The organism is Nocardia brasiliensis, assembly GCF_042691675.1.
Classification (GTDB): domain Bacteria; phylum Actinomycetota; class Actinomycetes; order Mycobacteriales; family Mycobacteriaceae; genus Nocardia; species Nocardia brasiliensis_D.
The window spans coordinates 7808666-7866336 of sequence record NZ_CP170507.1; the positions used below are offsets into that span (position 1 = coordinate 7808666).

The following is a 57671-nucleotide window of genomic DNA, read 5'->3' on the forward strand; positions in this document are numbered from 1 at the left end:
GCCGTAGGACAGACTGCGCCCCTGGAACACGACGGCGGGTGCCGTCGGGTCGATGGCGGCCGCCTCGGCGATCAGCTCCGGCAGTGTCCGCGCCGGTGTGGCCTGCTCGCCGAAGCGGGCGGTCAGATCGGCTCGCTCAGCGGCGTCGAGCACGTCGATCTGGCCGACCGCGATCGCCGGGTTCGCGGCAATGGCCTCGAGCACCCGCTGCCAGCGCTGCGCGATCTCCGCGGCGGTCGACTCGTCGAACAGGTCCGTGGCGTACGTGAGCGCCAAAGCCATTCCGGCCGTGCCGGGTTCGCCCTGCTCCGACAGCGTGAACTGCAGATCGAAGCGGGCGACGTTCTCTTCGAGGTCCAGTGCGGACACCGAGAGACCGGGCAGCTCCAGGGTGGTGCGATCCAAGTTCTGGAAGGCCAGCATCACCTGGAACAGCGGGTTGCGTGCCTGCGAGCGTTCCGGTGCCAGCAGTTCCACCAGCCGCTCGAACGGCACGTCGGCATTGCCGTACGCGTCCAGGTCGGTGCGGCGCACCTGATCGACCAATTCGGTGAACGATCCGGCGGCGTCGATCCCGGTGCGCAGCACCAGGGTGTTGACGAACATGCCGACCAGATCGTCGAGGGCCTGCTCGCCGCGGCCCGCGATCGGTGTGCCGACCGCGATATCGTCCGCACCGGACAGCCGCGACAGCAGCACGGCGAGCGCACTGTGCATCACCATGAACAGCGACGCACCGCGTTGCCGGGCAATGTCTTCCAGCGCGGCGATCAGGTCGGCGGGCAGCTCGCGGTGCAGCGTCGCGCCGCGCAGCGAGGCGACCGGGGGACGCGGGCGGTCGGCGGGCAGGGTCAGCTCGTCCGGGATACCGTCGAGCACCCGCTGCCAGTGCGCCACCTGGCGCGCCATCAGCGATTCCGGATCGTCCTCGGCGCCGAGGACTTCCCGCTGCCAGACCGCGAAGTCGGCGTACTGCACCGCCAGCGGTGCCCAGCCGGGCGCGCTGCCCTGGGTGCGCGCCGAGTAGGCGAGCATCACGTCGCGGGTCAGCGGCCCCATCGAGAAGCCGTCCGCCGCGATGTGATGCACCACGACGACCAGCACGTGCTCGTCCGGGCCCGCGCTGTAGAGCCGGGTGCGCAGCGGAACCTGTTCGGCCACATCGAATCCGGTGGTGACGAAGTCGGTCACCACGGCGGTCAGTTCGGCCGGATCCACCTGTACCGGATGCAGGTCGAGCGCGATGTTCTCGGCGGGCACTATCACCTGGACCGGGGTGCCGCCGTGCTCCGGGTAGCGGGTGCGCAGCGATTCGTGCCTGCGCACCACGTCGGCCACCGCCAGCCGCAGCGCGGCCACGTCGAGGGCGCCGGTCAGCCGGATGGCGATCGGCAGGTTGTAGGCCGCCGATGAGGTGTCGTACTTGTTCAGGAACCACATCCGCTGCTGCGCGAACGACAGCGGCACCAGTTCGTCGGCCGACCGGGGACGGGCGACGAGGCGGGCCCGTGCGGCGCCGTCGGCATGCGATTCCACCCGTGCGGCGAGGGCCGCCACGGTCGGTGCCTCGAACAGCGCGCGCACCTCGACCGTGGTGCCGAGCGCGGCACCGATGCGGGACACCACCCGGGTGGCGATGAGCGAGTTGCCGCCCAGTTCGAAGAAGTCGTCGTCGACGCCGACCCTCGGCAGGTCGAGGACTTCGGCGAACACCGCTGCCACCGTCTCCTGGACCGGGGTGACCGGTGCGCGGAAGGACCGGGCCTGCACGGCCGGGGCGGGCAGGGCGCGTCGATCGAGCTTTCCGTTGACGGTCAACGGAATCCACTCGAGCCGCACCAGCGCCGAGGGCACCATGTAGGACGGCAGCCGCTCGGCGGCACCGTCGCGGACCTGATCGAGCACCGGGACGACGTCGGGTTCGGCGACCACGTAGGCCACGATCCGCTGGTCGCCCGGCTGGTCCTCGCGCACGATGACCGCGGCCTGGGCGATGCCGGGCTGGGCCAGGATGGCGGACTCGATCTCGCCGAGTTCGATGCGGAAGCCGCGGACCTTCACCTGATCGTCGGCGCGGCCCAGGTATTCGAGCTCACCGAAGCGGTTCCAGCGCGCGAGGTCGCCGGAGCGGTACAGGCGCGAGCCCGCCGCGTCGGTGCCGCCGAGTGGGTTGGCGACGAACCGGGTGGCGGACAGGTCGGGGCGGCCGAGGTAGCCGCGGGCCAATTGCGGTCCCGCCACATACATTTCGCCCGCGACACCGACCGGAACCGGTCGCAGCCGGTTGTCGAGCACGTACACCCGCAGGCCCGCGATCGCGCGACCGACCACGCTGCCGGAGGCGGCCGCGATGGTCGCGGCGTCCAGCGCGCGGTAGGACACGTGCACCGTGGTCTCGGTGATGCCGTACATGTTCACCAGCAGCGGCGCCGAATCACCGTGGCGGGCAACCCAATCCGAGAGCCTGCGCAGCTCCAGGGCCTCGCCGCCGAACACCACGTAGCGCAGCGCGAGCGGCGCGGCGTCGGGTGCGGCATTGCGATCGGCTTCCGCCAGTTGGTAGAACGCGGACGGGGTCTGGTTGAGCACCGTGACCTGCTCGGCGCGCAGCAGTTCCAGGAACTGCTCCGGTGAGCGCGAGGTGTAGTAGTCGACCACCACGAGGGTGCCGCCGAACAGCAGCGGGCCCCACAGCTCCCACACCGAGAAGTCGAAGGCGTAGGAGTGGAACAGCGTCCACACGTCGTCGGGGCCGAAGCCGAAGTCGCGATCGGTGTTGGCGAACAGCCGCACCACATTCCGGTGCGCGACCGCGACACCCTTCGGGCGGCCGGTCGAACCGGAGGTGTAGATCACGTACGCGACATGGTCGGGCGAGAGCGCGGCATTGCGGTCGGCGTCGGTGATCGGCGCGTCGTCGGCGTCCTCGATATTGCCGGTCTCCACGGCGAAGCCGTCCAGCACGACGCTCGGCAGCTCCGCTGGCACCGTCACCTGGACAGTCGAATCCAGGATCACGCTGGTCGGCTGGGAATCCGCCAGCACGTAGGCGATGCGCTCCGCCGGGTAGGTCGGGTCGACCGGCACATAGCCCGCGCCCGTCTTCACCACCGCGACCAGCGCGACCACCAGGTCCAGCGAGCGCGGCAGGATCACCGCGACCAACGACTCCGGTCCGGCACCGTCCGCGATCAGCCTGCGCGCCAGCACGTTCGCGCGCCGGTCCAGCTCGGCATAGGTCAACTGCTCGACACCGAAGCGGGCTGCCGTGCGGTGCGGATGCGCGGCGACCGCCGCATCGAACAGCGCGACGAGCGTGGTCTCTGATTCGCCGAAAAGGCCCGCGCTGTATCCGCTGGTGGCGCTCCCGGTGCGCTCCGTGGTTACGCGGGCTGCCGCCTCCGCGCCCGTCGCTCGCGCCACGGCGTCCATCCCGGACGACACCCAGCGCTGCGACACGTCAAGGCGCTCGGCTTCACCGAGCAGATCGATATCGCCGACGGCGATCTCGGGGTCCTCGGCGATGGTCTGCAGCACGCGCACCAGCCGGTCGGCGAACGAGGCCACCGTCTCCGGATCGAACAGCTCGGTCGCGTAGTTCCACGACATGGTCAGCGCGCCGTCCGCGGCCTCCCCCACGGTCAGCTGGACGTCGAACTTGGCGGTGCCCGGGTCGAATTCGACGACATCGAGGTCGAGGCCGGGCAGCTGCACCGTGCCCATATCGACGGCCGAGGCCGCCTCGAAGGTCAGCGCGACCTGGAAGAGCGGGTGGTGTGCCTGCGAGCGGGCCGGGCTGATGACGTCCACCAGCCGCTCGAAGGGCACATCCGCGTTGCCGAACGCCGCCAGATCGGTCCGGCGTACCTGCTCGAGCAGTTCGCTGAACTTCGCGGCCGGATCGACCTCGCTGCGCAGGACCAGGGTGTTGACGAACATGCCGACCAGGTCGTCGAGCGCACGCTCGCCACGCCCGGCGATCGGGGTGCCGATGGCGATATCGGTGCTGTTGGACAGCCTGCCCGCCCACGCGGCCAGCGCGGCGTGCACGACCATGAACAGCGTCACGCCCCGGCGGCGCGCGAGCTCGGCCAGCGCGGTGTGCAGCTCGGCATCGATCGAGAAGCCGTGCGTGCCACCGGCATTGGAGGCGATCTCCGGACGCGGGCGGTCGGCGGGCAGTTCGATTTGATCGGGCAGATCACGCAGCTGCTTGACCCAGTAGGCGATCTGCTGGGCGGCAACCGATTCCGGATCGTGCTCGACACCGAGCACGTCGCGCTGCCAGAGCGCGTAGTCGGCGTACTGCACCTCGAGCGGTGCCCACGCGGGCGTTTCGCCACGGGTGCGCTCGCTGTAGGCGACGACCACGTCGCGCAGCAGCGGGCGCAGCGAGAAGCCGTCGGCGCTGATGTGGTGCATCACCAGCACCACCACGTGGTTGTGCTCGTCCAGGGCGAGCAGGCTTGCCCGGAACGCGATCTCGCGGGTCACGTCGAAGTGCACGCTCGCCAGCTCGACGATGCGCGCGGGCAGTTCGGTCTCGGTGACCGGCTCGGCGGCCAGCGTGAACGCGACCTCGGAGACTGGCAGGACGCGCTGGTAACCGGTGCCTTCCACCTCGGGGTACACGGTGCGCAGCGCCTCGTGGCGCGCCAGCACATCGCCGATCGCGGCGTTGAGCGCGTCGACATCGAGTTCGCCGGTGAGCCGGATGGCGACCGGGATGTTGTTGACCGCCGTGCGGTTGTCGAACCGGTTGAGGAACCACATCCGCTGCTGAGCCAGCGACAGCGGCACCAGCTCGGGGCGTTCCTGCGGCACCAGCGGCGCCCGGCCGCCCTGTCCCGCAGCCGATTCCACTCGCGCGGCCAGTGCGGCGACGCTCGACGCCTCGAACAGTGCGCGCACCGGGATCTGGGTGTCCAGCGCCTCGCCGAGGCGCGCCGCCACCTGGGTGGCGACCAGCGAGTTGCCGCCGAGCTCGAAGAAGTCGTCGTCCACGCCGACCCGCTCGACACCGAGCACCTCGGCGAAGGTGTCGGCGACGATCTCCTGCACCGGCGTGGTCGGTGCGCGGAACACCTTGGCCGCGAACGTCGGCTCGGGCAGTGCCTTGCGGTCCAGCTTGCCGGAGGGGTTGAGCGGGAACTCGTCGAGCTCCACATAGGCCGTCGGCACCATGTACGCGGGCAACCGGCTGCCGAGCGCGGCCTTGACCGTCTCGACGTCGAAGGCCCGGTCCGGATCCCCGACCACATAGGCGACCAGCTGGTCACCGGTGCGCTCGTCGGTGCGCACCAGCACGACCGCCTGCGCCACGGATTCCAGTGCGGTGAGCGCGTTCTCGATCTCGCCGAGCTCGATGCGCAGACCGCGCAGCTTCACCTGGAAGTCGGTGCGGCCCAGGTACTCCAGCTCGCCGTCCTCGGTCCAGGAGACCAGGTCGCCGGTGCGGTACATGCGCGCGGCATGGCCGAAGGGGTTGGCGACGAAGCGTTCGGTGGTCAGGTCGGGCCGGGCCACGTACCCGTGCGCCAGCTGGGCGCCCGCGAGGTACAGCTCGCCGGGCACGCCGACCGGCACCGGCCGCAGCCGCGAATCCAGCACGTAGACCTGGGTGTTGAAGACGGGTGCGCCGATCGGCACCGAGCTGGTGTCGGCCTCGGTCACCTCGTGGAAGGTGACGTCGACGGCGGCCTCGGTCGGGCCGTACAGGTTGTGCAGCCGGGCGCCGGTCAGCGCGCGGAGCCGCTGTGCGGTGACCGCGGGCAATGCCTCGCCGGAGGCGAAAACATTGCGCAGGCTGACGCATTCGGCCGCGCGCTCCTCGGCGACGAACACCGACAGCATCGACGGCACGAAATGCACCGTGGTGACGCGCTCTTCGACGATCAGCCGCGCCAGATAGGCGGGATCGCGGTGGCCGTCCGGCTTCGCGACGACCAGTCGCGCGCCGACCTGCAACGGCCAGAAGAACTCCCACACCGACACGTCGAAGGTCGCGGGCGTCTTCTGCAGCACCACGTCGTAGGCGGCAAGGCCGTACTCCGCGTGCATCCAGACCAGGCGGTTGACGATGGCCGCGTGCGAGACCGCGACACCCTTCGGGCGACCGGTCGAGCCGGACGTGAAGATCACGTAGGCGGTATTGGCCGGGCGCAGCGGCTTGTGCCGATCCGCGTCGGTCAGCGGCGCGTCGGAGAACTCCGACAGGTCGAGCTGATCGATGCGTACCTGCCGGGACGCCGTGGTCGCCAGATCGGTGCCGGAGGTCAGCACGCACACCGGGCGCGCGGTCTCCAGAATGTATTCGGTGCGGTCGGCCGGATGATCCGGATCCAGCGGCACGTACGCACCACCGGCGGCGTTCACCGCGTACATACCGACGACCAGCTCGATCGAGCGCCGCATGCCGAGTGCGACATACGATTCCGGCCCGACGCCGTTCTGCTTCAGCCAGCGCGCCAGTCGATGCACCCGCCCGGCGAACTCAGCGTATGTCAGCGTCACGTAGTGACTCGATGAGGGGTGGTGGTCGGGCGACGGGTGGGCCAGACTTGTCCCCTCGAAGGTGACCGCGTCCGCTTCCGGCGTGCGCGCGACCTGCGCCTCGAACAGCGAAACCAGTGTCGCGGCGGCATCGCCCACCGGCGAGGTCAGCGCCGCGTCGACCGGGAATTCGGTGTCGTTCCACCGCTCGACCACCAGCGCACGCTCGGCCCCGTCCAGCAGCTCGATATCGCCCACCGCCGCGGTCGGTTCGGCGGCGACGCCACCGAGCACCCGAAGGAACCGCTCGGCAAAGGTATTCGCGAACGCGGCGTCGAAAAGGTCGGTGGCGTAGAGGAGTTCGGCGTCCATCGCCGCCTCGGCGTTCGACCCCGACTGATCGGGCACCTCGCTCAGCGTGAGCTGCAGGTCGAACTTCGCGGTCGGCTGGTCGATGCCGAGCTCGGACACCGTGAGTCCGGGCAGCTCGAGCGACGCACGACCCAGGTTCTGGAACGACAGCATCACCTGGAACAGCGGATGCCGCGCCTGCGAGCGGGCCGGGTTGAGCACCTCGACCAGCCGCTCGAACGGCACGTCGGCATGCGCGAAGGCCTGCAGGTCGCGCTCACGCACCTGGGCGAGCAGGTCGGTGAACGACGCGTCGGTGTCGACCTGGGCGCGCAACACCAGCGTGTTGACGAACATGCCGACCAGGTCGTCGAGCGCCTGCTCGCCACGACCCGCCACCGGAATGCCGATTGCGATGTCGTCCGAACCGCTCAGTCGGGCGAGCAGTGCCGCGAAGGCGCTGTGCACCACCATGAACAGCGTGGTGCCGTGCGCGTGCGCGACCCGGTTCAGCTCATCGATCAGCTCGCCGGGCACCCGGAAGCGGTGTGTCCCGGCCTGATACGACGCGATCGCGGGCCGGGGACGCCCGGCCAGCCGCAGTTCGTCGGGCAGACCGGCGAGAGCGCGGCGCCAGTAGTCGAGCTGTTCGGAAATCAGCGAGGTGGGATCGTCCTCGGACCCGAGCGTTTCCCGCTGCCACAGCGCGAAATCCACGTACTGAACCGCGAGCGGCGGCCAGCCGGGCTCGGTCGCCGAGGTGCGCGCCAGGTAGGCGGTCATCAGGTCGCGGACCAGCGGCCGCATCGAGAAGCCGTCCGCCGCGATGTGATGCACTACCACCACGAGCACGTAATCCGCGGTGTTGATGCCCTGGTCGCTGCGTTCCTGCCCGCCGGAGCCGAGCTGGTACGCGCGCAGCCGCACCGGCGGCTCGGCGGTCACGTCGAAGCCGCGCTCGACGAATTCGTACATGGCGCCGAGCAATTGGCCCTCGGCGACGGGGAAGACCTCCAGGTCCGGGATCGCCCTGGTCGCGGGCAGCACCCGCTGGTAGGCAACGCCGTCACGGGACGGGTAGATGGTGCGCAGCGATTCGTGCCGCGCGACGACGTCGGCGACCGCGCCACGCAGCGCGTCCAGATCCAGCGCGCCCTCCAGCCGCACCGCGGCCGGGATGTTGTTGGCCGCCGAGTCGGCGTCGAACCGGTTGAGGAACCACATCCGCTGCTGCGCCAGCGACAACGGCGGGTACTCGGGACGCACCTGTGCCGTGAGCGCCTGGCGCGCACCGGATCCCGCCCGGGATTCGACCCGGGCGGCCAGCGCGGCCACGGTCGGCGCCTCGAACAGCAGGCGCACACCCACCTCGGTGTCCAGCGCCGCGCTCAGCCGCGCGACCACCTGGGTGGCGACCAGCGAGTTGCCGCCGAGCTCGAAGAAGTCGTCGTCCACGCCGACGCGCGGCAGCCCGAGCAGGTCTGCGAAGACCTCGGCCACGATCTCCTCGATCGGGGTGGCCGGGGCACGGAATACCTTGGCCTCGAACACCGGAGCGGGCAGCGCCTTGCGATCGAGCTTGCCACTGGCGTTGACCGGGAACGCGTCCAGCACGACCAGCGCGGCCGGAATCATGTAGGCAGGCAGCACACCGGCCAGGGCGGCCTTGACCTCGTCCGGGTCGATGACCGAATCCGATTCGGCGACAACGTAACCCACCAGCTGATCGCCCGCGTGCGGGTCGGTCCGCACCACCACGACGGACTGCGCGACGCCGGGCTGGGCCAGCAGGGCGGCCTCGATCTCGCCGAGCTCGATCCGCAGACCACGCAGCTTCACCTGGAAGTCGGTGCGACCCAAGTACTCCAGCTCGCCAGCCGCGGTCCAGGTGACGAGGTCACCGGTGCGGTACATCCGCGCACCCGCCGGGCCGTACGGATTGGCGACGAATCGGTCCGCGGTCAGATCCGGGCGGCCGAGGTAGCCGACGGCCAGCTGATCGCCCGCGAGATAGAGCTCGCCCGCGACACCCGGTGCGACCGGGTGCAATCTGGCGTCGAGCACGAACACTCCGGTGTTCCACACCGGTCGCCCGATCGGCACCGAAACCGTATCCGTCTGCGTCACTTCGTGATACGTGACGTCGACGGCGGCCTCGGTGGGCCCGTACAGGTTGTGCAGGCGGGCGCCGGTCAGTTCGCGCAAGCGCTGCGCGGTTTGCGCGGGCAGCGCCTCACCGGAGGCGAACACCTGCCGCAACCGCGACGCGGGATAACCGTCCGCGTCGCCGTTCTCGTTGCCGAGAGTGGAAACGAACACCGACATCATCGACGGCACGAAATGCGCTGTGGTGATGCCCTGTTCGGCGATGATCTGGGCCAGGTAGACCGGGTCGCGATGCCCGTCCGGCTTCGCCACGACCAGGCGCGCGCCGGTCTGCAACGGCCAGAAGAACTCCCACACCGACACGTCGAAGGTGGCGGGCGTCTTCTGCAGTACCGCGTCGTCGGGTCCGATCGGGTACTCGTGCTGCATCCACAGCAGCCGGTTGACGATCGCGGCATGGCTGACCGCCACACCCTTCGGGCGTCCGGTCGAGCCCGAGGTGAAGATGACGTACGCGGTGTTGCCCGGCCGCAGCGGCCGAATGCGCTCGGCATCGGTGATCGGCGCACCGCTGGAGGCGGCCATACCCGGCACGCCCTCGATACCCTCGATCGCGATGACCGAGACCTCACGCTGCAGATCGATGCCGAATCCGTCCGCGGACCGGTACAGGATCATCCGCGGGCGTGCGGTGTCGACGATGTGGTTGATCCGGTCGGCGGGCTGATCCGGGTCGAGCGGCACGTATGCCGCACCCGTCTGCAGCACCGCGTACATCGCGATGACCAGCTCGTTGGAGCGGCGGATCGACAGTGCGACAAGCGATTCCGGGCCCACCCCGGCCTTGATCAGCTGCCTGGCGATCCGGTTGGCGCGCACCTGCAGTTCACGGTAGGTGAGCCGTTCTTCGTCGAAGACCAGCGCAACCGCGTCCGGCGTCGCCGCTGCTTGCGCGTCGAAGAGCGAGACCAGCGTTTCCTCGGGCACCTGGTGCGCGTTGTCGTTCCAGTCGACCAGCACCCGCGCGCGTTCTTCGGGCGCGAGCAGGTCGATGTCGCCGATCGGGACGGTCGGGTCGGCGGTGACCGCCGCCAGCACCCGGTCCAGTCGCCGCGCGAACGCGGCCACCGTGTCCGGATCGAAAAGGTCCTCGGCGTAGGAGAATTCGGCCGACATGCCGGCCGCGTCGCCGAGTTCGTCCTGGGTCTCCTGCAGGGTCAGCTGCAGATCGAACTTGGCCAGCCGCGCGTCGTAGTCGACGCCGTTGACCGAAAGCCCTGGCAGCTCCAGGCTGGCCTGCCTGGTGTTCTGGAAGGTCAGCATCACCTGGAACAGCGGGTGCCTGGCCTGCGAGCGGGCCGGGTTGAGCACCTCGACCAGCCGCTCGAACGGCACGTCCGCGTGGGCGAACGCGTGCAGGTCGGTTTCCCTGGCCTGGGCGAGCAGATCCGCGAAGCTCGCCGCGCCGTCCACCTCGGTGCGCAGCACGAGGGTGTTGACGAACATGCCGATCAGGTCGTCCAGCGCGGCTTCACCACGCCCGGCGACCGGGGTGCCGATGGCGATATCGCTGGTGCCGCTGGCGCGGGCCAGCAGCACGGCCAGCGCGCTGTGCATGACCATGAACAGCGAGGCGTTGTGCCGGCGACCGAGATCGACCAGGGCGCGCTGGGTCTCGCCGGAGATCACGAACGGATAGGTGCCACCGCGATAGGAGGCAGTGGCGGGCCGTGGCCGGTCCGAGGGCAGCACCAATTCGTCGGGCAGGTCGGCCAGTTCGCGGGTCCAGTACCGAATCTGGTTGGAGATCAGCGAACTCGGGTCGTCCTCGGAGCCGAGCACCTCACGCTGCCACAGCGCGTAGTCCGCGTACTGCACGGGCAGCGCCGACCAGGCGGGCGCCTCCCACGAGGTGCGGGCGGCATAGGCCACCATCACGTCGCGGGCCAGTGGGCCCATCGACCAGCCGTCGGCGGAGATGTGGTGCACCACCATGCCGAGCACGTACTCGGTCTCGCTGATCTCGAAAAGCCGTGCGTGCAATGGCACTTCGTTGGTCACGTCGAACGCCATCGAGGCGAGCTCGACCAGGTGGTCGATCAGGTTGTGCTCGGTCACCGGCACCGGCGTCAGGTCGGGCACGATCTGGGCGGCGTCCAGCACCACCTGCACCGGCCCGGTCTTGGTCTCCGGGAACACGGTGCGCAGCGACTCGTGCCGGTCGATCACGTCGATGACCGCGACCTGCAGGGCGGCGACGTCAAGATCGCCGGAGAGCCGGATGGCGACCGGGATGTTGTTCACCGCCGACTCGGTGTCGAACCGGTTCAGGAACCACATGCGCTGCTGTGCGAGGGACAGCGGCACTTCTTCCGGCCGGATCCGGGCCACCAGCGCCTTGCGCGCGCCGTCACCGGCGTGCGATTCCACCCTGGCCGCGAGGGCGGCGACGGTGGACGCCTCGAACAGCATGCGCACCGGCACCCGGGTGTCCAGGGCGATACCGAGGCGCGAGGCGACCTGCGTCGCGATCAGCGAGTTGCCGCCGAGTTCGAAGAAGTCGTCGTCGACACCCACCCGATTGATGCCGAGTACCTCGCCGAACACTTGCGCGACGATTTCCTCGATCGGCGTTGTCGGCGCACGGAATTCGCGCACCTCGAACACCGGAGCGGGCAACGCCTTGCGGTCGAGCTTGCCGGACGGGTTGAGCGGGAACGCTTCCAGCACCACGATCGCCGACGGCACCATGTACGCGGGCAGCGTGCGGTGCAGCGCGTTCTTGATGTTGTCGATGTCGACCGGGCCCGCCGGGGTCACCACATACGCGACGAGCTGATCGCCCGCGACGGTGTCCATGACGAGCACGACCGCCTGGCTGACGGCCGGATGGTCCAGCAGCGCGGCCTCGATCTCGCCGAGCTCGATGCGCTGACCGCGGAACTTGACCTGGAAGTCGGTGCGGCCGATGTATTCCAGCACGCCGGCGGAGCCGACCTCGGGATCGCGCGGTTCGACCCAGCGGACCAGGTCACCGGTGCGGTAGAGGCGCGCGCCCGGCGCGCCGAACGGGTCGGCGACGAAGCGTTCGGCGCTCAGGTCGGGGCGGCCGTGGTAGCCGCGGGCGGTCTGGATGCCGCCCAGGTACAGCTCGCCGGGAACGCCGACCGGGACCGGGTCGAGCCCCTCGTCGAGCACGTAGGCCTGCGCGTTCCACACCGGGCGACCGATCGGCACCGAGCTGGGGGCGACCTCGTTGAGGTGCCAGGCGGTGGCGTGCACGGTGAATTCGGTGGGCCCGTACAGGTTGTGCATCGCGGCGGTGGAGAAGTGCCGGAACGCGGTGACCGTGGCGGGCGGCAGTGCCTCACCGGCGACGAGAACCGCACGCAGCGAGGCGCATTCGGTCGTCGAGGCGGTATTGGCGAAGACCGAGAGCATCGACGGCACGAACGAGGTCATGGTGACGTGATGCCGTCCGATGATCTCCGAGAGGTACATCGGGTCGCGATGCCCGTCGGGCGCGGCGATGAGCATGCGGGCGCCGACGGCCAAGGTGCCGAACAACTCCCACACCGAGACGTCGAAGGTGACCGGCGTCTTCTGCAGGACCACATCGGCCGGGCTGATCCGGTACTCGTTGGTGATCCAGGCGACCTGGTTGAGCACGCTGGCGTGGCTGACGGCCACGCCCTTGGGCCGACCGGTCGAACCGGAGGTGTAGAGCACGTACGCGGTGTTGGCCGGGCGCAGCGGTGCGCGCCGCTCGGCATCGGTGACCGGCTCGTCGCCGAATTCGCTCAAATCCAGTGTGTCGACGGCGATCACCGGGCAGTCGACGGCGCTGACGTCGTCGGACAGGGTGGTCAGCACGCACACCGGCGCCGAGTTGGCCAGCACGTACTCGGTGCGTTCGGCCGGATGGTCCGGGTCGATCGGCACGTAGCCGCCGCCCGCGGTCATGGTGGCGTAGATGGCGATCAGCATGTCCACCGAGCGGCGGATACCGACGGCCACCAGCGTTTCCGGGCCGACGCCCGCGGCGATCAGCTTGCGCGCCAGGCGATTCACCCGCGCCGCGAACTCGGCATAGCTCAGCTGCACCTGCGGGCCGAATTCGCCCAAGCTGCGGGTGCCGCCGTCGAACAGGACGGCGATATCGTCGGGCCGCAGGCGCACCTGCTCCTGGAACAGGTCCAGGACGGTGGCCGCGGGCAGCTCGTGCGCGGTCAGGTTCCAGGCGGTGAGCACGGTGGTGCGCTCGGCCTCGTCGAGAATGTCGATGTCGCGCACCGCGGATTCCGGTGCGGTGACGGCCGCTTCGAGCACGCGCAGGTAGCGGCGGCCGAACTCGGCGACCGTCGACGCGTCGAACAGATCGGTGGCGAACGACACCACGGCCGCCATGCCCGCGGGTTCACCGTGGACGCCACGCTCTTCGGTGACGGTCCACTGCAGATCGAATTTGGCGATGTCGACCTCGAGCTCGTCGGCGGTGACCGAGAGTCCGGGCAGTTCCAATGTCGCGTGCGACATTTCCTGGAACGACAGCATCACCTGGAACAGCGGGTGGCGGGCCTGCGAACGGGTCGGGTTGAGCACCTCGACCAAGCGCTCGAACGGAACGTCGGCGAAGGCGAACGCGGCGAGATCGGTTTCGCGCGTGCGCTTCAGGAACTCGGTGAACGGTTCGCTGCCGTCCACCTCCGAGCGCAGCACCAGCGTGTTGACGAACATGCCGATCAGGTCGTCGAGCGCCTGCTCGCCACGCCCGGCGACCGGGGTGCCGATGGCGATGTCGCTGGTGCCCGACAGCCGGGCGAGCAGCACCGCCAGCGAGGCGTGCATGACCATGAACAGGCTCACGCCCTGGGCCCGCGCCAACGCCGAAAGGCGCTGGTGCAGCTCGGCATCGATGTCGAAGCTGACCCGGCCGCCGGTGAAACTGGGCACCGGTGGGCGCGGCCGGTCGGTGGGCAGATCCAGCTGATCGGGGAGCCCGGCCAAGGCCCGGCGCCAGTAGGCGATTTCGCGGGCGGCCATCGAACCGGGATCGGATTCGGCGCCGAGCAGCTCACGCTGCCAGACGCTGAAGTCCTGGTACTGCACCGGCAGCGGCGTCCAGGTCGGTGCCTGCCCCGCGGCGCGCGCGAGGTAGGCGGCGGCGACGTCGCGAGCCAGCGGGCCGAACGAGAAACCGTCCGCGGCAATGTGATGCACCACGAACGCCACCGCGTAATCGGCGGCACCGTTGTCGCGGCCACCGGTCACCGCATAGACCCGGACCCGGATCGGCAGTTCCCGCGACACATCGAAGCCGGTGGCGGCGAATGCGGCCAGCACACCGTGCAATTCGGCTTCATCGATCGGCTCGACCGTGATACCGAGATCGACCTGCTCGACCGGCAGCACCTGCTGGTAGCCGCCGTCACCGGACTCGGGGAAGATCGTGCGCAGCGACTGCTGACGGGCCACCACATCGGTCAGCGCGGCCTGCAACGCGTCGAGGTCGACCTGGCCGCGCAACCGCACCACGAACGGCAGGTTGTAGGTCGGCACGGTGGGGTCGAACTGGTTGATGAACCACATCCGCTGCTGGGCCAGCGACAGCGGCACCCGCTCCGGCAGGTTTTGCGCCACCAGCGGCGGTCGGGCGCCGTCGGTGGGACTGGCGTTTTCCGCGCGGGCGGCGATCCCGGCCACGGTCGGGGATTCGAACAGCGCCCGCACCCCGATCTGGGTGCCGAACGCCACGCCGATCCGGGAGACCACCTGGGTGGCGACCAGCGAGTTGCCGCCGAGGTCGAAGAAGTTGTCATCGATGCCGATGCGGTCCTGGCTCAGCACATCGGCGAAGATGCCCGCCACGATCTGCTCGGCCTGGGTACGCGGGGCCCGGAAACTGGTCTCGTCCACGCTGAACACCGGTTCCGGCAACGCTTTACGGTCCAGCTTGCCGGAGGTGTTGAGCGGGAAGGCGTCCAGCACCATGATCGAGGCGGGAACCATGTAGCTCGGCAGCTGCTCGGCCGCGAACCTGGTCAACTCCGCCGGATCGACCGAATGCCCGGGCGCGGCAACCACATAGGCCACCAACTGCTGACCGGTGGCGGTATCCATCACCAGCACGACGGCCTGGCTGACCGCGGGGTGGGCGAGCAGGTCGGTCTCGATCTCCCCGAGCTCGATGCGCTGACCACGGAACTTCACCTGGAAGTCGGTGCGGCCGATGTATTCCAGCGTGCCCGCGTCGTTCCAGCGCACCAGGTCACCGGTGCGGTACATGCGTTCACCGCGGTCCGACAACGGGTTCGCGACGAAGCGGTCGGCGGTCAGATCCGGGCGGCCGCGATACCCGCGCGCCAGCTGTCGTCCAGCGAGATACAGCTCACCCGGGGCGCCGATCGCGGCCGGGCGCAGCCGCGAATCGAGCACGTACACCGAGACATTCCACTCCGGGATGCCGATCGGCACGGTCAGCTTGTCGGCGGCGGTCGCCTCCCAGTAGGTCACCGAGACCGCGGCCTCGGTCGGACCGTACAGGTTGTGCAGCGACGCGTAGCGTCTCCGTGGGGGGTGGTGGTCGGGCGACGGGTGGGCCAGACCGGCCGAGGTGATCGCGCGGAAACCGGCGGCGGTCTCCGGCGGCAACGCCTCACCGATCACGAAAACCGCACGCAGGCTGGCGCATTGCGCCGCCGTCGCGTGCGAGACGAACACCGTCAGCATCGACGGCACGAAGTCGGTCACGGTGACGCCGTGCCGGGCGATCATGTCGGCGACGTACAGCGGGTCGCGGTGGCCGTCGGGCGCGGCGATGACCAGTTTCGCACCGACCATCAGCGGCAGGAAGTAGCCCCACAGCGAGACGTCGAAGGTGGTCGCGGTCTTCTGCAGGTATACGTCGTCCGCGGTCAGCCGGTACTCGTCGAGCATCCACAGTTGCTGGTTGACGATCGCGCGATGCGTGACCGCAACGCCCTTGGGGCGTCCGGTCGAACCCGAGGTGTAGATGACGTAGGCGGTGTTCTCCGGCCGCAGCGGTCGCGTCCGTTCGGCATCGGTGATCGGCGCCGCCGAGTACTGCGACACGTCCAGCGTGTCGATGCGCACCTGCCGCACCGATTCCGGCAGTTCCAGCTCATCGGCCGACAGCGTCAACACACAGACCGGTGCCGCGCTGTCGAGGATGTAGGCGGTGCGATCGGCCGGATGATCCGGATCGATCGGCACGTACGCGCCGCCGGCCTTGAGCACCGCGTGCATGCCGATGACCAGCTCCAACGACCGCCGCATACCCAGCGCGACAAGCGATTCCGGGCCGACGCCGTCGGCGATCAGGAATCGGGCCAGCCGGTTGACCCGCGCGTCGAACTCCGCGTACGTCAGCGTCGCGCCCTCGAAATCGAGCGCGATATTGTTCGGCGTCAACGGCATCTGCGCATCGAGCAGCGCCGACAGCGTGGTGTCCGGCACCTCCTGCTCGGAGTCGTTCCACTCCAGCAGCGAGCGCTCGCGTTCGTCCGCCGTGGTGACGTCCAACGCCCAGACCGCGGCGTCTTCGTCGGCCGCCAGGAATCGGTCGAAGAATTCGAGGAAGCGCGAATGATGCCGGTGCGCTTCGTCTTCGGTGTAGAGGTTCGGGTTGGTCTCGAAGTCGATGTGCGAGCGGGTGCCCGCGACCGACTGATAGAAGTTGACGCCCAGATCCTCGATGCTGCCAGTGGACAGCACGTGCAGCTGGCCGACCATCGGGCCCATCGCCAGCTCGTCGTGGAACAGCATGATGTTGACCCACGGGCCGAAGAACTCCGTGGTCACCACGCCGTCACCGGCGGCATCGCGGCGGATGTCCTCGTGCCGGTACCGCTGATGCCGCAGCGCGCCGGACACTTCCACCGTCACCTGCTTGAGCAGTGCGCCGACGGTCGTGTCGTGGCCGACGCGCAGGCGCAGCGGCACGATGTTCGACGAGACACCACCGGAGCGACGCATCGCCGCGGTGGTACGCGCGGTCACCGGCAGGCTGAGAATGACGTCCTCGACGCCGTTCCACTGCGCCAGATAGCCGGCGAACGCGGCCAGCAGCAGCCCGGCGGGCGACGAATCATGGCGGCGCACAGCCGCATCCAGCAGCGCGTTCTGCTCGTCCGACAAGGCCGCGCTGGCGATCCCGTTGATCGCGGCGGGCGGGGCGGACCGGCCGGTCAGGCTGGTGCCTTCCTCCAGCCCGGCGACCCGCTCGGCCCAGTACTCCTTGTCGGTGCCGAAGCGCTTGCTCTCGCGGTAGGCGATTTCCTGCTCATAGAGCGTGTACAGGTCGGTGGCCTTGGATACCGCGGGCTCGGTGCCGTTCACATACGCCGTGTACAGCTCGGCGATCCGGTTCAGGTTGGTCATCGCGCCGAAGCCGTCGAGCGCGATGTGGTGGGCCCGGGAGTACCAGTACCAGTGGTCGTCGGCCAGTTGCAGCGCCGCGATGGTGATCAGGCGATCGGTGGTCAAATCGATCGGGCGGCTGTACTCCGCGCGCATCCACGCCATCGCCGCCGCGGCCGGATCGGCCTCGGCGCGCAGGTCTACATAGGTGACCTTGTCGTAGTCGGCGATGCTGTGGTCGATGAACTGCAGCGGCTCGCCGTCGCGTTCGACGATCCGCAGGAAGCCCGAACCGAGCTCGTGTGACGCGTCGATACTGGCCTGCTCGAGGACCTCGACATCCAGCTCACCGTGCAGGTCCACGTACTGCGCGATGTTGACCGGCACCTGCGGGTCGACATGCTGCGCGTACCAGATGCCCAGCTGCGCAGGAGACAGCGGGAAGTAGCCCGAACCAGCGGATGCCCGTTCGCCACCAGCTTCGCCGTTTCCGCCGAAATCCAGCCGGTCCAACCGTAACCTCGCTTCCGGAACACCACGCAAGCGCTCCCCGACGACACCCGGACAGGACGCTCACCTATACCAGCGTGGCGCCCGCGTCTCGGGGTTCAGTTCTCATAATCAATCAGGCAAAAAAGCTCATTGGCACTATCTGTCCGCCAGGGTGACCTTGTTACATAGGCGCGACCGCGCCCACTACCCACCGACCGGCAATGCCGGGAATCTCGCTGCAGATCACCGGACCAATCTACCGTCGTCGTACGCGCCGAACCAACCAATCTCGATAGCGAACCGACATCATCACAGGCAGCGGAGCTGGGAGTGATTTGCTCGCCTCATGTTGCAGACCTCACATCCTGCGCGATGCGCAATGTGGGCGGTGCGGCGGGTCACTGATGGCGGACGCGAGCCGGGTCGTAGAGGTGGGATTGCGCACACGACACCGTGCCGGACAAGGCGCGGCCGACCAGGATGACCGCGGCCTGCCGCAGACCCGCGGCCTCGACCTGATCGGCGATGTCGGCGAGGGTGCCGCGCAGGATCAGCTGGTCGGGCTGGCTGGCGCGGTAGACGACGGCGACCGGACAGTCCTGGCCGTAGTCGGCGACGAGCTCGGCGGCCAGCGTTCGGATGTGCGTGATCGCCAGGTGCAGCACAAGTGTGGCGCCGGTGCTCGCGAAGTCGGCCAGGGCTTCGCCGTCCGGCATGGCGGTCGAGCGGGCCTGGGTGCGGGTCAGCACGACCGACTGCACGACCTCGGGAACGGTGAGTTCGGTGCCGAGCAGGGCCGCCGCCGCGGCGTAGGCGGGGACGCCGGGGGTGACATCCCACGCGACGCCGTGCGCGTCCAGCCTGCGGGTCTGCTCGGTGAGTGCCGAATAGAGCGACGGGTCACCGGAACACAGCCGGGCCACGTCCTTGCCGGAATTGTCGGCGCGCACCAGGTGTTCGGTGATCTGGTCGAGGTCGAGGCGCTGGGTGTCGATCAGTTCGGCGTCGGGCGCGCAGTGCGCGAGCACGTCCGGGTCCAGGTAGGTACCCGCGTACAGGCACACCGGGGAAGTGCGGAGCAGGGTGACCGCGCGCACGGTCAACAGGTCGGCCGCGCCCGGCCCGGCCCCGATGAAGTGCACGGTCATGCGGCTGAGTGTATGGCGGCCTGCTCGCCGGATCCGGGTCAGGCCGTCGCGTCGAAGTGCGCGATCACCTTGGTCGGCCGCAGGCGCACGACGAGCTCGCCGGGCACCCCGTTGCGCTTGCCGAATTCCTCGGCGCGGTCGGCGCCCATGTAGCGGCCGCCGATCTCGGTGGCCGTGCGCAGTAGTTCGTCGGGATCCTCGGACAGGGTGACGGTGCCCTGCAACTGCACGGAGGGGTAGGGCATGCCCTCGACGTCGACGCACACGGCGATGCGACCGTCGCGTGCGAACGCCTTGCCCTTGGCGGTGGTCTTGCCGGTGTTGAACACCAGCTCGTCACCGTCGAGTACGAACCAGACCGGAGTCACCACCGGTCGACCGTCGGCGGCGACGAACGCCACCTTGCCCGTCCGCGTGCCGTGGGAGAGGAACTCGCGCACCTGAGGATCCGAGAGGGAAGCCATTGCCTCACCCTAGGGGCTGGCAGGCGGCTGGACGGGGTGCCGGGAGACGCATGTCGCGAGTTCGGCGAGCACGCCTGCGCCAGTTGCCACCCGGGCACGCCGCTTCCGCTGGACCGGGTAGCTCAGATCGCCCCTTGCTCGCGGGCGCGCGCGACCGCCGAGGTGCGCGATCGCACACCGAGTTTCGCGTAGATGTGCACCAGATGGGATTTGACGGTGGTTTCGCTGAGGAACAGCTGCTTGGCGATCTCACGGTTGGATCGTCCGTCGGCGACCAACCGCAGCACTTCGATTTCGCGCGGGCTCAAGGTGGTATCGGCACGCCGCACCCTGGTCATCAGCTTCGAGGCGACCGCGGGTGACAGCACGCTCTCACCCGCGGCCGCCGAGCGGACGGCGGCGAGCAGCTCGGTCGGCGGGGTGTCCTTCAGGATGTAGCCGCAGGCGCCCGCTTCGATGGCGCCGAGGATGTCGGCGTCGGTGTCGTAGTTGGTGACCACCAGGACATTCGGCGGCTGCGGGAGGGCACGCAGTTCGGCGGTGGCGTCCGCGCCGGAGCGGCCTGGGCCGAAGCTCAGGTCCATCAGCACCAGATCCACCGGCGTCGTGGCGCAGAACGCGACCGCCGCCTCGCCGGTGGGCACGTCGCCGACAACGGTGATGTCGTCGCCACCGTCGAGCAGCGCGCGCAGGCCCGCGCGGACGATGGCGTGATCGTCGGCCAGCAGCAGGCGGATCATGCGTGCTCCCCTGGTCGTGCCGAATCCGGTTCGGTTGCGGCGGTTTCGAGGGGGAAGGAGACGGTGACCGCGGTATGTCCCGGCTCCGATTCCACCGTCATGGTGCCGCCCTGCTGCTCCACGCGCGACCGCATGGCGGCCAGTCCGAAGGAACCCGATGGCGCACGGTCGAGGACATCGGGGGCGATGCCGACTCCGTCGTCCACCACGTCGAGCAGGACCTCGGCGTCGGCGTAGGTCAGCGTCAGACGCATTCGGGCGGCGTGCGCGTGCTGCACCACATTCGCGACCGCGCCTTGGGCGATGCGCACCAGCGCCGCCTCCACCGGCATCGGCAGCCGCTCCGGTGTGCCCTCCACCACCAGCTGGGTGGCGAGGCCGGGGGCGTCGGCGCGCAAGCAGATGCGCTCCAGCGCTTGGGCAAGTGACTGGCCTTCCAACGCTGCCGGAGCCAGTTCCGCGATGAGCCTTCGGGTTTCGGCAAGGTTCTCCGCCGCCGTCTCCCTCGCCAACCGGATCTGTTGCAGCGCTGGATGATCCGGGGCCGACTGCTCAGCCGCGTGCAGGAGCAGCTGGATGCTGCTCAAACCTTGGGCGACCGTGTCGTGGATCTCCTGCGCCAGGCGCTCGCGCTCGGACAGCTTGCCCGCGGTGCGCTCCTGATCAGCGAGTACCGCTCGGGTACTGAGTAATTCATCGATCAGCCGCTGGCGTTCGGCGGACTCGCGGAACAAGGCCTGGTAGCCGAGGCCGATACCGACGGCAACGGCCGCGCCGAGGATCGGACCGATCACACCCGCCGCCGACCAGCCCCGGTGCGCGCCGAAACCGACCACCGCGATCGCCGTGGCCACGGCCACCGCGACCAGACTCCATGGGCGCGGAAGCAGATGTAGATAGAGGAAGAACAGGCCGAAGGCCAGGTAACCGGCGTCGGGGGCGAGCAGGACGAGGCCGAGCCACCACACCGTCAGCGCCGTCAACCAGATCGCGAGGCCACCGCGGCGCGCGCTCAGCACGGCACCGGCGAAGTACGTCACCAGAAAGCCCGCCGTCAACGCGACAACCGGGATCGGATGCGCCGCGCCGGGCAGCAGCGCGCGGACGGCGATCACCACCGCCAGTGCCGTCACCAGCACATGCAGGCCGAGCCGCAGCGCGGTGAAGACGGGCGTGAGCGGTGACGAGTGCACCTTGTCAGCTTATGTGCGGCTACCTCGGCGGCATCCATCGAAAGGTGTAAAACGCCACCCACCCTTCGATGGTGCTCCTTTCCTTCTCGCGCGCGATGGCCGCGGGCCGGTCGGGCGGAAGGGTGGAGGCATGTTCGTAGCACTGCGAGACCTGCGCGCCGCCCGCGGCCGCTTCCTGCTCATCACCATGGTCGTCACGCTGGTGGCATTGCTGGTGAGTTTCCTGAGCGGGCTCACGGCCGGGCTCGCGCACCAGAACATCTCGGCGGTGGAATCGTTCCCCGGTGACACGGTCGTTTTCGCCGACACCGGCGCCGCGCCGTCGTTCGACGCCTCGACGCTGACCGCGGCGCAGGTCGCCACCTGGCGGTCGGCGGCGGGTCCGAGCGGCACCGTCGATCCCATCGGCATCAGCCACGGCAGGGTCGATCCGAGCGGCCGGGCCCCGGTACAGGTCGCGTTCTTCGGCACGACCGGAACGGCATTTGGCAACCGTTCGGCAACCGAGGACGGCACCGTGGTGCTCAGCACCGGCGCGGCCAAGGATCTCGGCGCCGCGGCAGGCGATTCCGTCACCATCGCAGGCCGCACCTTCACCGTTGCCGCCGTGCGGGGAGACGACTGGTACAGCCACACACCGGTGGTCTGGACGACGCTGGCCGACTGGCAGGCGATGAGCCCGCGCTCCGGCGCGGCGACCGTGCTCGCGGTGTCCGGCGTGCCGAATCCGCAAGTGGTGAACGCCGAGGCGCACACGCAGACCACCAGCGTGTCCGGCGCGTTGTCGGCGCTCAGCTCGTACCAGGCCGAGAACGGCTCGCTGACGCTGATGACGGTGCTGCTGTTCGCCATCTCGGCGCTGGTGATCGGTGCGTTCTTCACCGTGTGGACAGTGCAGCGGATGCCGGATATCGCCACCCTCAAAGCACTCGGCGCCACCTCCGGTTCGCTGGTCCGCGACGCACTCGCCCAGGCCGCGATCGTGCTGACGGCCGGGGTCGCCGTCGGGCTCGGAATCACCGTTGCCGCAGCGGCTTTCCTCGGCGACGCGCTGCCGTTCGTGTTGAGTCCGGCGACCACGCTGTTGCCCGCTGCGGCGCTGATCGTGCTCGGCTTGTTCGGTGCGGCCTTCGCGCTGCGTTTCCTCTTCACCACCGATCCACTGACCGCACTGGGCGCTGGTCGTTGAGCAGCCGCCCACCTACCGACAAGCATTGCCCCATAGGAGTTTTCGAGAACATGCTTACCGCGACTCGCACGACCACCGCGCTCACCGTCGACGATGTGACCCTCACCTACCCCGATGGCACGGATCGGCTCACCGCGCTGGACCGGGTGAGCCTGCGCGTCACCGGTGGCAGCATCGCCGCCATCACCGGACCCTCCGGCTCCGGCAAGTCCAGCCTGCTCGCGGTCGCGTCGACCCTGATCCGCCCGGACTTCGGCCGGATCAGCCTCGAAACACCCAGTGGCAATGCCGATCTCGCTACCATCGGTCGCCGCGAAGCCGCCGCGCTGCGCCGCTCGTCCATCGGCATCGTCTTCCAGCAACCGAACCTGGTGCCCGCGTTGACCGCGGTCGAACAGCTCGAGGTGATGGCTCATCTCGGCCAGCGCCTGTTCACCTCTGCGCGTCGGCGCCGCGAAACGCACGCCAAGGCAATGCGACTCCTCGACTCGGTCGGTCTCGCCGACCAGCACGCGAAACGTCCCGCCCAACTCTCCGGCGGGCAACGCCAACGCGTCAATATCGCCCGCGCCCTGATGAACGATCCCGCGCTGCTGGTCATCGACGAGCCGACCAGCGCATTGGACACCGAACGCGGTGCGGCCGTCATCGATCTGATCCTCACCGTCGTCCGCGAGCACGACGCCGCCACCCTCCTGGTCACCCACGACCGCGCCCACCTGCACCGGATGGACGCCGTCTACCGCATGGTGGACGGCCACCTCACCGCTGGCTCCGCGCAATAGTCCGCACCAGTCGACTCGTGCGAGTGGTTATTTCCCAAGCTGGTCCATGACCGCGCTTGAAACGTGCGATGGAGCAGGGGGAATGGCGACATAAGGGGTTGACGAATCGCGCCCTCGCGGCTCTACAATGTCGCCCACCAGCGGTACATCAGCACAGCACTCGACCCCACAGACGAGGATGTGAACATATGCAGTACCGAAAGTCGCTTCTGCGCAACACAATCGCCGTATCCGCACTTCTCGGTGCCGTCACCGTCTGCGCCGCACCCGCGTCCGCCGCCCCGCCGAGCGCCAGCTTCGGTGTCATGTACTCGCTCGGCGATGTCTGCGTCGGCCAGCTGCAATCCGGCATCTCCGCCGACGGCCCCGGCTCCGCCCGCTTCGGCCTGAGCTGGGTAAAGGCCACCCCGACCTTCGGCAGCCCCTGCGGCGTCACCGTGTTCGCGAACTGGCGCAACCTCGACACCGGCGCCGCCGGTACGGTCCCGGCGCCGATTTCCGACAACACCGCGTGGAACCAGCCGCCCGCCACCGTCTTCGTCAACGTCCCCACCGGCCCTGGTCGGATCAGCGTCACCGTCACCACCGACCGGCCGCACCTCCCGATCGCCCCGATCGAAATCCAGGTCGGCTGACCCCGGTCCGCGGTCAGCCGAGCAGGCCGAGCAGGGCGGCGCGCTGGTCGCCGACCTTCGCGCGGAGGGCGTCCACGAACGCGGCGACTTCTGGCCGGCGAAGGGTTTCCGCACGGGCCACCAGCCAATAGGCGAGCTTGACCGAAACCTCGGCGGCGAGCACTCGGGTCAGGTCGGCGTGCCGGTCGGCCATGAAACACGGCAGCAAGCCGATACCCGCCGCGGCTCGGGTTGCCTCGACATGCACGAAAACGTTGGTAGAGGTGACGGATTCGCGCATGGCGGGGGCGAAGCTCGACGCCAGATCCAGGTCGTCCACCTGGAGCATCGAGTCGATGAAGTAGACCAACGGATGCTGCGCGAGATCCTCGATGCTCGCCGGGGTTCCGTGTTCGCGCAGATAGTCGCGAGAACCGTAGAGGCCGAGACAGTAGTCGGAGAGCCGGAACGCCGTGGCACGGTGGACTTGTGGCTCCCCGACGACCACTTCGAGATCCAGGCCCGAACGCTGGGTGGAGGCACGTCTTGTCGTGGCGACGATTTCGACGGCGATCTTGGGATGTTGCCGTTGCACCTCGGCGGCCGCCGGGGCGGCCAGGTAGGCGCTGAAACCGTCGGTCGCCGAAATCCGCACCACCCCTTGGAGCACCCGATTTCCACTGGTGTCGGCAGCGAGGGAGGTGACCGCCGACTCGACGACCTCGGCGGCCGCCAACGCCTCACGCCCCAGATCGGTGAGCTCCCAGCCGCCCGCGGCGCGCGTCAGCACCCGCCCGCCCAGGCTGTGCTCGAGCGCGGCGATGCGCCGGGAAATGGTCGTGTGGTTGATGCCGAGTTCCTCGGCCGCCGACACGAAGCGCCCGGATCGGCCGACCGCCAGCAGAACCAGCAGGTCATCCGCGCTCGGTCGGCGACCGGATCCCGCTGGCACTCCGCCCATATGTGCATTCTCGCAGATAGGTACTGCACAAGTAGTCATTGCGGTCGCACCCATCTGCACTAATACTTCGTTGCAGCCGAGATTTGTGGGGGCCGTCACATCCATATCTTGATGTGACCCCTGGCACGAAGGAGAGTTCGATGAGCGTGCGTAGTGCATTGTGGCCGACGGGCGGCGAGCCCGGCGGGGTGCCGACCGGCCTGAGACGAGTGGTGGCCGCGTCGATGGCGGGCACGGTCGTCGAATGGTATGAGTTCTTCCTCTACGGCACCGCCGCGACGCTGGTGTTCAGCAAGGTGTTCTTCGCCAAGGGCACCAGCGATCTGGACGCGATCCTCGCCGCCTTCGTCACCTACGCGGTCGGCTTCGCCGCACGCCCGTTGGGTGGCATCGTCTTCGGGCATTTCGGCGACAAGTACGGGCGCAAGAAACTGTTGCAGTTCAGCCTGATCCTGGTGGGCGCCTCCACGTTTCTGATGGGCTGCCTGCCCACATTCGGTCAGATCGGTTACTGGGCGCCCGCGCTCTTGGTCACCCTGCGCTTCATCCAGGGCTTCGCGGTCGGCGGTGAGTGGGGCGGCGCGGTTCTGCTGGTGGCCGAACACAGTCCGAGTCGCAGTCGCGGATTCTGGGCGAGTTGGCCGCAGGCGGGTGTGCCGATGGGGAACCTGCTGGCGACCGGGGTGCTGTTGACGCTGACCACCTGGCTGTCGGACGCGGCCTTCCTCAGTTGGGGTTGGCGCGTGGCCTTCTGGTTGTCCGCCGTCGTCGTGCTGGTCGGCTACTACATCCGCACGAAGGTCACCGATGCGCCCATTTTCGTTGCCGCGCAACAGGAAGTGGAGCAGATCAAGGCGACATCGCTGAGCGTCGTCGAGGTGGTCAAGCGGTACCCGCGCGGCGTGATCACCGCCATGGGACTGCGCTTCGGCGAGAACATCCTGTACTACCTGGTGGTCACCTTCACCATCACCTACCTCAAGGTGCAGGTGCACGTCGACACCAAAGTCATTCTCTGGTGGCTGCTCGCCGCGCACGCCGTGCATTTCCTGATGATTCCGCTGGCCGGGCAACTGTCCGATCGCTACGGCAGGCGTCCGGTGTACCTGGTCGGCGCGCTGACCGCGGGCACCTGGGGGTTCTTCGCCTTCCCGATGATGGACAGCGGGCACAACGCGGTCATCATGTTCGCCATCATCATCGGCCTGGTTTTCCACGCGCTGATGTACGCGGGGCAGCCCGCGATCATGGCCGAGATGTTCCCGACCCGGATGCGGTATTCCGGTGTGTCCCTTGGTTATCAGGTCACCTCGATCGTGGCCGGATCGCTGGCGCCGATCATCGCCGTCCGGTTGCTCAACACCTACAAGTCCGCGGTGCCCATCGCCATATACCTGGCCATTGCCGCGGGCGTCACCGTGATCGCCGTCTGCTTCGCCCGCGAAACGAAAGGTCTGGATTTGGAAACCGTCGACCTCGCCGATGCCGAAAGCCTGGCCGCCCGCCCCGCCACGGCGGTTGCCAAATGACGAGCCTGACCGGACGTTCCGCCCTGATCACCGGCGGTGCCAGTGGCATCGGCGCGGCCTGCGCGCGCGAACTGTCCGCGCGGGGCGCGCTGGTCACCATCGCCGACATCGACGACGTCGGCGCCAAGGCGCTGGCCCGCGAACTCGGCGGAAAGTCCTGGGCGGTAGATCTACTCGACGTCGAGGCGCTGGAACAGCTCGAGCTCGAGGTGGACATCCTGGTGAACAACGCGGGCGTGCAGAGCATCAGCCCGCTGGAGGACTTCGCCCCGCAGCAGTTCCGGAACCTGCTCACCCTCATGGTCGAGGCGCCGTTCCTGCTCATCCGTGCCGCCCTGCCGCACATGTACCGCAACGGCTTCGGCCGGATCATCAATATCTCGTCGGTACACGGGATCCGGGCATCGGAATACAAGGCCGCCTACGTGACGGCCAAGCACGGACTGGAAGGGTTGTCCAAGGTCACCGCGCTGGAGGGCGGCCGACACGGCGTCACCAGCAACTGCGTCAGCCCGGGCTACGTCCGAACGCCGTTGGTGGACAAGCAGATCGCCGACCAGGCCAAGGCACACGACATCCCCGAGCAGGAGGTACTGGCGAAGATTCTGCTCACCGAGAGCGCGATCAAGCGCCTGGTCGAGCCGGAAGAGGTTGCGGCACTGGTGGGTTGGCTGACCTCGGCGCACGCGAGCATGGTGACCGGCGCCTCCTACACGATGGACGGCGGGTGGAGCGCTCGATGAGCGAGCGCTCCACCCGAGGCGGCCTGTCACCCCAGAGCGGAGAGCGCCATCCGGCGCAGGATGGGCCGGGCGCGTGCGGCGGTCGCCGTGGTCGCACTGTGCGGGGTGGAGTTGATCAGGCCGAAGGCGGCGTGTGCCTGTACCCGCGCCGCCTCCTCGGGTAGGTCCGGGTGCAGCTCGCGCAGCACCGTGACCCAGATTTCCACGTACTGGCGCTGGGTGCGGCGCAGCTCCCGCCGGGCGGCGGCCGGAACATTCTCGAGATCTCGGTCCTGGATGCGGATCAATTCCGGATCACCGAGCGCGAAGTCCAGATGGAAGTCGACGAGACCGGCCAGCGCCTCGGCCGCGGCGGACGTGCTCGCCACCACCGCCTTACCGCCGTCGAGCAGTCGCTGGCTGACCCCGACGAGCAGTTCCACCAGCAACGCTTCCTTGTTCGGGAAATGGCGGTAGACGGCGGGCCCGCTGATGCCGACGGCCGCGCCGAGGTCGTCCAGTCGCATGCCGAGGAAGCCGCGGTCGGCGATGAGCCGGGCGCCGGCATCGAGGAGTTGCTGCCGTCGCTGCGCCTTCAGCTGTTCACGGCGGGTGAGCGTGCCGGAATCGATGCTGGTCACACGCGCTCCTTTCGCCTCCTGGACATCTCGGTTAACCAAGATTAACCTGGATTCCAGTTATCGGCGACTAACTGGCCCGCCCGTCGCCCGACCACCACCCCTCATCGAGTCGCTTCGCGAACCTGACCCAGAGGATCAAGTGATGACCGTTACCGAAGAGGCCGTCGACAACCGTGTCGCCCACAAGGCGCTGGTCGACGACCTGACCGCCCGGCTGGCCAAAGCCGCGCTCGGCGGCCCGGCAAAGGCACGGGACCGCCACGTCGCGCGGGGCAAGCTGCTGCCGCGCCAGCGGGTAGACCGGCTGCTCGACCCCGGCAGTCCGTTCCTCGAACTGTCGCCACTGGCCGCGACCGGGATGTACGGCGACGAATCCCCCGGCGCCGGGATCATCACCGGGATCGGGCGGGTGTCCGGCCGCGAGTGCGTGATCGTGGCCAACGACGCCACCGTCAAGGGCGGCACCTACTACCCGATGACGGTGAAGAAGCATCTGCGCGCCCAGGAGATCGCGCTGCAGAATCAGTTGCCCTGCCTGTATCTGGTCGATTCCGGCGGCGCCTACCTGCCCGAGCAGGACGAGGTGTTCCCGGACCGGGAGCACTTCGGGCGCATCTTCTACAACCAGGCGACCATGAGCGCCAAGGGAATTCCGCAGATCGCCGCGGTGCTGGGCTCCTGCACCGCGGGCGGCGCGTATGTGCCCGCGATGAGCGACGAAGCGGTGATCGTGCGTAACCAGGGCACGATCTTCCTCGGCGGCCCCCCGCTGGTGAAGGCGGCGACCGGAGAGGTGGTTACCGCGGAGGAACTCGGCGGCGGCGAATTGCATTCGCGTACTTCGGGTGTCACCGATCACCTGGCCGAGGACGACCTGGATGCGTTGCGCATCGTCCGGCGCATCGTCGCCACCCTCGGCCCGCGTCCAACGGCCCCGTGGGAGGTACGGCCGACAGCGCGGCCCGCCGCGCCGGAGGCGGAGTTGTACGACGTGGTGCCGGTCGACCTGCGCACCCCGTACGACGTCCGCGAGGTGATCCACCGGCTCGTCGACGGTGACCCGCACGGCGACAGCGGCTTCCACGAATTCAAGGCCGAGTACGGCAAGACCCTGGTGACCGGTTTCGCGCACATCCACGGCCACCCGGTCGGCATCGTCGCCAACAATGGCGTGCTGTTCAGCGAATCCGCCATGAAGGGCGCGCATTTCATCGAGCTCTGCGACAAGCGCAAGATCCCGCTGCTGTTCCTGCAGAACATCACCGGGTTCATGGTCGGTCGCGACTACGAGGCGGGCGGCATCGCCAAGCACGGCGCCAAGATGGTCACCGCGGTGGCCTGCGCACGGGTACCGAAGCTGACCGTGGTGATCGGCGGTTCGTATGGCGCGGGCAACTATTCGATGTGCGGGCGCGCGTATTCGCCGCGCTTCCTGTGGATGTGGCCCAATGCCCGGATCTCGGTGATGGGCGGCGAGCAGGCCGCCTCCGTCCTGTCGACGGTGCGCGGCGATCAGCTCGACAGTTCAGGGCAGCCGTGGTCGACCGCGGACGAGGAGGCGTTCAAGGCGCCGATCCGTGAGCAGTACGAACGCCAAGGCAACCCCTACTACTCGACGGCCCGTCTCTGGGACGACGGCGTGATCGATCCCGCCGACACCAGAACTGTCCTCGGGCTTGCCCTTTCGGTGTGCGCGCAAGCGCCGCTCGAGCCCGTTTCCTACGGCGTCTTCCGGATGTGAGAGCGAGCGTCAGCGAGTGAACCATAGACACAGTGCGCAATCGCGCACGACGGAGCCGAGCGCCAGCGAGGCGGAGGAGCGCGCGATGCTGAACAAATCTCATCCCGTCGGGTTCGACACCGTTCTCGTCGCCAACCGCGGCGAGATCGCGGTGCGTGTCATCCGCACCCTGCGCGCCATGGGCATTCGCTCGGTCGCGGTCTACAGCGATGCCGATTCCGACGCCAGGCATGTGCACGAAGCCGACACCGCGGTGCGGTTGGGCCCGGCCCCCGCCCGCGAGAGCTACCTGGCGATCGACAAGGTGGTCGCCGCCGCCGTGCGGACCGGCGCGCAAGCGGTGCATCCCGGGTACGGATTCCTGTCCGAGAACGCCGCTTTCGCCGCGGCGCTCGCGGATGCGGGCATCGTCTTCCTCGGCCCGCCACCCCGGGCGATCGAGATCATGGGTGACAAGATCGCGGCGAAGAACACCGTTTCCGCGTTCAACGTCCCGGTGGTGCCCGGCATCGCCAGGCCCGGTCTGACCGATGCCGACCTGATCACCGCGGCGCGGGAGATCGGCTACCCGGTGCTGGTCAAGCCCTCCGCCGGTGGTGGCGGCAAGGGCATGCGGCTGGTCGAGGATCCCGCCCAGCTGCCGGACGCGCTGGTCAGTGCGCGGCGCGAGGCCGCGGCGGCGTTCGGTGACGACACGCTGTTCCTGGAGCGCTTCGTCACCCGCCCGCGGCACATCGAGGTGCAGGTTCTCGCCGACCAGTTCGGCAATGTGCTGCACCTGGGCGAACGCGAATGCAGCCTGCAGCGCAGGCACCAGAAGGTGATCGAGGAGGCACCGTCGCCGCTGCTCGACGCGGCGACGCGGGCCAGGATCGGCGCGGCCGCCTGCAATACCGCGCGCAGTGTCGACTATGTCGGCGCGGGCACCGTCGAATTCATCGTCTCCGCCGACCGGCCGGACGAGTTCTTCTTCATGGAGATGAACACCCGCCTGCAGGTGGAACATCCGGTCACCGAGCTGGTCACCGGCATCGATCTGGTGGAATGCCAGGTCCGTGTCGCGGCCGGGCAGAAGCTCGCGGTGGAGCAGGACGAGATCCGGATGATCGGGCACGCCATCGAGGCCAGGGTGTACGCCGAGGATCCCGGTCGTGGGTTCCTGCCCACCGGCGGTACGGTGCTCGACCTGTCCGAGCCCGAAGGCACCGGGATCCGGGTGGATTCGGGATTGCGGGTCGGCACCGTGGTCGGCAGCGACTACGACCCGATGCTGTCGAAGGTCATCGCGCACGGCGCCGACCGCACCGCCGCGATCGCGAAACTCGATCGGGCACTGGGCGATACGGTTCTGCTCGGGGTAACCAGCAATATCGAATTCCTGCGCTTCCTGCTGGCGGACCCGAATGTCGCGGCAGGACAACTGGATACCGGGCTGCTCGATCGCCGGGTCGCCGACTTCCAGCCCACCCCGGTCGGCGACGAGATGTTCCTGGCCGCGGCCGCTTACCGCTGGCTGCGGCGCTGGCCCGCGACGCCGGGCGATCCGTGGCACATCCCTTCCGGCTGGCGCATCGGCACCGCGGCACCGACCGCCATCCGGTTGACCGGTGGCGACCGGGTCGAGCACGTGTACCTCACCGGCACGCCGAACGACGCGACGGCACGAATCGGCGAGGGCGAATCCGTCTCGCTCACGGCCTCTTTCGACAACAACGTGCTGTCCCTGACGTTGGACGGCGTCAGGCACGAGTACCGGGTCGCCGAATACGACGGGCAATTGTGGCTGGCCGGACCCGCGGGCAGCGCGATGCTGCGCGAGATGGCGGAGGCGAGCGTGCGCGGCTCCGCCGAACACATCGGTGATGCCGAAATCCACAGCCCGATGCCGGGTTCGGTGATCGCGGTGCCGGTGTCCAGCGGCGCCACCGTGGCGGCGGGCGATCCGGTCGTCATCGTGGAGGCGATGAAGATGGAGCATTCGCTCGCTGCTCCGATCGCCGGGACCGTCGAAATATTGGTCACCCCCGGCACGCAGGTGCGCCTCGATCAAGTGCTCGCCCGCATTGTCGCGACGCCCGCCCTCGAAGAGCCCGCGTCAGCACCCGATTCCGGCCTGCGCCGGAACGACGAGGGCACCGAACAATCCTCGAATTCCGCCGAGCGAGAAGGAAACCCAGCATGACCGACTTCCTATCCACCGGCACCCTGCCGCAGGAGTACCGCGATCTCGCTTTGACGGTGCGCGATTTCGCGCAGTCGGTGGTCGCGCCGGTGGCCGCCGAGCACGACGCGAAGCACACCTTTCCGTACGAGGTGGTTTCCGGCATGGCCGAGATGGGCCTGTTCGGGCTGCCGTTCCCCGAGGAGTACGGCGGCATGGGCGGCGACTACTTCGCGCTGTGCCTGGCGCTGGAGGAGCTCGGCAAGATCGACCAGAGCGTGGCCATCACGCTGGAGGCCGGTGTCTCCCTCGGCGCGATGCCCATCTACCGCTTCGGCAACGACAAGCAGAAGCTGGAATGGCTGCCGCAGCTGACCAGTGGGCGTTCGCTGGCCGCGTTCGGGCTCACCGAGCCGGGTGCGGGCAGCGACGCGGGCGGCACCAGGACCACCGCGGTGGCCGACGGCGGCGAATGGATCATCAACGGCAGCAAGCAGTTCATCACCAATTCCGGCACCGACATCACCACCTTGGTGACGGTGACGGCGGTGACCGGCCAGACCGGTGGCAAGAAGGAGATCTCCACCATCCTGGTGCCCACCGACACCCCCGGCTTCGTCGCCGAACCCGCCTACAACAAGGTCGGCTGGAACGCCTCGGACACGCACCCGCTCAGCTTCACCGACGTGCGGGTGCCGGCGGAGAACCTGCTCGGCGAGCGCGGCCGCGGCTACGCCAACTTCCTGCGCATCCTGGACGAGGGCCGCGTCGCCATCGCGGCGCTCGCGGTCGGCGCGGCGCAGGGCTGCGTCGACGAGAGCGTGCGCTACGCCAAGGAACGCGAGGCGTTCGGCCAGGCCATCGGCCGTAATCAGGCCATCGCCTTCAAGATCGGCAGAATGGAGGCGCGGGCCCACACGGCCCGCACCGCCTACTATGACGCTGCGGCACTGATGCTGGCGGGCAAGCCGTTCAAGAAGCAGGCGTCCATCGCCAAGCTGGTGGCCAGCGAGGCCGCCATGGACAATGCCCGCGACGCCACCCAGATCTTCGGCGGCTACGGATTCATGAACGAATACCCGGTGGCCCGGCACTACCGGGACAGCAAGATCCTCGAAATCGGTGAGGGCACAACGGAGGTGCAGTTGATGCTGATCGGACGGGAGCTGGGCTTGTGAATGAGACCACCGATGGCTTGCGGCGGGTCGTGCAGACCGGCCTGTGGTTCGAGGAACTCGAAACCGACGTGCTCTACCAGCACCGACCCGGCCGCACCATGACCGAGACCGACAACGTCCTGTTCAGCACGCTGACCATGAATCCGCAGGGGCTGCACATCGACGCGGCCTACAGCGAGGCCCAGGAGCCGTTCCATCAGCGCCTGGTCAACTCGCTGTTCACCCTCGGCACCATGGTCGGCCTCGCCGTGGCACATCTGACCCAGGGCACCACCGTCGCCAATCTCGGCTTCACCGAGGTGAACTTCCCGGCGCCACTGTTCCACGGCGACACCATCTACGCCGAAACCGTCGTCCTGAACAAGCGCGTCTCCAAGAGCAGGCCTGGTACGGGCATCGTCACCTTCCGCCATACCGCCCGCAACCAGCACGGCACCGTCGTCGCGGTAGCCGTCCGCAACGCCATGATCCGCCTACGACCCGAATCCGGACAGCCATGACCTGGGAGATGCCGGGGTCAGCGTGGTTGTTCTGTCCCGCGGATCGGCCGGAACGCTACGCGAAGGCCGCCGCGGCCGCCGATGTGGTGATCCTCGATCTCGAGGACGGGGTCGCGGCCGGGGACAAAGTGGCGGCGCGCAAGGCACTCATCGAAACGCCTTTGGATCCCGCGGCCACGGTGGTCCGGATCAACGCGGCGGGCACCGACGAGCACGCCCTCGACCTGGCCGCACTGGCCGACACCGGGTATCGGTGCGTCATGCTGCCGAAATGTGAAGCCGCCGAACAGATCACAGCGCTGGCCGAGTACGAGGTGATCGCGCTGATCGAGTCACCGCTCGGTGCGCTCACGGTCGGCCGAGCGGTCCAGGCGCACAACGCTATCGGCGTGATGTGGGGTGCCGAGGATCTCGTCGCCGGGCTCGGCGGCAACGCCAGCAGGCACGCCGACGGCAGTTACCGCGACGTGGCGCGGCATGTTCGGTCGACCACGCTGCTCGCGGCCAAGGCCTACGGCAAGTTCGCGCTCGACTCGGTGTATCTGGACATCCGCGATCTCGACGGTCTGCGCGCCGAAGCGCTGGACGCGGTCGCCGTCGGATTCGACGCGAAGGTCGCCATCCACCCCAGCCAGGTGGCGGTCATTCGCGCCGCGTATACCCCCTCGGCGGCGGAGTTGGATTTCGCCCGCCGGGTACTCGGCGAAGTGCCGAAGCACCGTGGCGTGTTCGCCTTCGAGGGCCGCATGGTCGATGCCCCGGTGCTGCGGCATGCCGAGCAGATCGTGCGGCGCGCCGAGCGCGCCTGACCACCAGTTCGAACAGCCAGGAGGAATGCGGTGCAACCACAGTGGGTGCCGACCGAGCAGGATATCGCCGACGCCAGGATCACCGACTTCGCGAGGTTCGTCGAGGCGCGCACCGGGGTCGCCGCGCCGGACTATGCCGCGTTGTGGCAATGGTCCGTCGATGACATCGCCGGTTTCTGGCATGCGGTGTGGGATTATTTCGAGCTCGGCGAAGTGGCGGGCGAGGTACTGGCCTCCGTCGAAATGCCTGGCGCACAGTGGTTTCCCGGTACTCGACTGAACTATGTCGACCAGATCGTTCGCCAATTCCGCACCGATCGGCCCGCGATCATCGCGGTCGCCGAGGACGCGCCCGCGCGCGAGGTGTCCTGGGTCGAATTGATCGACTACTCGACGGCATTGGCCCGTACGTTGCGATCAATGGGGGTGCGGGCCGGTGATCGAGTGGTCGGCTATCTGCCCAATATTCCGCAGGCGGTCATCGCGTTCCTGGCGACCGCCAGCATCGGCGCGGTCTGGAGCGCGTGCGGCCAGGACTACTCCCCCAAGGCCGCGCTGGATCGGCTCGGCCAGCTGGAACCCACCGTGCTGATCACCGCCGACGGCTACCGGTTCGGCAGCAAGGCACACGACAAGCGCGACGACATCGCCGCCCTGCAAGCCGGTCTCGGCACGCTGCGCGGCACGATCGCCGTCTCGCAGCTCGGCTTCGACGTACCGGACGCGACGCCGTGGCAGGACGCGATCGTGCACGACGAGGCCGCGCCCGCCGTGATCAGCACGGAGGCAGTCGATTTCGATCATCCGCTGTGGATCGTGTTCTCCTCCGGCACCACCGGCCTGCCGAAGGGCATCGTGCACGGACACGGTGGCGTATTACTGGAGCACCTCAAAGCCGTGGCGCTGCAATCCGATATCGGCCCGGACGATACGTTCTTCTGGTACACCAGCCCGAGCTGGATGATGTGGAACTTCCAGATCGCCGGTCTGCTGGTCGGCGCGACCATCGTCTGCTACGACGGCAGCCCCACCTATCCGGCCCCGGACGCGTTGTGGCGCATCGCCGCCGAGACCCGCGCCACCGTGCTGGGCACCAGTCCCGGCTACGTGCTCGCCTGCATCAAGGCGGGTGCGGTGCCGCGCGCCGATCACGACCTGTCCGCACTGCGCACGGTCGGCATCACCGGCGCGTCGCTACCGACCTCGTCGGCGATCTGGTTGGGCGAGAACACCGGTGAGCACGTTCAGGTCAACTCGATCAGTGGTGGCACCGACGTGGTTTCGGCCTTTCTCGGGGGCGTCCGCACCGTCCCGGCCTGGCCCGGCGAGCTCTCGGCCCGCTTCCTCGGCGCGGCGGTCGAGGCCTTCGACGGCACGGGTCAGCCGGTCCGGAACGAGGTCGGCGAGCTCGTCATCACCGAGCCGATGCCGTCCATGCCGGTCCGCTTCTGGCACGACCCGGACGGAAAGCGTTATCACGAAGCGTATTTCGACATGTATCCCGGCATCTGGCGGCACGGCGACTGGATCACCATCACCGATCGGAACAGCATCGTGGTGCACGGCCGCTCCGATTCCACCCTCAATCGGCACGGCGTCCGGATGGGCAGCGCCGACATCTATCAGGCCGTCGAAGCCCTCCCCGAGATCGCCGAAGCCCTGGTCATCGGCGCCGAACAGCCCGACGGCGGCTACTGGATGCCGCTGTTCGTCGTCCTCGCTCCCGGCGCCGATCTCACCGACGAGCTGAAGACCCGCATCAACACCACCATTCGCACCGAGGTTTCGCCGCGGCACGTCCCGGACGAAATCCTCATCGCCCCTGGGATTCCGCACACCCGCACCGGTAAGAAGCTCGAGGTCCCCATCAAGAAGCTGTTCCAGGGTGCCGACCCCGCCAGGGTTGTCGAGCGCAGTGCGGTCGACAACCCGGACCTGCTCGACTGGTACGCCACGCTTCGCCCGAGCACCGGCGCCTAGCAGTCGGCCGATCGCCACCGTCTCGACGTCGGATCGGCCGTATGCATAGCTTCCGCGGTGCGCATCTCCTAGCGTGGTAAGCGACAGGTTCGTCCCTTACCCGCGGAGGTGGCATCGTGGCCGCACAGGACGTCCGAGAGCGTGACGAGACGGCCGCGTATCCGCCGGGGTCGCGACTACCCGCCTTCGTGCAGAGCATCTTCTTCCAGGTCGATCGGCAGCGGTTCGTGCCCGCGCTCGCGCGCCGGTACGGCGACGTCTTCACGCTGCGTATCCCGCCGTTCGCCGAGCATTTCGTCGTGTTTTCCCGGCCGGAACACATCAAGGAGATATTCGCGGGCAATCCGCGCGACCTGCACGCGGGCGAAGGCAACCAGATCCTCGGTCACATCATGGGCCAGCACTCCCTGCTACTCACCGACGAGGACGAACACGCGCGGGCCAGGCGGCTGCTGATGCCCGCCTTCAACGGCGCTGCGCTACGCGCGTACCGCGACCTGGTCGCCGACATCGCCGTCGCCGAGATCGGCCGCTGGACACCGGGTTCGACGCTGGTCACGCTCGACCGGATGAACGCGCTCACCCTCGAGGTGATCATGCAGGTGGTGTTCGGGGTCACCGACGAACAGACCCGCGCCGAACTCACGCCCCGGCTGCGGCACATCGTGAACCTCAATCCACTGGTCTTCCTCGGTTTCCAGTCGGCCATGCTCGCCCGGATCGGCCCGTGGAAACGGTTCGCCACGAATCTGCACGAGGTCGACGCCTTGCTCTACGCCGAAATCGCGGGCCGACGACGCGCGCCCGATCTGGCCGAACGCACCGATGTCCTGTCCCGGCTGCTGCACGCGGGCACCGGTGACGATCACGACCCGCCGCTCACCGACGCCGAGCTGCGCGACCAGCTCATCACCCTGCTGCTCGCGGGTCATGAGACGACCGCGTCGGCGCTGTCCTGGGCGTTGTACGAGATCGCCGCGCACCCGGATATTCAGCAAGAGGCCGCCGAGGCCGCGCGGACCGGCGACGACAAGTACCTCGAAGCCGTCATGAAGGAAGCGATGCGGCTGCACGTCGTCATCAATGGGACCAACCGAAAACTGACCAGGGACATGACCATCGGCGGCCGGCGGCTGCCCGCGGGCACGGTGGTCAACACCTCGATCCTGCTCGCGCATCGCAGCCCCGAGAACTATCCCGATATCGCCGTCTTCCGGCCGGACCGCTTTCTCGCGGGCGAGGTGGCGCCGAATACCTGGCTGCCCTTCGGCGGCGGGGTCCGGCGCTGCATCGGTGCGGGTTTCTCCCTGATGGAGGGCACCACTGTGTTGCGGGAAATTCTTGTGCGGCACGCGCTTTCACTGCCGGAAGGGGCGGAGCCCGAGCGGGGGAAGACGCGCAACATCACGACGGTTCCACGAGGCAAGGCGCGTCTGGTCATCGGGCCGCGCGGCTGAGCACAACGCGCGTCCGGGTCCGCAGCGCGCGACTGTGTCGGTCCCCACGTCCGTGACCTGCGCACACTGATCGGCTCGGCGGTCCACCCCGAGCGTTTTTCCGGCGGGTACCGTGCCGATTCGGCGGTGGCCGAGGACACATGACCGGGGCGACAGGCGGCCCGCGCCGAGCCGTGGCCCGTCTCACCAGCCCTGATCAGTACGATGTCCGACATGAGTGTCGACAATCGCCGTACGGCGCGGAAGGCGAGCAGCGGCGACTCGGCACCCCGGGAGATCCGACGCAGGCCGAAGAATCGACGGGCCCAGATCGCCGCCGCCTCCGCCGCCGCGTTCGGTGCGCTGGGCTACCACGGCGTGAGCATGGAGGACATCGCCTCGGGGCTCGGCATCAGCTCGGCCGCGCTGTACCGCCACTATCCGAGCAAGTACGCGCTGTTCCGCGAGGAACTGCTGCGGGTCGGCCTGGCGATGACCGAGTCGGTCGAGCTGCCCGAAGAAGCCGCGGGCCTGCCCGCCGAACAGCGGCTGCGGCACGTGCTGGACGCGCTGATCGCCGTCACGATCGAGAACCGGCCCACCATCACCCTGGTGCGCTGGGAGGGCCGCTACCTCGAGCCCGACGACCTGGCCACGCTCAACGACCAGCAGCTCGCCGTGCTCGGCGCGCTCGGCAACCAGTTGGCCGAACTGCGCCCGGAGCTGTCCGAGGACGACATTCGCGTGCTGCGCACCGCACTGCTGAGCACCATCACCAGCATTGCCGATCACCACGCCACGCTCCCGGCGAAATCCCTTGCCCGGCTCCTGAACTCGGCGTGCTGGCCGATCGTCGGCGCCGAACTGCCCGCCGAGCAGCCCGCCGAACCGCTCCAGGTGGTCGAGATCCCGGATTCGTTCAAACACGAACTGCTGCTGCGTAAAGCGGTGGAGCTGTTCCACGAGCGCGGCTACCCGAATGTCAGCGTGGAAGATATCGCCACCGCCGCAGGGCTTTCCGCCGCCTCGGCGGTGTACCGGTTCTATCGCGGCAAGAGCGACCTGCTCGCTGCGGCCTTTCGCCGTGCGGCAGAACGGGTTTCGGGCGCGGTCGGCCCGGCGGTCGCGAACGCGGCGACCCCGGAGGGCGCCCTGACCACGCTGATCGAGCAATACGTCGCGGGCTCGTTCGCCGAACGCGCGTTGACCTACGTGTATTTCACCGAGTTCCAGCATGTTCCGGCGGAAGAACGCACGGTGCTGCGAAACATCCAGCGGCTCAGTGTCGAAGAATGGGCGCGGCTGCTGCGCGAGGTGCGGCCGGAGCTGTCGCCCGCCGAAGCGCGGTTCCTGATCCACGCCGCGTTCGCGTTGGTGGTGGATCTGGGGCGGGCATTCGACAACCAGCCGATGGCGGCGCAGGCGCGCGTGCGCCTGCTCATGCAGCTGGTCCTGTTCGGCCGTCCCGCCGCCTGACCGAGTCAGCCGCGCTTCCATTGCGGTACCGACCGGTCGTTTATGTTACGTGAGATTCCAAGTCAGCCAGGACGCAGCGCTAGAGGTTACAGCCCAGATATGGCGCTCATTGTGATCTCCGATTCAGTTTGAATTCAAGTACGCAAGGCCCCTCTACCGAGTGTCCGATTCGGCTACCATCGCGGCATGGGTGCCCAGGAACGCCGCGCTGCGGACAAGGCGTCCGACGGGGCAGCACCGCGCGTGGTCCGGCGGCGACCACGTGATCGACGGGCCCAGATCGCGGCGGCCTCCGCCGAGGCATTCGGGTCGCTCGGCTACCACGGCGTGAGCATGGAGGACATCGCGTCCCGGCTCGACATCAGCTCGGCCGCGCTGTATCGCCACTACCCCAGCAAGTACGCGCTGTTCCGGGAGGAGGCCCTGCGACTCGGCGACCTCAGCGAGGCGGCGGTGCGGCTGCCCGAGTCGGCGCGCGAGCTGTCCGCACCGGCCCGGCTCGGGCACGTCATCGAGGCACTGATCACCGCTTCGATCGCGAATCGCCGCAGCGCCGCGCTGTTGCGCTGGCAGCGCCGCTATCTCGAAGACGCCGATGCCACGATTCTGGCCGACCAACTGGCGACGGTGAATTCGGTGCTGATGTCGCTGCTCGCCGCTGCGCGGCCGGAACTCGACAAGGCGGACCGGGCGGTGTTGTCGGCCGCCGTGCTGAGCGTGCTGAGCAGCATCGGCGATCACCACGTGTCGATCCCGGTGCGCGCGTTGACCGCACTGCTCGGCTCCGCCTGCCGGGCCGTCGCCGACTGCGTCCTGCCACCTTCGGCCACACAGACCGAAACCCTTGCAGCAACCGAGATTCCGCTGACGTTCAAGCACGAACTGTTGCTCGCCCGCGCGATCGAACTGTTCCACGAACGCGGCTACCCGAATGTCAGCGTGGAGGACATCGCCACCGCGGCCGGACTACCCGCGTCCTCGGCGGTGTACCGCTTCTACCGCGGCAAGGGCGATATCCTCGCGGCCGCTTTTCGTCGTGCCGCGGAACGGGTTTCGGCCGCGATCGGGCCCGCCGTCGCGGCTGCGGACGGTCCGGAGCAGGCCCTGACGACGCTGATCGAACTGTACGTCGCGGGCTCTTTCGCCGAACGCGAACTGACCTTCGTCTACTACGCCGAGATCAGCAATGTGCCTGCCGATGATCGGACGGTGCTGCGAAACATCCAGCGGCTCAACGTCGAAGAGTGGGCGAAGCTACTCGTCGGCGTGCGGCCCGAGCTGTCCGCGGCCGACGCCAGGCTCCTGGTGCACGCGGCGCTGGCCCTGGTCGTCGATCTGGGCCAGCGCTTCGGCTCCGACGACCCGGTGTGCTCACGGCAGCGGGTGGCGCACCTCATGCGGGTCGTCCTGTTCGGCCGCGAGCACGGCTAGTTACTGCTGCGGCGGAGCCAGCGGCGAGTTCACCTTGTTGACCAGCCAGCGGCCGTCCACCTTCGCCAGTCGCATCACCATGGACAACTGGCCGGGGGCGGGCTTGCCCTGGGTGCCCATGCTGGTGATCGTCTGCCCGATGACCACTATCGCCTCGGCGGAGCTCTCGTCGCCGGTTTTGATCGCGCACTGGACGTCATTTACCTTCGACACCACCTCGCCCTGGGTGAGCACTTCGCGCAATTCCTTGCTGGTGCTGTCGAATTGCTTCTTCCAGTCGCCGGTCGCACCGTCGAGCACGGCGGTGAAGTAGGCGTCCAGGTTCTTGGCGTCGTAATCGGCCAGGACCGGCGCGTACTCGCACGCGGCGGTGCGCGCGTCAGCGTTGGCGTCGAGAACGGCCTTGTTGCCCTTGTTCTGCAAGAAGAAGACGACGCTCGAAGCGACTGCGGCACAGAGCAGCACGGCCACCGCTGCCCGCACCGCAATCACCCCTGCGCGGCCGGACAGCAGTCGCGGGCGCTTGTCCGCGGTGGCCTTCTCGGCATCTCCGACCGCGGCCGCCTGGTCCGACACGGGCGACGCCTGTTCTGCCACCGCATCGTTCGACGTTTCCGGCACGGCCGAATCCTCAGACGTCGCGTTGCTCGGGCCTTCGTTGTCGCTCATGGGATTTCCTATCTACCAGGTGCCGGTCGGGACAATTCGTCACCGGTGACGCCGGGTGGCGGGCCGGAGCCGTTGTCGGGCACGTTCGGTCGTGGCGCGTTCGCGGATCCGCGAACCTGCAGCGCCGGATTATTGGTGACGCAGTAGTTGTAAAGCCGCACCCTGGTGTCGGTGGTTTTCGTCGTCGGCACTACGGGCACCGTGTCGTAGTCACAGCTCGGGCGCGGCCAGGGGTCGACGAGCGTGTGATAGGCGTTGTCGTGCGCCGGAATACCGATGGCCTCCGACCCGGTCCGCAGCGCGGGGAACAGCGCCGCGATCGCGGGGGCCCGTAGCTTCGCGGCCTTGGTGATCGCGACGAAGTTGGTGACCAGGTTGGTCATCGGGTCCTCGGTGTCGCGCACGATGCCGCCCAGGGTGGCCAGCTGCCCCGGTCCCAGGTCGAGGAACTTGCGCACCTCCTGATCGGCGGCGGTCAGCTGCTGGAACAGCGCGCTGGAGCCGGTGGTCAGCGTGGTCAGGTCGGGTTGTGCGTGCGAGGTCGTTTCCGCGATCACTTGCAGGTTCTCGATGAGCTGCCGGGTCTGCGGCAGCAAATCGGTCAACCCGGCCATCGCTCTGCTGATGCCGGAGATCATGTTGCGCAACCGATCCGGTCCGCCGGCGAGTGCCTTGTCGAGTTCGTCCACGATCACATTGAGTCGTCCCGGATTCATCCCCCCGATCAATCCGCTCATGCTCGCGAGCACCGACTGCACCGTCACCGGTGCGGTCGTCCGGGCGCGCTCGACCACCGCGCCGTCGGCGAGATACGGCCCGCTGTCCGTGTCGGGCCGGAAGTCGAGGTACTGCTCGCCCGCCGCGGAAAGCCGGCCGACGGCGACCGTGCCGCCCACCGGAATCCTCGCGGCCTTGTCGATCTCGGCGATCGCCGCGACACCGTCGCCGGAGACCCGCACGTCGGTGACCCGGCCGACCCGGGTACCGCGGAAGGTGACGTCGTTGTTCGCCGCCAGACCGCCGGAGTTCGCCAGCTCGACCCGCACGGCGTAGGTGCTCGGCAGCGGATTGATCCGCAGCACATTGGCGCCGAGATAGGACGCCCCAAGGACGAGCACCACGATCAAGCCGACATTGGCCACCGCGACCCGGCGCCGCACCAGCCATTGCCACAGCGGCGGATTCATCGCCCACCGCCCTGCAGCCGGCCGATCACCTTTTCGATGACCTGCGCGAGACTGCCGATGAAGGCGGGCACGTCACCGATTTCGGGCGGCCTGCTGCCCTTCGGGTCGGTCAGCGCACCGACGCTCAGATAGGACACGGTGGCCGCGACCGCGAGCACCGGCCCGTCCATGCTGGCCGTGATCGATGGGTAGATGGCGTGCAAGCCCTCCAGCGTGCCCGCGAGATCGTCGCCCATCTGCGTGAATCCGGACATCAGCCGCTGGATGCTGTCGAACAGGCTGACGAAATCCGGCCCGGTGGTGTCGGTGAAATCACCGAGCGCCGCCATGGTCACCGACACCTTGGCAATGAGATCGGCAATGGCCCTGTTGTTTTCGGCGACAAGGCCGATCAGCGGCGGGAAAGTGTCGGCGGCCGCGCCCAATTCGGCTTTGCGTCTGGCCAACTCGCCGGTCAACGTATTCAGCCCGGACAGCACACCATCGACGTCGGCGGTGCGCTGATTGAGTGCGGCGAGCACGTCGGTCATTTCGGTGATCAGGTGGGACAACTCCGGCGCGCGCCCGGCGAACATGGAGTTCATCTCGGCGGTGATCCGGGCCGCCTGATTGAGCCCGCCGCCATTGAGCAACAGGGAGACCGACATCATCAGCTGCTCGACCGAGGCGCCGGTAGAGGTGAGGTCCGGGGCGATGGTGTCGCCGGCGCGCAGCAGCTCGGTGTTGTCCTGCCGGGCGGGCAGGGTCATCGCGACGAACATATCGCCGAGCGGAGTGGCCTGGCGCAGTTCGGCGGTGGTGCCCCGGGGCAGCTGAATGTCCTGGCGGATCTGCATTTCCACCTCGGCGAGGAAGTTGGTGGTGCTGATCGCGGACACCATGCCGACATCGGTGCCGCCGATCTTGACGTGCGCGTTCGCGGGCAGGTTGAGCGCGTCCCGGAACACCGCGCGCAGGGTGTAGCCGGGGCCGCCGATGCCCGGCTTGGGCAGTGGCACATTGTCCACCGTCACCGCGCAGCCCGCCGTCGCGGCGACGGTCGCGGCGACGACCAGCGCGGCCAGCGCCCGGGTCCTCATTTGGTCAATCCGAGCAGTGCGGCGGTGAGCCCGAAATCCGGCCCGAAGTCCTGGATCTTGCCGGTGCGACACCCGTCGAGCCGCATCTGCACCCGCTCGCAGAACACCGAAAGTGCCTCGCCGTCGAGGACCGCCTTGTCCAGCAGCCCGTGCAGGCGTAGCGCCTGATGTTCGCGACTGGTGGCGTTGGCGAGGTTCTGGAAGAACAGTGGCGTGACATCGGCGATTTCGGTGAGCGAGCGCGCGTTGGCTCGCATCTGCCCGGTCAGCGTGGTGAATCGGGTGAGCGCACCGAGCAATTGCTCACGGTTGTTGCCCACCACCGTCGAGGTATTGGTGACGAAGTCGTCGAGCTGCGTCAGCACCGCTTGCAGTCCCGGCGCCTGATCACCCATCAGCCCGACCATTTCGGTGAGTCTGCCGCTGAAATCGCGCACCGTCTGGTCGTTCTCGGCGATGATCTGGGTGATCTCGTTGAGTTTCACGATGGTGTTGGAGATCTGGTCCCCGTTGGCCAGACTCACCTCGAATGCCGAGGACATCGCGTCGAGCGTCTCGCGCAGTTTGTCCCCGTTGCCGTCGAGTAACGGGAAAAGTACCCGACTCGCCATCGGTCCGGTCTCGTTGTCGCCCTTCAGCGCTCGGCCGAGCTGGTCGAAATTGTCCAGGATGCGGTCCAGTTCGACCGGCGTGCGGGTGTGCTCCAGCGGGATGTGCGCACCGTCGGTCAGCACCGGGCCGTTGCCTTCATAGGCGGGCGCGAGTTCGACGTGGCGGTTGGTGATCAGCTGCGGCGACACCAGTGCCGCGATGACATCGGCGGGCACCTTGACGTTCTTGTCGATGGACATGGTCACCTCGACATAGCTGCCCCTGGCCGTCACCGTGTCGACCCGACCCACCGGGACACCGAGAATCGCGACATCGTTGCCCGCGTACAGACCGGCCACATTCTCGAAATCGGCGCTGATCCGCAGATGTTCGCCCAGATACTGCTCCGGCAGCGCGCTCAGGCTGTCCGGCAGCAACGAACACCCCGAGGCCACGCCGGTGACCAGGCACAGCACAGCGGTCTTCAGCAAAGTACCTATTTTCATCAGTTGCACCCCTGTACCGCACCGGCGAAACAGAGCCAGTTGTCCGGGAAGACCCACGGCGCCCATACGTCGCCGTAGGGACCGTTGCCGAGCGCGTTGTTGAACTGCCGCAACGCGACCGGCATGATTTCGTAGAGCGAAGCGAGGTTGTCCCGGTTCTTCTCCAGGCCCTCCGACATGGTGTTCAGGCTCTGGATCATCGGCCCGAGCTGATTGTTGTTCTCCAGGCCCATCTCCTGCAGCAGGCGGGAGAGCTCGGCGACGTTGTCCAGCAACGACTTCAGCAGATTCTGGCGTAGTGCGACGGCATTGCCGATCGCCTCGCCCCGGGTGAGCAGCAGCAGCACACTGTTGCGGTTGTCGGACACCAGCTGCGACACCTGATCCATGCTCTTCAACAGCACGTCGACCTCGTCGCGGCGCTCGTTGATCACCTTGGCCAGCGCGCCGATGCTGTTCAGCGCCTCGACGGTGAGCTGCGGCGAATCACCCATCTGCCGACTGAGCAGGTCCAGCGACTCGCGCAATTTGGTCGGATCGATCCGTTCGATGCGCTCGAACGACGACTTGTACACCGGATCGCGAATGACCTTGCCGAGGTTGTACGGCACCGAAGTATTGGCGAGCACAATCTTGTTGCCCGGCAGCCCTTTTCCGTTGCCGGGAACCAGCTCGACGTGCAGCTTGCCGAGGATGGTTGTCATCTTGATGGCCGCGCGGGCGTCGGGGCCGAGGCGAAGGTCCCGGCGGACCCGAAGGTCCACTACCACTTTCGCGCCGTCGAGTCGCACCGCGCGCACCGAACCGACTTCGATGCCGGACACATCCACCGACGCGCCCGCCCGCAGCCCGGCCGCTTGAGCGAACTCCGCTTGAATCGTCTTGTCCCCCAGCCGGGCCTGCGACAACGCGCTGGAGCCGACCAGTAGCAGCAGCACCGAGCCCGCCGCGAGCAGACCGAGCCACAGCAGCCTGTTCCGCGGTAGTCGGACGCGTCCGACCAGGGACCGCGCTCGTGTCATCACCGGCACACCTCCGATTGCGAATTGCCGCCGACCTGCGAGAACAGCCCCGGCGGCAGCAGCACACCCCACAGCGAGACATCCAGGCGGCAGATGTAGGCATTGCCATAGGCGCCGTAGCTGGTGAACCTGGCGATGCCATTGAGCACGTCCGGCAGCTCCACGGCCGCCTGGTCCAACGAGGCGCCGTTGAGCAACAGCAGCGCCACGCCGCTCGTCGCATCGTTCTGTGCCCGCGCCATATTCGGCTTCACCTGACCGATCAGTTGCACCAGCGAGTCGGTCGAGATGGCCACCTGATCGACGGAGCTCTTCAACGACTCGCCCTGCGCATACAACGACTCGACGAGCGAACGCGCCTGGGTGATCAGCGTTTCCAGCTCCCCGCTGCGATGTGCCAGCCCGGCGATGACACTGCTCAGGTTGGTGATGACATCGCCGAGAATCTTGTCGCGCTGCCCGAAGGTGCCCGCGAGTTCGGCGGCCTGGGTGATCAACGCACTGAGCGAGACATTGTTGCCCTGCAAGGCTTGGATCAGGGTCTCCGACAGGGAATTGATCTGGTCCGGCTGCAGCACGCTGAACAGCGGCTCGAAGCCGGACAGCAGCGCGGACACATCGAACGAGGGCTCGGTGCGCTCCAGCGGGATCGCCGAGCCCGCCGGGAGCACCTGTCCGTCGCCCGCGCCGGGAACCAGCGCGACATAGCGTTGTCCGATCAAATTCTGGTAGCGCACCATGGCCTTCGTGGTCGTGGTGAGCCGCTGCTTGCGCTGGATGCGGAAGTCGATGCGGGCCCGGTAGTCGCCGTCGAAGTCGATCGCGTCGACCCGGCCGACCCGGACTCCGGCCATCCGGATGTCGTCGCCGACGCGCAGACCGAGGACGTCGGAGAACGTCGCGGAGTAGGAATCGGTGTCGCCGGTCACCGAACGTTGCAGGGTGGACCAGATCGTGTACGTCAGCACGATCGCGACGACGGCGAAGAGGCTGAACCCGATCAGCGCCTTACCTGATTTCATCTCAGCGACCACCCTTGTCCGCCGGGGTGACCGAGCCGCCCGCCAGCAGCGGCGACAGCAGCAGGTACTGCGCGGCGGTCGGCTTGCCGCCGACGATCGCGGCTACCGCGTCCGTTCCACGTAAACCATTGGGATCCGCGGGATTCGGTGCCGAGTCCGTTGCGGCAGCCGGGGCGGTGAGACCGGGAATCATCGGAATGCCGGGAAGACCGGGGATGGCGGGCAGGGTCGGCAGCACGGGCGCCGGTCCCGCCGCGTCCAACCACTTCGGCGCCAGCTGTGCCGGAAACTCCTGTGGTGGAGCGACTTCCGGAACAGTGCTGCCCCCACAACGTGGGCCGCTCATGCTGCCGTATCGCGGGCAGTCCTCGGCCGTGTACTGCTGGAACGGCGTGAAGGACACATCCATCTTCCAGATCATCTGGCGACTCGGCCCGAACCCGAACACCGAACGCAAGCGCCGCAGTGAGACATTGAGGTTGGCCGCGGTGTCCTGCAATGCCTGTGGGTCCTCGGCCAAGCTGCCGAACAGTTCGTCGACACCGGAGACCACTTCCTTGCCCGCGTCGGGATTGCGGGCGAACAGCGAATTCACCGAGTCGATCGCCCCGTTCGCGTTGGTCAGCAGGGCAACCAGCTTGTCCCGTCGCTCGGTGAGCGTGCGGGCGGTGGTCACCGACTCCGACAGCACGCCGACCAGATCGGGCGCGGAGGCGCTCAATGCCGTCGCGGCGCGGCCGAGATCGCCGAGCATGGCGCCGATCCCCGGAATGGCGTGCACCTCGGTGAGCCACCGGTCCAAGCGTTCGATGGTGGAGCCGGGGACGCGCACGGACGGGTCGAGCGCGTCGGCGAGCGTGGCGAGTACCCGGCCCAGCTTCTCCGGCTGGATGTGGTCGAGCACATCCCGCAGCACGCTGAGCGTGGTCTGCAACTGGACCGTGCCCTCGCTGGTGTCCTCCGGGATCTCCGCGCCCGCGCGCAGGGTTTCGGTGGTCTGCCCGTTGTCGACGAGCTCGATCGCCGTCACGCCGAAGATGTTGTTCGGAATGACCCGGGCCGTCACCGCCGCCGGAATCATCGCCGCGACCGCGGGTTTCAACTTCAGTTCGGCACGCTGTCGTTCGCCTTTGGCGACGACCTCGACGCCATCGACCGAACCGACGATCATGCCGCGGAATTTCACGTCGGCGTGTTCGGGCAGCCCGTCACCGGTGCTGGTGAGCACGGCGACGACGCCGACGTTGTCCTCGAAATGTCCGTTGTAGCGCAGCCCGAGCAGGTACAACAGCAGCAACGTGATAGTCGTCAGTGCGATACCCGCTAGCGAGAGTTGCCGCGTACTCGGGCCGCGGCCGCTGGGATCGATGATCATCGTGACTCCTACCCCGAGATCCGGAAGCCGGGGTCGATGCCCCAGATAGCCAGCGTGAGAACAAGATTCGCGAACACCATCACTACGATCACCATCTTGATCGCGCGGCCTGCCGCGTGCCCGACCCCTTCCGGGCCGCCGGTGGCCACATAGCCGTAGTAGCACTGCAGGAAGGTCGAAAGCAGCACGAACACCATCACTTTGAGCACCGAGAAGAAGACGTCGGCGCCATTGAGAAACTGGAAGAAGTAGTGGTCGTAGGTGCCCGCGGAGGTGCCGCCGAGGAACAGCACCGACAGCTTCGTCATCAGATACGCGACCGCGAGGCCCACGCTGTACAGCGGGACGATGGTCAGCGTCGCCGCGATCATCCGGGTGGTCACCAGATACGGCAGCGGGCGGATGGCGATGGATTCCAGCGCGTCGATCTCCTCGGAGATCCGCATCGCGCCTAGCTGGGCGGTGAATCGGCAGCCCGCCTGAATCGCGAAGGCCAAGGTGGCCAGGATCGGGCCGATTTCCCGAGTGGTGGCGAACCCGGAGATGGCGCCGGTCAGCGGGTTCATCGTGAGCAGGTTCAGCGCCGTGTACGACTCCATGCCGACGGTGATTCCGCCGAACCCACACAGGATGATGACGACGCCGACGGTACCGCCGCCGACGATCAGCGAGCCGTTGCCCCAGCCGACATCGGCGGTGAGCCGCAGCACCTCCTTGCGATAGTGCTTGAGCGCGAACGGAATTGCCACGACGGCCGCGACGAAGGTGATGGCCTGGTGGCCGAGCCGCTGGTTGGCCCGAACCGGTCCGCGGACCGCACCGCCGACGACGCGGAGGGGTTGCAACGCCGGTGGCGTATACCGCGAGCCCATGTCAGAGCACCTTCGCCGGGAACAGCGTGTTGTACACCTGGGTGATGATGATGTTGGTGGCGAACAACATCAGGGCCGAGTTGACCACCGCCGCGTTCACCGAATTCGCGACCCCGCCGGGGCCACCCCTGGTGTGCAGGCCGATATCGCAGGCGATGATCGCGGTGAGCGCCCCGAAGATGGCCGCCTTCACCAGCGCGACGATCAGGTCGTTCGCGACCGCGAAGGAGGCGAAGGTGCTGATGAACGATCCCGAAGTACCGCCCTGCGCATAGACGTTGAACAGATAGCCGGTGGCGAAGCCGACGAAGACCACGAACCCGCACAGCAGCATGCTCACCAGCACCGCGGCCGCCAACCGGGGCGCGACCAACCTGCGGATCGGATCGACACCCATCACCTTCATGGCGTCGATCTCCTCCCGGATCGTGCGGGAACCGAGGTCCGCGCAGATGGCCGAGCCGACGGCGCCCGCGATCATCAGCGAGGTGACCAGCGGCGCGCCTTGGCGAATGATGCCGAGACCGCTGACGGCGCCGATGAAGGTGGTCGCGCCGACCTGACTCACCAACGCGCCCAGCTGAATCGAGACCACCACCGCCACCGGTATCGCGACGAACACCGTCGGGGCCGCGGACACACTCGCCATGAAGGCGCACTGCTTGACGAATTCCTGGAACGGGAACCGGCGGGTGAGCAGCGCCCGGAACATCTCGACGACGGCGTCGCGGCCGAGCGTCACCTGGCGGCCGAGCGTCTCCAGCGACCGCTGCGGGTGCCGCTGCCACAGGCCCCTCAGGTCGTCGACGGCCTTCTCCAGATCGGTTCGGTCCGGCGGTCGTTCGGTGATCGTCACTAGGTACTGCCTCTCCAGGCTCAGGCGATGGTCAGCTGCCGCTGCAGCAAGACGAGGAGGTAGCCGACCACGGCGATGCCCGCGACGACGGTGCTGAGCACGCCCAGCCACAGTCCGAACCGGAGCATCGGATTCACCCGCGTGCGCCCACCCAGAATCTTCGCGACGATCACCACGATGTCGATGAGCCAAACCAAGAACATCATCAGGTCATGCACACATTCGAGAAGGTGAGCACCGGCCAGCACACGATCGAACCCAGGAACGAGATGACCACGTCGATGCCGTGCATATCGCGCAGGTGGCCGGTGTGGGTGAGGGTCCAGATCACACCGATCAGCCCGTACGGGATGCCGAGAATGATCAGCGTCCCGAGGAACTCCGAGACCTTCATCTCGTAGCTGAACAGCCGATCCAGCTTCTTGAGCATGCGTGTCCTTTCGCGTGCCGGACGAACGCGACCGGCCGCCCGCGACGGGCCGACACGGGATCCGCCGCTGGATCCAGCCGGACACCGCACGGTCCGGTATGGGGCGCTATGTTACGCACGATTCCATCAATCATGGAAGACTTTCCGGCAGATTGGTCACCGCGCGACCTGGAGTAACCGCATGAACGCGCCCTCGTTGACGCAACAGACCTCGGCGGCTTAAGTTATCTGTAGTTCACAGGGTGCGCACACCCTGCGGAGTCGATTCAGGACCCGGAAGGACTCCCCATGACCGCCGCCGCTCATTCCTCGAATCGCCGCGACACCGTCCCGCTGACGAAGGATCGAACGCGGATCACCATCGGTTCCGCGCACCGGCCGGTCACCAAGCGGCCGATCAAACTGACCGACGCACTCGACTTCTGGTCCTTCGCGGGTGCCGCGGCCAATGTGGTGATGCAGATGGCCAGGCCGGGCGTAGGGTACGGCGTCGCCGAGAGCAAGGTCGAATCCGGGTCGCTGCTCCGGCACCCGTGGAAACGGGCCCGCACCACGACGCAGTATCTTGCGGTCGCCATCCTCGGCACCGAGCAGGAGCGGCTCGCCTACCGCGAGGCGGTGAATGTCGCGCACCGGCAGGTACATTCGGCGCCGGGCGCGGCGGTGAAGTACAACGCGTTCGACCGGGATCTCCAATTGTGGGTCGCCGCTTGCCTGTACATCGGCTTCGAGGACACCTACCAACTGCTGCAAGGGCGGATGAGCGACGAGCAGGCCGAGGCGTTCTATCTGTCGTCCTCGACGCTGGGCACCACGTTGCAGGTGACCGAGGAGATGTGGCCGCCCACCCGCGCGGAATTCGATCGATACTGGAACGAAGCCTGCGAGCAGGTGGTGATCGACGAGTACGTGCGCGGCTACCTGGACGATCTGCTGAATCTGCGGATGATCCACTGGTATCTGCGGCTGCCGTTCCGAAACTTGTTGAAATTCCTCACGATCGGGTTCCTCGCCCCGATCTTCCGCGAACAACTCCAGGTCGAATGGAGCGCCGCCGACCAGCGACGGTTCGAGCACCTGTTCGTGTTCGTCGCCTTCGTCAATCGGTTCATCCCGCGCTTCCTCCGGCACGGCGGAACCTACGGTCTGCTGGCGGATGTGCGGCGTCGGATTCGCAAGCAGCAGAACCTCATCTGAGCCGCCGCGGCACCGTGGCTGCACTAGCACGGCTCCGTCGTCCGGGCGGTACTCGCCCGGACGACGGAGACCCCTCGAATCAGACTGGTACTAGGGGCACAGCGCGTCGCTGAGGATGGCGATGGCCTCGGGCTCCACCTCCATGTCCTTGGTGAACTGGTAGGTCACCGCCCGCCCCTCGGTCGTCGCGCCGGTCAGCGTGAGATAGCCGTAGATGCCACCGCCGTGACCGAAGAATTCCGCACCACAGGACAAGCGCATCGACCCGAGGCCGAGGCCGTAGTCCATTTTGGCGTCCGAACCCGTAGGCACCGTGTCACGCATCTCGCGCAGTTCGTCGGCAGGCACCACCCGCCCGGCGGCCAGCGCCGCGTAGAAGCGGTTCAAGTCCGCACCCGTCGCAACCAGGGCACCGCCCGCCCACGGAATCGACGGCTCGGTGCGCGACACATCGGTGACCGTACCGTTCACCACCGCATAACCTTTCGGATGCGGGCCGCGGATATCGCGTTCCCCCGGCCCGGGCAGGTAGGTATCGGCCAATCCCTGCGGTTGCAGAATCCGCCGGTTCAGTTCATCGACATACGATGCGCCGGTGACTTTTTCGATCAGCATGCCGGCGACGATGTAGTTGATGTTGCTGTACTCCCAGCGCGTCCCCGGTGCGAAAACGGCGGGCCGTTCGAGGGTCATCGCGACGGCTTCGGCTGGTGTCATCGTGCGATCGGCCAGTACCGCCTGGTACTCGTCCGCCCGCGGATCGTCGGCGAAGTCCGGCAGTCCGCTCTGGTGTCGCAAGAGCTGGCGCACCGTGATCGCCCGCCCATCGATGCCGTCCCCGGTCAGCAGCCCGGGCAGATAGGTATCGACCGGTTCGTCCAACCGCACCTTTCCCTCCGACACGAGCTGCAAAATGATCGAGCTGGTGAAGGTTTTGGTGATGCTGCCCGCCCGGACCCGTTGCGGCGGATCGGCCGGAATCGCCGCGCCCGTGGCGATATCGGCGACCCCGCTGGTGAGCACAACGGTCTTGCCATTATCGGTGACGGTCGCGATGGCGCCGGTGACACCGGCGGCCACGATCCGGTCGATATCGGCCTGTACGGCGCGAATCTTGTTGTCCGACACTCCCACTGCGGTTTCCGCCCCTTGCTCCGAGGTGCACCCGGCGAGCAGAGCAACCGAGGAAAGGGCGACGATGATCGGTGCGAATCGCATACCCGAAACGCTAGGAATCGGCGGGCTCGCACACATCGGGGACGCACCCCGAGATTCCCCCTGAACCGGACTCCCCTACAGGGATGAGTCGAAATCCAGGGCTTGTGTTGGAGCGCACTCCAACTTTTATGGTCGTCCCATGACCAGCACCCAGCACCCCACCGGCCAGGACGATCGTTATGCGCGCGGCCTCTCGCTGCTCCGGCAAATCGGCGATCCGGCCGTACTCGACAGCCTGGCCGACATCGCCCCCGGCTTCGGCCGCCTCACCGTCGAGTTCGGTTACGGCGACATCCTCTCGCGCCCCGGACTGACCCTGCGCCAGCGGCAGCTGGCCACCGTGGGCGCGCTCACCGCCCTCGGCAACGCCGCGCCCCAGCTGCGCTTCCACCTCGACGGCGCACTCAACGTGGGCTGCACCCGCACGGAGATCGTCGAGACGCTGATCCATGCCAGCGTCTACGCGGGCATCCCGGCCGCGCTCAACGGCCTCACCGTCGCCAAGGAAGTCTTCGCCGCCCGGACCGACCTGCCCGCCGAACCCGTCCCGGCCACCGCACCGGAAGGCGACCGATTCGAACGCGGTGCCGCCGCTCTCGCCGAGGTCGACGGGCACGCGGGCGAACAGGTCATTGCCTCGCTGCAAGACATCGCCCCGGACTTCGCCCGCTACCTCATCGAGTTCGCCTTCGGCGACATCTACTCCCGGCCCGGGCTCGACCTGCGGACCCGCGAGTTGGTGACGGTGGCCATGTGCACCGCCCTCGGTGTCGCGCCGCAGCTCGGGGTGCACGTCCACGGCCTGCTCAACGTCGGGGGCACCGAGAAAGAGGTCGTCGAGGTGATGATCCAGATGGCCGGGTACGCCGGATTCCCCGCCGCGCTCAATGGAATCGCGGTGGCGCGCGCGGTCTTCGCCGAGCGGAAGAGCCATCAGAATTCCGATGTCTGATATCGGCGATCCCATTGGCCAGGCTACGGGGACGGTCCTAGTGTCGGAACCATGGCGAAACTACTTTTTGTGCTGACCGGTGCCGACACCTGGACACTTTCCGACGGAACCCGGCACCCGACCGGATTCTGGGCCGAGGAATTCGCGGTGCCGTACGAGGCGGTCAAGGCAGCGGGCCATGAGGTCGTGGTCGCCACCCCCGGCGGCGTGCGGCCCCCGGTCGACCAGGGCAGCCTCACCGCCGACGCCAACGGCGGTCAGGACAAGGCCGACAAGATCGCCCGAACCCTGGCCGAGTGCCCCGAGCTGCAGCACCCCGTCGAACTGTCGGAGGTCGACCTCGCCGACTATGCCGCGGTCTTCTACCCCGGCGGCCACGGCCCCATGGAAGACCTCGCGGTCGATGCCGAATCCGGCAAGCTACTCACCGCCACACTGGAATCCGGTAAGCCGCTGGCGGTCGTCTGTCACGGGCCCGCCGCGCTGCTCGCCGCCACGAAGGCCGACGGCAGCAATGCCTTCGCCGGGTACGCGCTGACCGGATTCAGCAACGCGGAGGAGACCCAGGCCGGGCTGGCGGGCAAGGCACAGTGGCTGCTGCAGGACCGGCTCGTCGAGCTGGGCGCCGACTTCCGCGAGGGCGAACCGTGGGCGCCGAATGTCGTCGTCGACCGTAATCTGATCACCGGACAGAATCCCGGCTCCTCCGCCGACGTGGCCACGGCGCTGTTGCAAAAGTTGGGCTGACGTTTCGCTCGCCGCGAACGCCACTCGCGTGCGGGGAATCGACAGCACGATGCCGACGTTGCTCGCGATAGCACCGTCGCCTCTAGACGTCCGACCGGCTCGTCCGCTTTCGCGCAATTCCACTTCGGAAGGAACCGACCCCTATGAGCACCAACCTCCACGCACGGCCCGCCGAAGCGTCCGGCACCTTCGCCCTCGGCGGTGACCTACCCGTCCACCGCCTCGGCTACGGGGCCATGCAGCTGACCGGTCCCGGCGTCTGGGGCGATCCCAAGGATCCCGACGAAGCGGTACGGGTGCTGCGGCGGGCTGTCGAACTCGGCATCAATTTCATCGACACCGCCGATTCCTACGGCCCGTTCGTCAGCGAGCAGCTCATCCGAAAGGCATTGCACCCGTACGCCGACGACCTGGTGATCGCCACCAAGGGCGGCCTGACGCGCTCCGGGCCGGGCGACTGGCGACCGGTGGGCAGGCCCGAATACCTGCGCCAGCAAACCGAACTCAGCCTGCGCCACCTCGGCGTCGAGCGGATCGACCTCTACCAGCTGCACCGGATCGACGAGCAGGTGCCACTGGCCGATCAGCTCGGCGAGCTCGTGCTGCTCCAGCAGGAGGGCAAGATCCGCCACATCGGCGTCTCCCAAGTGAGCGTCGAGCAGCTGCAGCAGGCCCGCGAGATCGCCACCATCGTCTCGGTGCAGAACCTGTACAACCTGGCCAACCGCGCCGACGAAGACGTGCTGGACTACGCCGAGCGGGAGAACATCGCGTTCATCCCGTGGTTCCCGATCGCCACCGGCGAGCTCGCGCGGCCGGGTGGCCCGCTCGACGCGATCGCCAAGGAGCACGGTGCGAGCCCCGCCCAGCTCGCGCTCGCCTGGCTGCTGCGCCGCTCGCCGGTGATGCTGCCGATTCCCGGCACCTCCAGCGTCACGCACCTCGACGAGAACACCGACGCCGCGCGGATCACCCTGACCGACAAAGAGTTCGAGGCACTCTCCGCGGCAGCCTGAACCAACCCCGAAGCAAGGCGGACTCGGCCCCACCCCAAGTCCGCCTTGCTCATTTTTCGGCGGCCCGCCGGAAGCAGTAGGCCGCCGCGGCCAGATACTGGCGGCAGCGCGCGCCGTGGCCGCCGTGCACGGTGAGGATGAATCGCGCTCGGTCGTAGCTGAGACCCACCGGATCCAGCCCGCAGTCGCGGCTTTGTACTCGCCACAATTCCCGGACATCCGAGTGCAATACGTCCATTGTTCACCTCCACGCAAAGGTCGGTGCACCCGGCACCGAAAGGCGCCCCGGAATCCCGCGGGACACGGATGGATCGGACCGTGTCGGACCGTGCGTCGGATTCTGAAATGCCGGCGCCCTCGTCAGGGTTTGGGCAGAACCCCGGCACCGGGTGCAGCTTCAGCGTGCACGTTGCGATTCGGTGGATAACAGTCCCGAATGCGGTAATTGCGAGTAGTTTCCGTTTGTATCAGCCTGGTGCGAGGAAGCGGGACCTATGGTTGAGATCGACTGGACGGGCGAGGATGTCCGAGCGCTTCGCGCCGCGATGCGGCGAAGTCGGTACGAATTCGCGCGTCTGGTGGGCGTCACCCCGCGCACCGTCGTCCTCTGGGAAAACGGCCGGACCAACCGCATGCATGCCGCGAGCCAGCGGCTGCTCGACCGGGTTCTGTCCGAAGCCGATCCCGTCGTCGTCGCGCGATTCGAGCGGGCTGTCACCGCGAGCCGGGGCACCGGCTTCGACCTCGCGGACACCTACTCGGCGCTCGATACGGAAACCCAGCTCGGTAGGGACATCGGGCTCGACAAGGAAGTCGAGGATGACGACGTGCGAAGGCGAGAGTTATTGGCCTGCATCGGGATCGGCCTCACCGGGCCCGCCGCCGATCTGGTAGCGGGCGAACCGGAGAAGATGCTGGCCACCCTGGATGCCGGATCGATCAGCGAACGCCGCCTCGGCCTGTTCGAGGCGACGGTCGAGGCGCTCGGCAAACAGGTGGTGCAGGTGCCGCCGCACGAGCTGCTACACCCCACCCTCGAGCAGTTCCGCACGGTCCGTGCCACTCTCGGCCAGCGGCAGGCCACCCACCATCAGGTCCGGCTGGTGCGCACGGCGGGCCGACTGGCCAATGTGGTCGGCGAGATCCTGTTCAACGAAGGACATCTGGGCCAGGCTCGCATGTGGTACGGCACCGCTATCCACGCCGCGCAAGACATCGGTGATCGCTATTCCGAGGATATCGCCATGGCCGGTCTCGCATATCTACCGACCTATAGCGACAAACCGAAGGAAGTCTTGAACTTGCTCGGTGGACGGCTCGACCAGAATCCGGCACACGGCCCCGCCGCCGCCTGGTTGTGGGGAATAGCGGCCAGGGCACATGCCCGCCTCAATAATGCCGACCAGTTCGCGCGGTGTATCGAAAGATCCGGGCGCGCATTGGAAAATATCGACCCGGAAGAGCTTACGGTCGGAATCTTTTCTTATCGCCCGGAAAAGCACGCGTTCTATCAGGCTATCGGCTATGCCGATCTCGGCCGCGCCGCGGAAACCGCCAACGCCGCTGCCCGTGCGCTGGCCATGTACGACCCGAAGGAAACAACGGAACCTGCGCTCGTCCGCCTCGAACACGCCACCGCGTTGCTGAGTTCGGGAGAAATCGATGAAGCGTGTTCCGTTGCGACACAAGCGATCACCAGTCACCACACGTACATCGGACTGACTGTCACCAAGCGCGCCCGGCAATTCGACGCCGCGCTCACCGGTTTTCGCGGACGAGCGGTCGCCGAGTGGCGCCAGCACGCCCGCTCGGTCATCGAGTCGACCCGAACGAAGGCATAGCGAACCGTCATTCGGCCGCCGCGCACCATCAGACGTGCTGATCGGTGCGATTCCGGCGAGCCGACGGTCGTGCGCTGCTGTGGCGCTAAGCGTTGGCGGCGTCCTGCGGACGGTGCCGGTGCATGACCCGGTCCAGCCAGACGCTGATCTGTTGTGTTTGCGCGGGAGTCGGGCGTCCCGCCTCCCAGCGGTGGGCTGCTTCGATCAACGTCTCCGGCAGCGTGGGGGTGATCCGTTGATTCGTCATACGTCTATGATGCACTGGGGCGCAGCGAAGTACGAGTAGGGGGCGGGGTGCGCCGGTCGGCAGCGGGATTCGGGGCGGCACACCCCGCCCATACGGGCGGTTCGGGCGGTTCGGTACGGCCTCAGGGTGTTTCGTTGGACATGGCCTCGATGAGGGACTTCGGCCGCATATCGACCCAATGGGTTCGGACGTACTGCAGGCAGGCCTCGCGTGCGGCAGCGCCGTAGGTGATGGTCCAGCCGCCGGGGACGGCGGCGAAGACCGGCCAGAGGGAGTGCTCGCCATCGGCATTGACGAGGACGTAGAACTTCGCGTCGTCGTCATCG

Annotated in this window: 41 protein-coding genes (2 of these 41 running past the window's edge); 19 read left to right on the plus strand and 22 right to left on the minus strand. The window is 67.8% G+C overall.

Going from position 1 to position 57671, the window contains the following annotated elements; all coding sequences use genetic code 11:
- The 5 genes from ACFK0J_RS35930 to ACFK0J_RS35950 form a co-directional block, all read right to left on the minus strand.
- Window positions 1–17841, minus strand: partial view of a non-ribosomal peptide synthase/polyketide synthase gene (locus tag ACFK0J_RS35930; RefSeq protein ID WP_378734148.1) — the 5' end (the start) only. The gene continues 26286 nt to the left of window position 1, outside the view; the window shows 17841 of its 44127 coding nt (coding positions 1–17841); the start codon lies at window positions 17839–17841; the stop codon falls past the left edge of the window.
- A 377-nt stretch (window positions 17842–18218) separates the two neighbouring features.
- Window positions 18219–18968, minus strand: a complete 750-nt coding sequence (gene cobM / locus ACFK0J_RS35935; RefSeq protein ID WP_378734149.1) for a precorrin-4 C(11)-methyltransferase — start codon at window positions 18966–18968, stop codon at window positions 18219–18221.
- Between the two features lie 38 nt (window positions 18969–19006).
- Window positions 19007–19432 (minus strand): PPOX class F420-dependent oxidoreductase, encoded by a 426-nt coding sequence (locus tag ACFK0J_RS35940; RefSeq protein WP_378734150.1) that lies wholly within the window; start codon window positions 19430–19432, stop codon window positions 19007–19009.
- 122 nt (window positions 19433–19554) lie between these two features.
- Window positions 19555–20172 carry a LuxR C-terminal-related transcriptional regulator gene (locus tag ACFK0J_RS35945; protein ID WP_378734151.1) on the minus strand — a complete coding sequence of 206 codons (618 nt, stop codon included), beginning with the start codon at window positions 20170–20172 and terminating at the stop codon, window positions 19555–19557.
- Complete coding sequence (locus ACFK0J_RS35950; RefSeq protein WP_378734152.1) at window positions 20169–21365, minus strand: sensor histidine kinase; 1197 nt, start codon at window positions 21363–21365, stop codon at window positions 20169–20171. The genes ACFK0J_RS35945 and ACFK0J_RS35950 overlap by 4 nt, the downstream gene beginning before the upstream one ends.
- A 130-nt stretch (window positions 21366–21495) precedes the next feature.
- Here ACFK0J_RS35950 and ACFK0J_RS35955 point away from each other — a divergent pair, with 130 nt between their 5' ends.
- The 3 genes from ACFK0J_RS35955 to ACFK0J_RS35965 all read left to right on the plus strand — a co-directional run bounded on the left by ACFK0J_RS35955 (window position 21496) and on the right by ACFK0J_RS35965 (window position 23974).
- The gene (locus tag ACFK0J_RS35955) at window positions 21496–22554 is read left to right on the plus strand and encodes an ABC transporter permease (protein WP_378734153.1); all 1059 of its coding nucleotides are present in this window, start codon (window positions 21496–21498) and stop codon (window positions 22552–22554) included.
- Window positions 22555–22604: 50 nt separating this feature from the next.
- Window positions 22605–23339 carry an ABC transporter ATP-binding protein gene (locus tag ACFK0J_RS35960; protein WP_378734154.1) on the plus strand — a complete coding sequence of 245 codons (735 nt, stop codon included), beginning with the start codon at window positions 22605–22607 and terminating at the stop codon, window positions 23337–23339.
- A 188-nt stretch (window positions 23340–23527) separates the two neighbouring features.
- Entirely contained in the window at window positions 23528–23974 is a 447-nt protein-coding gene (locus ACFK0J_RS35965; RefSeq protein ID WP_378734155.1) for a hypothetical protein, read from the plus strand.
- Window positions 23975–23987: 13 nt separating this feature from the next.
- Here ACFK0J_RS35965 and ACFK0J_RS35970 read toward each other — a convergent pair whose 3' ends face one another.
- Window positions 23988–24914 carry a LysR family transcriptional regulator gene (locus tag ACFK0J_RS35970; protein WP_378734156.1) on the minus strand — a complete coding sequence of 309 codons (927 nt, stop codon included), beginning with the start codon at window positions 24912–24914 and terminating at the stop codon, window positions 23988–23990.
- Between the two features lie 140 nt (window positions 24915–25054).
- Here ACFK0J_RS35970 and ACFK0J_RS35975 point away from each other — a divergent pair, with 140 nt between their 5' ends.
- Window positions 25055–26443, plus strand: coding sequence for an MFS transporter (locus ACFK0J_RS35975; RefSeq protein WP_378734157.1), 1389 nt, complete (start codon window positions 25055–25057; stop codon window positions 26441–26443).
- On the plus strand, window positions 26440–27186 hold the full coding sequence (locus ACFK0J_RS35980; protein ID WP_378734158.1) for a 3-hydroxybutyrate dehydrogenase: 747 nt from the start codon (window positions 26440–26442) through the stop codon (window positions 27184–27186). The genes ACFK0J_RS35975 and ACFK0J_RS35980 overlap by 4 nt, the downstream gene beginning before the upstream one ends.
- Before the next feature lie 26 nt (window positions 27187–27212).
- On the opposite strand, the gene ACFK0J_RS35985 is transcribed toward ACFK0J_RS35980, so the two are convergent.
- Window positions 27213–27806: a TetR/AcrR family transcriptional regulator gene (locus ACFK0J_RS35985; RefSeq protein ID WP_378734159.1), complete on the minus strand. Its 594-nt coding sequence runs from the start codon at window positions 27804–27806 to the stop codon at window positions 27213–27215.
- 142 nt (window positions 27807–27948) lie between these two features.
- On the opposite strand from ACFK0J_RS35985, the gene ACFK0J_RS35990 reads away from it, so the two are divergent.
- From ACFK0J_RS35990 to ACFK0J_RS36030, 9 genes are all read left to right on the plus strand, one after another.
- The gene (locus tag ACFK0J_RS35990; protein ID WP_378734160.1) at window positions 27949–29547 is read left to right on the plus strand and encodes a carboxyl transferase domain-containing protein; all 1599 of its coding nucleotides are present in this window, start codon (window positions 27949–27951) and stop codon (window positions 29545–29547) included.
- Window positions 29548–29632: 85 nt separating this feature from the next.
- Complete coding sequence (locus tag ACFK0J_RS35995) at window positions 29633–31729, plus strand: acetyl/propionyl/methylcrotonyl-CoA carboxylase subunit alpha (RefSeq protein ID WP_378734161.1); 2097 nt, start codon at window positions 29633–29635, stop codon at window positions 31727–31729.
- The gene (locus tag ACFK0J_RS36000) at window positions 31726–32886 is read left to right on the plus strand and encodes an acyl-CoA dehydrogenase family protein (protein WP_378734162.1); all 1161 of its coding nucleotides are present in this window, start codon (window positions 31726–31728) and stop codon (window positions 32884–32886) included. Before ACFK0J_RS35995 ends, ACFK0J_RS36000 begins: the two co-directional genes overlap by 4 nt.
- Complete coding sequence (locus ACFK0J_RS36005; protein WP_378734163.1) at window positions 32883–33386, plus strand: MaoC family dehydratase; 504 nt, start codon at window positions 32883–32885, stop codon at window positions 33384–33386. Before ACFK0J_RS36000 ends, ACFK0J_RS36005 begins: the two co-directional genes overlap by 4 nt.
- Window positions 33383–34195 carry an HpcH/HpaI aldolase/citrate lyase family protein gene (locus tag ACFK0J_RS36010; protein WP_378734164.1) on the plus strand — a complete coding sequence of 271 codons (813 nt, stop codon included), beginning with the start codon at window positions 33383–33385 and terminating at the stop codon, window positions 34193–34195. The genes ACFK0J_RS36005 and ACFK0J_RS36010 overlap by 4 nt, the downstream gene beginning before the upstream one ends.
- Window positions 34196–34225: 30 nt before the next feature.
- Window positions 34226–36175: an acetoacetate--CoA ligase gene (locus ACFK0J_RS36015; RefSeq protein ID WP_378734165.1), complete on the plus strand. Its 1950-nt coding sequence runs from the start codon at window positions 34226–34228 to the stop codon at window positions 36173–36175.
- A 116-nt stretch (window positions 36176–36291) separates the two neighbouring features.
- On the plus strand, window positions 36292–37632 hold the full coding sequence (locus ACFK0J_RS36020) for a cytochrome P450 (RefSeq protein WP_378734166.1): 1341 nt from the start codon (window positions 36292–36294) through the stop codon (window positions 37630–37632).
- A 213-nt stretch (window positions 37633–37845) separates the two neighbouring features.
- A complete protein-coding gene (locus ACFK0J_RS36025; RefSeq protein WP_378734167.1) occupies window positions 37846–39087 on the plus strand; it encodes a TetR/AcrR family transcriptional regulator in 1242 nt (413 codons plus the stop codon).
- A gap of 186 nt (window positions 39088–39273) precedes the next feature.
- Entirely contained in the window at window positions 39274–40518 is a 1245-nt protein-coding gene (locus tag ACFK0J_RS36030; protein WP_378734168.1) for a TetR/AcrR family transcriptional regulator, read from the plus strand.
- On the opposite strand, the gene ACFK0J_RS36035 is transcribed toward ACFK0J_RS36030, so the two are convergent.
- The 11 genes from ACFK0J_RS36035 to ACFK0J_RS36085 are packed head-to-tail and all read right to left on the minus strand — an operon-like array spanning window position 40519 to window position 50127.
- On the minus strand, window positions 40519–41187 hold the full coding sequence (locus ACFK0J_RS36035) for a hypothetical protein (protein ID WP_378734169.1): 669 nt from the start codon (window positions 41185–41187) through the stop codon (window positions 40519–40521).
- Window positions 41188–41195: 8 nt separating this feature from the next.
- Window positions 41196–42374 carry an MCE family protein gene (locus ACFK0J_RS36040; protein WP_378734170.1) on the minus strand — a complete coding sequence of 393 codons (1179 nt, stop codon included), beginning with the start codon at window positions 42372–42374 and terminating at the stop codon, window positions 41196–41198.
- On the minus strand, window positions 42371–43453 hold the full coding sequence (locus ACFK0J_RS36045) for an MCE family protein (RefSeq protein ID WP_378734171.1): 1083 nt from the start codon (window positions 43451–43453) through the stop codon (window positions 42371–42373). The genes ACFK0J_RS36040 and ACFK0J_RS36045 overlap by 4 nt, the downstream gene beginning before the upstream one ends.
- Window positions 43450–44550: an MCE family protein gene (locus ACFK0J_RS36050; RefSeq protein ID WP_378734172.1), complete on the minus strand. Its 1101-nt coding sequence runs from the start codon at window positions 44548–44550 to the stop codon at window positions 43450–43452. The genes ACFK0J_RS36045 and ACFK0J_RS36050 overlap by 4 nt, the downstream gene beginning before the upstream one ends.
- Window positions 44550–45572: an MCE family protein gene (locus tag ACFK0J_RS36055; protein ID WP_378734173.1), complete on the minus strand. Its 1023-nt coding sequence runs from the start codon at window positions 45570–45572 to the stop codon at window positions 44550–44552. The genes ACFK0J_RS36050 and ACFK0J_RS36055 overlap by 1 nt, the downstream gene beginning before the upstream one ends.
- The gene (locus tag ACFK0J_RS36060) at window positions 45572–46594 is read right to left on the minus strand and encodes an MCE family protein (RefSeq protein WP_378734174.1); all 1023 of its coding nucleotides are present in this window, start codon (window positions 46592–46594) and stop codon (window positions 45572–45574) included. Before ACFK0J_RS36060 ends, ACFK0J_RS36055 begins: the two co-directional genes overlap by 1 nt.
- A 1-nt stretch (window position 46595) precedes the next feature.
- The gene (locus ACFK0J_RS36065) at window positions 46596–47969 is read right to left on the minus strand and encodes an MCE family protein (protein ID WP_378734176.1); all 1374 of its coding nucleotides are present in this window, start codon (window positions 47967–47969) and stop codon (window positions 46596–46598) included.
- 8 nt (window positions 47970–47977) lie between these two features.
- Complete coding sequence (locus ACFK0J_RS36070) at window positions 47978–48841, minus strand: ABC transporter permease (RefSeq protein ID WP_378734177.1); 864 nt, start codon at window positions 48839–48841, stop codon at window positions 47978–47980.
- Window position 48842: 1 nt separating this feature from the next.
- Window positions 48843–49697, minus strand: a complete 855-nt coding sequence (locus tag ACFK0J_RS36075; RefSeq protein WP_378734178.1) for an MlaE family ABC transporter permease — start codon at window positions 49695–49697, stop codon at window positions 48843–48845.
- A gap of 20 nt (window positions 49698–49717) precedes the next feature.
- Window positions 49718–49903, minus strand: coding sequence for a hypothetical protein (locus ACFK0J_RS36080; protein ID WP_378734179.1), 186 nt, complete (start codon window positions 49901–49903; stop codon window positions 49718–49720).
- Entirely contained in the window at window positions 49903–50127 is a 225-nt protein-coding gene (locus tag ACFK0J_RS36085) for a hypothetical protein (RefSeq protein WP_378734180.1), read from the minus strand. Before ACFK0J_RS36085 ends, ACFK0J_RS36080 begins: the two co-directional genes overlap by 1 nt.
- A 288-nt stretch (window positions 50128–50415) precedes the next feature.
- Between ACFK0J_RS36085 and ACFK0J_RS36090 the strand changes: the two genes are divergently transcribed.
- Window positions 50416–51324 carry an oxygenase MpaB family protein gene (locus tag ACFK0J_RS36090; protein WP_378734181.1) on the plus strand — a complete coding sequence of 303 codons (909 nt, stop codon included), beginning with the start codon at window positions 50416–50418 and terminating at the stop codon, window positions 51322–51324.
- A gap of 90 nt (window positions 51325–51414) precedes the next feature.
- Here the strand turns inward: ACFK0J_RS36090 and ACFK0J_RS36095 are convergent, their stop codons facing one another.
- Window positions 51415–52542 (minus strand): serine hydrolase domain-containing protein, encoded by a 1128-nt coding sequence (locus tag ACFK0J_RS36095; protein ID WP_378734182.1) that lies wholly within the window; start codon window positions 52540–52542, stop codon window positions 51415–51417.
- A gap of 139 nt (window positions 52543–52681) precedes the next feature.
- Between ACFK0J_RS36095 and ACFK0J_RS36100 the strand changes: the two genes are divergently transcribed.
- The 3 genes from ACFK0J_RS36100 to ACFK0J_RS36110 all read left to right on the plus strand — a co-directional run bounded on the left by ACFK0J_RS36100 (window position 52682) and on the right by ACFK0J_RS36110 (window position 55257).
- Window positions 52682–53494, plus strand: coding sequence for a carboxymuconolactone decarboxylase family protein (locus ACFK0J_RS36100; protein WP_378734183.1), 813 nt, complete (start codon window positions 52682–52684; stop codon window positions 53492–53494).
- Between the two features lie 51 nt (window positions 53495–53545).
- On the plus strand, window positions 53546–54241 hold the full coding sequence (locus ACFK0J_RS36105; protein WP_378734184.1) for a type 1 glutamine amidotransferase domain-containing protein: 696 nt from the start codon (window positions 53546–53548) through the stop codon (window positions 54239–54241).
- Window positions 54242–54384: 143 nt separating this feature from the next.
- Window positions 54385–55257 (plus strand): aldo/keto reductase, encoded by an 873-nt coding sequence (locus ACFK0J_RS36110; RefSeq protein ID WP_378734185.1) that lies wholly within the window; start codon window positions 54385–54387, stop codon window positions 55255–55257.
- A 49-nt stretch (window positions 55258–55306) separates the two neighbouring features.
- Here ACFK0J_RS36110 and ACFK0J_RS36115 read toward each other — a convergent pair whose 3' ends face one another.
- Window positions 55307–55495: a hypothetical protein gene (locus ACFK0J_RS36115; RefSeq protein ID WP_218471817.1), complete on the minus strand. Its 189-nt coding sequence runs from the start codon at window positions 55493–55495 to the stop codon at window positions 55307–55309.
- A 256-nt stretch (window positions 55496–55751) separates the two neighbouring features.
- Between ACFK0J_RS36115 and ACFK0J_RS36120 the strand changes: the two genes are divergently transcribed.
- Window positions 55752–57098, plus strand: coding sequence for a helix-turn-helix domain-containing protein (locus tag ACFK0J_RS36120; RefSeq protein ID WP_378734186.1), 1347 nt, complete (start codon window positions 55752–55754; stop codon window positions 57096–57098).
- An 85-nt stretch (window positions 57099–57183) separates the two neighbouring features.
- Here the strand turns inward: ACFK0J_RS36120 and ACFK0J_RS36125 are convergent, their stop codons facing one another.
- Together ACFK0J_RS36125 and ACFK0J_RS36130 are read right to left on the minus strand one after the other, a co-directional pair.
- Complete coding sequence (locus ACFK0J_RS36125) at window positions 57184–57345, minus strand: hypothetical protein (protein WP_378734187.1); 162 nt, start codon at window positions 57343–57345, stop codon at window positions 57184–57186.
- Window positions 57346–57466: 121 nt separating this feature from the next.
- Window positions 57467–57671: the 3' portion of an MbtH family protein gene (locus ACFK0J_RS36130; protein WP_378734188.1), read on the minus strand. It continues 14 nt past the right edge of the window; 205 of the gene's 219 nt are visible here — the last part of the coding sequence; its start codon lies off the right edge, out of view; it ends in the stop codon at window positions 57467–57469.

What these genes read in the sequence shown, in the direction of transcription:
- cobM (WP_378734149.1), bottom strand. Translation starts at nt 18,968, where the DNA reads ATGACCGTGCACTTCATCGGGGCCGGGCCGGGCGCGGCCGACCTGTTG.
- ACFK0J_RS35940 (WP_378734150.1), bottom strand. Translation starts at nt 19,432, where the DNA reads ATGGCTTCCCTCTCGGATCCTCAGGTGCGCGAGTTCCTCTCCCACGGC.
- ACFK0J_RS35945 (WP_378734151.1), bottom strand. Translation starts at nt 20,172, where the DNA reads ATGATCCGCCTGCTGCTGGCCGACGATCACGCCATCGTCCGCGCGGGC.
- ACFK0J_RS35955 (WP_378734153.1), top strand. Translation starts at nt 21,496, where the DNA reads ATGTTCGTAGCACTGCGAGACCTGCGCGCCGCCCGCGGCCGCTTCCTG.
- ACFK0J_RS35960 (WP_378734154.1), top strand. Translation starts at nt 22,605, where the DNA reads ATGCTTACCGCGACTCGCACGACCACCGCGCTCACCGTCGACGATGTG.
- ACFK0J_RS35965 (WP_378734155.1), top strand. Translation starts at nt 23,528, where the DNA reads ATGCAGTACCGAAAGTCGCTTCTGCGCAACACAATCGCCGTATCCGCA.
- ACFK0J_RS35970 (WP_378734156.1), bottom strand. Translation starts at nt 24,914, where the DNA reads ATGGGCGGAGTGCCAGCGGGATCCGGTCGCCGACCGAGCGCGGATGAC.
- ACFK0J_RS35975 (WP_378734157.1), top strand. Translation starts at nt 25,055, where the DNA reads ATGAGCGTGCGTAGTGCATTGTGGCCGACGGGCGGCGAGCCCGGCGGG.
- ACFK0J_RS35980 (WP_378734158.1), top strand. Translation starts at nt 26,440, where the DNA reads ATGACGAGCCTGACCGGACGTTCCGCCCTGATCACCGGCGGTGCCAGT.
- ACFK0J_RS35990 (WP_378734160.1), top strand. Translation starts at nt 27,949, where the DNA reads ATGACCGTTACCGAAGAGGCCGTCGACAACCGTGTCGCCCACAAGGCG.
- ACFK0J_RS35995 (WP_378734161.1), top strand. Translation starts at nt 29,633, where the DNA reads ATGCTGAACAAATCTCATCCCGTCGGGTTCGACACCGTTCTCGTCGCC.
- ACFK0J_RS36000 (WP_378734162.1), top strand. Translation starts at nt 31,726, where the DNA reads ATGACCGACTTCCTATCCACCGGCACCCTGCCGCAGGAGTACCGCGAT.
- ACFK0J_RS36010 (WP_378734164.1), top strand. Translation starts at nt 33,383, where the DNA reads ATGACCTGGGAGATGCCGGGGTCAGCGTGGTTGTTCTGTCCCGCGGAT.
- ACFK0J_RS36025 (WP_378734167.1), top strand. Translation starts at nt 37,846, where the DNA reads ATGAGTGTCGACAATCGCCGTACGGCGCGGAAGGCGAGCAGCGGCGAC.
- ACFK0J_RS36030 (WP_378734168.1), top strand. Translation starts at nt 39,274, where the DNA reads ATGGGTGCCCAGGAACGCCGCGCTGCGGACAAGGCGTCCGACGGGGCA.
- ACFK0J_RS36035 (WP_378734169.1), bottom strand. Translation starts at nt 41,187, where the DNA reads ATGAGCGACAACGAAGGCCCGAGCAACGCGACGTCTGAGGATTCGGCC.
- ACFK0J_RS36040 (WP_378734170.1), bottom strand. Translation starts at nt 42,374, where the DNA reads ATGAATCCGCCGCTGTGGCAATGGCTGGTGCGGCGCCGGGTCGCGGTG.
- ACFK0J_RS36045 (WP_378734171.1), bottom strand. Translation starts at nt 43,453, where the DNA reads ATGAGGACCCGGGCGCTGGCCGCGCTGGTCGTCGCCGCGACCGTCGCC.
- ACFK0J_RS36050 (WP_378734172.1), bottom strand. Translation starts at nt 44,550, where the DNA reads ATGAAAATAGGTACTTTGCTGAAGACCGCTGTGCTGTGCCTGGTCACC.
- ACFK0J_RS36055 (WP_378734173.1), bottom strand. Translation starts at nt 45,572, where the DNA reads ATGACACGAGCGCGGTCCCTGGTCGGACGCGTCCGACTACCGCGGAAC.
- ACFK0J_RS36060 (WP_378734174.1), bottom strand. Translation starts at nt 46,594, where the DNA reads ATGAAATCAGGTAAGGCGCTGATCGGGTTCAGCCTCTTCGCCGTCGTC.
- ACFK0J_RS36065 (WP_378734176.1), bottom strand. Translation starts at nt 47,969, where the DNA reads ATGATCATCGATCCCAGCGGCCGCGGCCCGAGTACGCGGCAACTCTCG.
- ACFK0J_RS36070 (WP_378734177.1), bottom strand. Translation starts at nt 48,841, where the DNA reads ATGGGCTCGCGGTATACGCCACCGGCGTTGCAACCCCTCCGCGTCGTC.
- ACFK0J_RS36080 (WP_378734179.1), bottom strand. Translation starts at nt 49,903, where the DNA reads ATGATGTTCTTGGTTTGGCTCATCGACATCGTGGTGATCGTCGCGAAG.
- ACFK0J_RS36085 (WP_378734180.1), bottom strand. Translation starts at nt 50,127, where the DNA reads ATGCTCAAGAAGCTGGATCGGCTGTTCAGCTACGAGATGAAGGTCTCG.
- ACFK0J_RS36090 (WP_378734181.1), top strand. Translation starts at nt 50,416, where the DNA reads ATGACCGCCGCCGCTCATTCCTCGAATCGCCGCGACACCGTCCCGCTG.
- ACFK0J_RS36095 (WP_378734182.1), bottom strand. Translation starts at nt 52,542, where the DNA reads ATGCGATTCGCACCGATCATCGTCGCCCTTTCCTCGGTTGCTCTGCTC.
- ACFK0J_RS36100 (WP_378734183.1), top strand. Translation starts at nt 52,682, where the DNA reads ATGACCAGCACCCAGCACCCCACCGGCCAGGACGATCGTTATGCGCGC.
- ACFK0J_RS36105 (WP_378734184.1), top strand. Translation starts at nt 53,546, where the DNA reads ATGGCGAAACTACTTTTTGTGCTGACCGGTGCCGACACCTGGACACTT.
- ACFK0J_RS36110 (WP_378734185.1), top strand. Translation starts at nt 54,385, where the DNA reads ATGAGCACCAACCTCCACGCACGGCCCGCCGAAGCGTCCGGCACCTTC.
- ACFK0J_RS36115 (WP_218471817.1), bottom strand. Translation starts at nt 55,495, where the DNA reads ATGGACGTATTGCACTCGGATGTCCGGGAATTGTGGCGAGTACAAAGC.
- ACFK0J_RS36120 (WP_378734186.1), top strand. Translation starts at nt 55,752, where the DNA reads ATGGTTGAGATCGACTGGACGGGCGAGGATGTCCGAGCGCTTCGCGCC.
- ACFK0J_RS36125 (WP_378734187.1), bottom strand. Translation starts at nt 57,345, where the DNA reads ATGACGAATCAACGGATCACCCCCACGCTGCCGGAGACGTTGATCGAA.